We start from the raw sequence: 56,043 nt of genomic DNA on the forward strand, positions 1-56,043 counted from the left end.
GAAGCCGTACTTCGGCTACTCCGACAACACCAACGTCCTCAACCACCTGTACCGGCTGGGCGTCGTGTCGTACCATGGCGGGTCGGTGCTCGTGCACCTCGGCCGGCCGGGCAGCCCGCACCCGCTGACCTTCGACTCGCTGCGCGCGGCCCTCTTCACCTCCGGCTGGTACGACCTCACGCCCGCGCCTGAATGGGGCGACCGGCCGAACGACTGGCAGGACCCGGCGACGCTGGCCGACGACCCGGAGATGCTCCCGGGCGAGGGCTGGCGCTGGCAGGGGCCGTCGACGGTCGTCGAGGGGCGCACCTGGGGCGGCAACCTGGAGATCCTGCACTGGCTGCTGGCCGCCGACCGGGTCCCTGACGCCGGGGACCTGGCCGGGTCGGTGCTGATGGTCGAGACCTCCGAGGAGTTGCCCCCGGCCACCGAGGTGTTTCGGATCCTGCGCAACATGGGGGAGCGCGGTCTGCTCGCCGGCTTCCCGGCGGTCCTCGTCGGCCGGCCGAAGGCGTGGGACTTCACCCGGCAGCACACCCCCGACGAGCGGCGGGACTGGGCGGCGGCGCAGCGGGAGGCGGTCACCCGGGCGCTGGCCGCCTATTGCCCCGACGCGGTGGTGGTCTTCGACGTCGACCTCGGCCACACCGACCCGCAGCTGATCGTCCCGTACGGCGGCGAGATCCGCATCGACGCGACCACCCGACACATCTCGGTCCGCTACTGACCCACCCCCGCCCGCCTTCACGTGCGGCCGCCCTCCCCGCCCGCCGCGTGCGTGCGGGCGCCCCGGTGATCAGGACGCCATGGACGTTATCTGGCCGGTTTGAGGTCCATGGCGTCCTGATCAGCATTGGCCGGGCCGGCGTTCCTGGATTGCGTCGGTCACCAGCCGGACAATCCGGGCGGGGTGCCGCAGTACGTCGTCCGCCGTGAAGCGCAACACCAACCAGCCCGCCGCGCGGAGCGCGTTGAGCCGAGCCACGTCCCGCTGGAAGTGGGCGCGTTCCCGGTGGTGGTCACCCTCGTACTCGATGGCGATTCGCCACCGGGGATAGGCGAGGTCGACGGCCGAGGAAGACGCGGCCCCGCTGCGCATGGATGCCGTACACGTCGTGCTGCGCGGTCAGGGGTGGCAGACCGGCGTCGTGCAGGACGAGCCGGAGCCGGGTCTCCATGGGGGACTCGCTCAGCGGCTCGGCCAGCGCGAGCACCTCCCGCAGTTGGGCGGTGCCGGGCCAGCCGTTGTGCGTGTCCAGGTAGCTGCCCAACGCCGGGAGCTTGACCACCCGCCGATGCAGCAGCGCGTCCACCGCCACGAGCGCGTCCGTCCGGGGCAACTGCCGCCCGAGGTCGAAGGCCGTGCGGACGCCGGTGGTGACCGGCAAGCCGGCGAAGCGGGTGATCTCCCGGGCGGAGAACGACCGTTGGTCGACCGACACACGCCGAGTGGAGCGTCGGCGGGCCGGCGCCGGAAGCGTGACGAAGACCGGGCTCGCGCGTGGCAGGAGGTCCACGCCCCACAGGAATGCCGCGCTGAGACCGCTGATGGCGGCCCCCGCCGGCAGGGTGAGGGCAACGGCGTCGCACCACATCCGGTGGTCGTTCTCACGGTAACCGTCGACGTGGACGTAGATGTCGGGCAGCAGCCGGCGCCAGGACGGCCCGCGGAGCATCCGGAGAACGGGAGGAACGCCAACTCTCTGGGGACGCGCGGTGCCCGTGACATCCCGGCAGCCTGCCGTCACGGCCCGCTCGCGCGCCGACCCGAAGGTTGATCTCGCGGTGTTGGCCTGGCCCTCGGTCGCCGATCAGGTGGGATTGAGGACCGCGAAGGCCCGTACCGGGAAGGTGCCCATGCCGGCCACCATCGGTGGGGCGGCCGTGAACCGGAAGCCGGTCGGAGGCAGCGCGTCGAGCCCGGTCAGGTGCTCCACGATGGGTACGCCGGCGGCCAGCAGGGTGCTGTGCGCCGGTCGCTCGCCGGCCGCAGCCGGGCTCATGTCGTCGATGTTGATCGAGTCGATGCCGACCAGGGCGGCGCCCGCGTCGACCAGGGCCCGGGCGCCGTCGCCGGTGAGGTAGGGCGCCTCCGGCGCGCCGTACCGGTCCGTGCCGAAGTGCGCCGACCAGCCCGTGTGCAGCAGCACCGCGTGCCCGGCGACGTCGTACGGCGCCAGCAGCAGCCGGTCCACCGCGCGGGTGCCGGCCGGTACCCGGACCACGAGGCCGGGCAGGTCGGCGAGGCGGTCCAGCGGGGTGCCAGCGAGGTCGGCGCCGTCGGCGAAGCGGTGGGCGGGCGTGTCCACGTACGTGCCGGTGTTGGCGATCATGTCGATGCGCCCCACCTGGAACTCGGTGCCGGGGGCGTAGTTGGCGCGGGACGCCTCCCGGGTCAGCCACTCGGTGATCCGTGGCGCCGGCCAGCCCGGCAGGGTGGTCATGCCGTCGGTGACCACGTGGCTCAGCTCGACCAGCCGTCGCCGGGAACCGTCGTCCGGGCCGGCCCCGGCGGCCACACCCCGGCCGCCCTTGTGCGGCTCCTCGATGATCGTCCGGCCGGTGATGCGTACCTCGGCCACCATCAGCAGCCCGAGGTGCCGGACGAACAGCGCCGCCAGTTCGTCGTCGGCGATGTCGCGGCCGGGGATGTCCAGACGGAACCCGTCGGTCCGCAGCCCGCCGCCGTTGGCGAAGGTGACCTCCGCGTCGAACTGTGCCCGCCACTGGTTGCCCATGAGCGCAGCCGATCACGGCCGGCCATCCCCGTCAAGATCCTTCGAGCGGGCCGCCCCGTGCCCACCGGAGTGCCGTACAGGGGGGTGTACGGCACCACCGGCGGGCGGCGACGGCGCCTCGCCGTCGCCGAGGTCGCAGCCGGTTGGAGCTGCGGGCCTCCCCGAACAGGTCCGCGCACCCCGCGACCGCCGATCCGGCGGCTCGATCCCGGCTGACGGATTCCATCTTCGGCCGCCGGGCGGCCCGGGTCTTGAACATCGATGCTCGGTTGACCGCCGACTCAAAACCCCGCCACGACCCGACCCTCGACCCTCGACCCCGGCCTGGCCCGGTCCGACCGACCCGACCCGGCCGCCCGACCTGGCCCGAACGCAGGGACAGCGGGTGGGGTGAAGGCGGGGTCAGGGCCGCCGGGGTTGGGTGAGGAGTCGGCGCAGGTGGGCCGGGGGGTGGCCGACGTGGTCCCGGACCACCCGGGTGAGGTGGGCCTGGTCGGCGAAGCCGTGCTCCGCCGCCACCGCGCGCAGCGGCCGCTTGTCCGACTCGGCGAGGGTGTCCAGCACCGCCCGGACCCGCAGCCGGTTCCGGTAGGCGGTGAGGCTGCTGCCGGTGACCCGGTGGAACACCCGGCTCAGGTGGTGCGGGGAGGCGCCCACCTCGCGGGCCACCTCGTCGAGGCTGAGCGAGTAGTCGCCGGCGGTGAGCACCTCGCGGGCCCGGTCGGCCAGGCGGCGGTGGGCGACCTGGGTGGCGGGCCGCCGGCCGATGGCGCGTGCCAGGTCCTCTCCCGGCGGCTCGGCCCGGGCGGCGGTGAGGTTGAGCAACCCGTCGAGGAAGCTGTGCAGCCGCTCCGACATCTCGAACCGGTCGATCCCACGGCGGAACTCCGCGACGAGCATCCGGTGGGCCAGGTCGAGTGGCGTGTCCGAGGTGCCCTCCCAGCCGGCGGTCTCCAGCCAGCGCGCCCCGTCCGGCCGGTCGGCCAGCACCGCCTCGTCGACCTCCAGGCAGGTGTACGAGTCGCCGCAGCCCAGGGGATGCGACACGGACATCTCGTCGCCGGGCCGGGTGAGCAGCACCGAGGTGGCGTCCGAGAACGACGTACGACCGTTGAGCCGCCGCCGGTACGCCCCCGACCGGCCGAGGAGGACCTTGTAGGTCGGTTCGGCGGCTGGTGCCGTCCAGCCGTGGTTCTCGACGATGCAGCGCACCTGGTAGATCAGGATCCCGTCCGGGTGACCCAGCACCCGCCACCGGGCGAGCGTGGTCCTGCGGCGCGGGTCACTGCCGATTCCCTCAGGCATCCGGTCTCCCTCTCGGGTTGGCCCTGCGTGGATTGTCGACGATCCAACCTACGCGGGGGTGGTTCGTCCGACCGGAGAGATAGTGTCGACCGGTGGCCCCCCGTCCAGCCGGACGAGGGGTGATCGTCGTGTCCTCCCGCTGGAAGTGATCTCATGCTCACCGGTCTGTTCTCCGCCGCCCTGGCCGACCCGGGGCTGGCCCGGGCACGTGACCTGGCGCGCTCCGGTGCCGCGCAGGTCGACGGCCTCGACATCACCGCCCCGCCGGCGCTGCGCCCGTTCGCGGTCGCCGCGGTCGCCGCCGACCGGGCCGGCGACGGCGGGCCGGGCGGCGGCGCGGGTCGTCCCGTGCTCGCCGTGACCGCCACCACGCGGGAGGCCGACGACCTGGCCGCCGCGCTGGGCAGCCTGCTCCCGCCCGAGCAGGTGACGGTCTTCCCGTCGTGGGAGACGCTGCCGCACGAGCGCCTGTCGCCCCGCTCCGACACGGTCGGCCGTCGGCTGGCCGTGCTGCGCCGGCTGGCGCACCCCGGTTCGGCCGACGCGCACGGTCGCACCGGTCCGCTGCGGGTGGTCGTGGCGCCCGTCCGGTCGCTGCTGCAACCGCAGCTCAAGGGCCTCGGCGACCTGGAGCCGGTGCAGCTCGCCGCCGGGCAGGAGGCCGACCTGGAGGAGGTCGCCCGCCGCCTGACCGACATGGCGTACGGGCGGGTCGACCTGGTCACCAAGCGGGGCGAGTTCGCCGTGCGCGGCGGCATCCTCGACATCTTCCCGCCCACCGACGAGCACCCGTCCCGGGTCGAGTTCTGGGGCGACGAGGTGGAGGAGATCCGCACCTTCGCCGTCGCCGACCAGCGCACCATCGCGCAGGTGCCGCAGCTGTGGGCGCCGCCGTGCCGGGAGCTGCTGCTCACCCCGTCGGTGCGCAAGCGGGCCGCCGCACTCGCCGAGGAGCACCCGGAGCTGGCCGAGATCCTCGACAAGCTGGCCGAGGGCATCCCGGTGGAGGGCATGGAGTCCCTGGCCCCGGCGCTGATCGGCGCCGACTCGATGGAGCTGCTGCTGGACGCCATGCCGGCCGGCACCCACGTGCTCCTGTGCGACCCGGAGCGGATCCGCACCCGGGCGCACGACCTGGTGCGTACCTCCGACGAGTTCCTCCAGGCGAGCTGGGCCGCGGCCGCCGTCGGTGGCCAGGCCCCCGTCGACCTCGGCGCCGCCGCCTTCCGGACCCTGGGCGACGTACGCGCCGTCGCGGCGAAGCTGCGCCAGCCCTGGTGGACGCTGTCGCCGTTCGGCCTGGTCGAGGCGGAGGCCGCCCCGGCGCGGCAGCCCTGGGAGGACGGCCCGGAGGCGTACGACGTCACCCCCGACGACGCGATCGCGGTGACCCTCTCCGCGCAGCCGGCCCCGCTCTACCACGGCGAGACCGCCCGGGTGGTCGACGACCTCAAGCGCTGGACCGGCGAGGGCTGGTCGGTCGCGCTGGTCTTCGAGGGGCACGGCCCCGCCCAGCGGGCGGTCGAGGTGCTCCGCGACGCCGGCCTCGGCGCGCGGCTGACCGAGGAGATCCCGACCGCGCCCGCCCCCGGCGAGGTGCTGGTCGCCTGCGGCAGCCTGACCGGCGGCTTCGTCGACGAGGCGTCCCGGTTCGTGCTGCTCACCGGCAACGACGTCACCGGCGGGCGGGGCACCTCGACCCGCGACATGCGCAAGATGCCGAGTCGGCGGCGCAACACCATCGACCCGCTGGAGCTGAAGGCCGGCGACCACGTCGTGCACGAGCAGCACGGCATCGGCCGCTACGTCGAGCTGGTGCAGCGCACCGTCAACGGGGCCTCCCGGGAATACCTCGTCATCGAGTACGCCCCGAGCAAGCGCGGCCAGCCCGGCGACCGGCTCTTCGTCCCCACCGACCAGCTCGACCAGCTCTCCCGCTACGTCGGCGGCGAGCAGCCCACCCTGCACAAGATGGGCGGCTCGGACTGGCAGAAGTCCAAGGCCCGGGCCCGCAAGGCGGTCAGGGAGATCGCCGCCCAGCTGATCCAGCTCTACGCCGCCCGCAAGGCGTCCAAGGGGCACAGCTTCGGCCCCGACACGCCGTGGCAGCGGGAGCTGGAGGACGCCTTCCCGTGGCAGGAGACGCCGGACCAGCTCGCCGCGATCGAAGAGGTCAAACGGGACATGGAGCAGACCGTCCCGATGGACCGGCTGATCTGCGGCGACGTCGGCTACGGCAAGACGGAGATCGCGGTGCGGGCGGCGTTCAAGGCGGTGCAGGACGGCAAACAGGTGGCCGTGCTGGTGCCCACCACGCTGCTGGTGCAGCAGCACTACAACACGTTCGCCGAGCGGATGAGCCAGTTCCCGGTGACCATCCGGCAGCTCTCGCGCTTCCAGACGCCGAAGGAGGCGGAGCAGGCCCTGGAGATGGCCGCCGCGGGCACCGCCGACATCGTCATCGGCACCCACCGGCTGCTCCAGGCGGCCACCCGGTTCAAGTCGCTCGGCCTGGTCATCGTCGACGAGGAGCAACGCTTCGGCGTCGAGCACAAGGAGCACCTGAAGACGATGCGCGCCTCGGTCGACGTGCTGAGCATGTCGGCCACCCCGATCCCGCGCACCCTGGAGATGGCGATCACCGGCATCCGGGAGATGTCGACAATCGCCACCCCGCCGGAGGAGCGGCACCCGGTGCTCACCTTCGTCGGGGCGCACGACGAGCGGCAGGTGGCCGCCTCCATCCACCGCGAGCTGCTCCGCGACGGTCAGGTCTTCTACCTGCACAACCGGGTCGAGTCGATCGACCGGACGGCCCGCAAGCTCCGGGAGCTGGTGCCCGAGGCGCGGGTCGCGGTGGCGCACGGCCAGATGGGCGAGGAGGCCCTGGAGAAGGTCATGGTCGGCTTCTGGGAGAAGGAGTTCGACGTGCTGGTCTGCACCACGATCGTGGAGTCCGGCATCGACATCCCCAACGCCAACACCCTGATCGTGGAGCGGGCCGACCTGCTCGGCCTGGCCCAGCTGCACCAGATCCGCGGCCGGGTCGGCCGGGGCCGGGAGCGGGCGTACGCGTACTTCCTCTACCCGCCGGAGAAGCCGCTCACCGAGCACGCCCACGAGCGGCTGGCGACCATCGCCCAGCACACCGAGCTGGGCGCCGGCATGTACGTGGCGATGAAGGACCTGGAGATCCGGGGCGCCGGCAACCTGCTCGGCGGCGAGCAGTCCGGGCACATCGAGGGCGTCGGCTTCGACCTGTACGTGCGGATGGTCGGCGAGGCGGTCTCCGCGTTCAAGGGCGAGCGCCCGGAGTCCGACGGCGCGGCGGACGAGGTCCGCATTGATCTCCCGGTCGACGCGCACCTGCCGCACGACTACGTCGGCGTGGAGCGGCTGCGCCTGGAGATGTACCGCAAGCTCGCCGAGGCCCGCGACGCCGACCGGCTGCGCGAGGTGGTCGCCGAGATGACGGACCGCTACGGCGAGCCGCCCGCGCCGGTGCAGAACCTCGTCGCGGTGGCCCGGTTCCGGCTGCTGGCCCGCCGCTACGGCCTGACCGACGTCTCCATGCAGGGCAAGCACCTCCGGTTCGGCCCGCTGCCGCTGCCCGACTCGAAGCAGCTGCGGCTCAAGCGCTACCACCCCGACTCGGTCTACAAGCAGGCGCTCGACCAGGTCAGCGTGCCCCGGCCGAGCACCCGGCGGGTGGGCGGCGAGCCGCTGCGCGACCAGGCCCTGCTGGAGTGGTGCGCCCAGCTGCTCAAGGACGTCCTGGGCGAGCCGGCGACGGCGGGAGCCGCCGCGCGGTGAGTGGCGGTCGACGATGGCCGGCGGATGAGCAGGGGGCGGGGACCCTGGCGCGCGACGGGGCGGGCGCGGGGGAGACCGGTGGGCGGTGTCACGGCCGCCCCGGGCGGCATGAGAGAGTGACCGACATGCGTGCTCGCCGTCTTGTCGCCGTCGCCAGCGTGGCGCTCGGCCTCGTCGCCCTCTCCGGTTGCCGTGCCGAGCCCGGTGTCGCCGCCTATGTCGGTGACCTGCGGATCACCGAGGATGCCGTCACCGGGATCGTCGACGACCTGCGGGCGAAGAACCCGACGCCGACCGGTCAGCCCGAGGCGCCCGAGGGGCAGCCCTCGGCGCAGGTGCCGCAGCTGCCCGACCGCGGCCAGATCGTCAGCATGCTGGTGTTGACCGAGGTCTGCGAGCGGCTCTCCGCGGACAAGAACTACCAGCCGCGCGGGCAGGTCGCGCCGGAGCAGGTCGCCCAGCAGCTGGGCCTGTCGCCCGACACCGGCTTCGTGCGCCAGTCCGCCGAGCTCTACAACTGCCTGTCGGGGGTGCCGACCGGCGCGCCGGCCGAGCCGACCGCGAAGGATCTGGCGGACGTGGTGGCGGCGGGCCGCAAGGCGGGCGCCATCCCGGCCGACGTGCCCGACGAGGCGGCCGCCCACCAGCTCGACGGCGAGCAGCTGCGCGGCGCGCTGGCCACCCGCAAGTCGCTGGCCGAGGCCGTCGCCGCGTACGACGTGACGGTCAACCCCCGCTACCGCCCGCTGGAGTTCCCGGTGCTGAGCTTCTCCGGCAACGCGCCAGCGGTGAGCGTGCCGCTGGGCGAGGCCGGCTCCGACGGGGTCACCGACGTCTCCACCCCGGACCCGCTGCCCACCGTCGCGCCCGAGGCGGCCGGCGAGACCCACAGCTGAGCATGCCGGCGCGGATCGTCCTGCTCGTCACCTCTCCCCGGCTGCCGGCCGGGCTGCTGACCGCCGCCGCGTGGGACGTCGTACGCCGGCATCCGGTGCTGGCGGGGGCGGAGAGCGAGCTGACGACGGCGGTCCGTGCGTCGGGCGCCGAGGTCACGGTGGTCGACGGCCGGGCGACGCAGGCGCTGCTCGACGCGGCGGCGGCGCACGGCGTCGCGGTGTGGCTGGCCGGCCCGGCCGGCGACGAGTCGCTGGCCCGCGAGCTGGGCCTGCGGCTGGCCCGCGAGCCCGGCCTGGCCGAGCTGGAGCTGATGTACGGCTCCTGGGACCCGCCGGGCGCCCGGCTGCTCGACGCGGTGGCGGTGATGGACCGGCTGGCCTCCCCGGGCGGCGATCCCTGGAAGCGCGCGCAGACCCACCGCAGCCTCGCCGGTTTCCTGATCGAGGAGTGCTACGAGGCGTACGACGCGATCAGCGCCGGGGACACCGACGCGCTGCGCGAGGAGCTGGGCGACGTGCTGCTCCAGGTGGTGCTGCACGCCCGCCTCGCCGAGGAGCTGCCCGAGGAACAGCGGTGGACCGTCGACGACGTGGCCGGCGGGCTGGTCGACAAGATGGTCCGGCGCAACCCGCACGTCTTCGCCGACGCCGAGGCGGGCACCCTGGAGGAGATCGAGGCCAGCTGGGAGCGGATCAAGCGGACCGAGAAGGCGCGTGACTCGGTGCTCGACGGCATCGCACTGAGCCAGCCGGCCCTCGCCCTGGCCGCCAAGATCCTGGAGCGCGCCGGGCGGGTCGGCCTCGCCGTACCGCCGCCCCTCGCGGATTCCCAGGTGGACCCGGAGGCGCGCCTCGGCGCGGGCCTGCTCGCCACGGTCGCGGCGGCCCGCGAGGCGGGCCTGGACCCGGAGGCGGCCCTGCGCCGCGCCGCCCTCGCCTACGCGGACGCGGTCCGCGCCGCCGAAAAGGCCTGAGTCGACCCGGTAGGGTCGGCGGGTGGAATCGTTTGTGCCGCTCGCGGAGCGGATCGTCGACGCGTTGCTGGAGAGCCGGCCGGGGGTCGCGACCTCCACCGGCGACCACCGTTACGACGACCGGCTGCCGGACCTCTCCGCCGAGGCGGTCGCGGCCGACCGGACCATGCTCAGGGAGGCCGCGGACGCGCTCGCCGAGCTGGACCCGGACGCCCTGGACGTCGAGGAGCGCGTCGACCACGCGCTGCTCACCTCGTTCGTGGACCGGGAGCTGTTCGAGTCCGGCGACATCCGCGCGCACGAGTGGGACCCGCTGCGGCACAACCCCGGGCCGCTGCTGCACGCGCTGCTCGCCCGCCCGTACGCACCGGTCGACGTGCGGCTGACCAGCCTGGCGGGCCGGCTCGCCGCCGTACCGGACGCCCTGGCGACCGCGCGCGCGACGCTGCGCGACATGCCGCGCATCCATGCGGAGACGGCGGTCGGGCAGTTCGCCGGCACGGCGGCGCTGATCCGCGACGAGGTGCCGGCGCTGCTCGCGCAGGCCCCCGCCCTGCACGACCGGGTCGAGCCGGCCGCCACCGCGGCGATCGCGGCGCTGGAGGAGTTCGTCGCGTGGCTGCGTCAGGGCCTGGCCGCCGACGCCGGCCCCGGGCGGGACCCGCGGCTGGGCCGCCGCCGCTGGGAGGCGCGGCTCTGGCACACCCTCGACACGGAGCTGGGCGCCGCCGAGATCCAGCGCCGGGCCTGGGCCAACCTGGACCGGGTCGGCGAGGAGATCCGCGCGGCTGCCGTCGAGCTGGTCGGCGGTCCGGCCGACGACGAGACGGTACGCCGGGCGCTGGACCTGCTGGCCGCCGAGCACCCGGACGACCACACCATCGTGGACCTCGCCTCGGTAACCCTGGACGAGGCGACCGACTTCGTGCGCGCCCACGACCTGGTCACCCTGGTCGACGACCCGTGCGTGATCCAGGAGATGCCGCAGTTCGCCCGGGGCGTGGCGGTCGCCTACTGCGACTCACCCGGCCCGCTGGAGACGGCGGACGTGCCGACGTTCTACTGCATCGCGCCCACCCCGGCGGAGTGGCCCGCGCACCGGGTCGAGTCGTTCTACCGCGAGTACAACGACCACATGATCCGCAACCTGACGGTGCACGAGGCGATGCCGGGGCACTTCCTCCAGCTCGCCCACGCCCGCCGGCACGTCGGGCCCACCCGGGTCCGCGCGCTGACCGAGTCGGGCCCCTTCATCGAGGGCTGGGCGGTCTACACGGAGGAGCTGATGGCCGGCCTCGGCTTCGGCGGCCTGCCGGTGCGGTTGCAGCAGCTCAAGATGCAGCTCCGGATGACCATCAACGCGCTGCTGGACCAGCTCGTGCACTGCGAGGAGCTGCCGGAGGCCGAGGCGATGGCGCTGATGACCGGGCGCGGCTTCCAGGAGGAGGGGGAGGCGGCCGGCAAGTGGCGGCGCGCCCTGCTCACCTCGACGCAGCTCTCGACGTACTTCGTCGGCTACAGCGAGGTGGCCGCGATCGCCGCCGCCCGCCCGGCCGGCGTGGCGGTGCGTGAGTGGCACGACGCGATGCTCGCCCACGACTGCCCGCCCCCGCGCCACCTGCGCACCCTGCTCGGCGTCTGAGGACCGTCGCCGGGGTCGGTCACGAGCTGGCCGGGCGGCGGTCCACGACGCCGGCGTCGGGCGGCAGGTCGAACACCGCGCCGTCGACCGTCTCGCGGTAGCGGCTCAGTGCCAGCTCGACCTGGCGGCCGTCGACCCGGCCGGTGAAGCTGCCCAGCACGCCGTCGGTGGTCACGCAGGCGGTGAAGTCCCCGGCCGACTGCGCCACGTCGACGCAGGTGGCGTGGTGGCCGGCGAGGGTGGTGTCGCTCTGCTCGATCACCGCGTCCGGGTCCAGCGCGGCGGTGGTGAGCAGCCCCACGACGACCGGCGGCGTCACCAGCCCTCGCTGCTTGGCCTCGGTGAACATGGTCACCGTGGGCTTCGCGTTGGGCGCGGGCGGGGCCTCCAGGGTGCAGGTCGCGCGTCCGGCGGCGGTCTCGCAGCGGGTCGTCGCCTCCGGGGTGACGGTGAGCTTGCCGCCGGGCCAGGTGTAGGCGGAGCGGGCCGGGTCCTGGGCCTGGGCGATGGCGGCGGTCTGCCCGCCGGGGAGCTGGTAGTCGGCGGAGTAGGTCAGCTCCAGGGCCCGGTCGAGCCGGGCGGCCAGGTCGTTCACCAGGTCGGACCGCCCGATCGTCCGGCCGGCGTCGTCGAGGGTCTGACAACCGGTCACCGTGAGCGACGCGATGACCGACACGGCGAGCATGCGGAGGGTGGTCGAGGCGGCGGGCATGGCGACCAGCCTTGCCGATCGGGTCGACCGCGCGCAAACCCGTTGCCGGTTGAGGCACGAGAATCCGGGAATGTCCGTGTAAAGCACTGCCCGGAGGAAGGTTTCGGGCCGGGCCGGCGAGCGCCCGGACCGCCCGCGTCCGAGCGTCGCCCGATACGCTGCGTTCAACACCTGCCTCAGCCGCACCGTCGCGGCCCATACCGGACCGGAACACACAAACGAGGAGCGACTCAGTGGCAACCATCGAGGGAATCGTCGCGCGGGAGATTCTGGACTCGCGGGGCAACCCGACCGTCGAGGTCGAGGTCGGGCTCGACGACGGCACGATCGCCCGAGCGGCGGTGCCCTCCGGCGCCTCCACGGGCGCCTTCGAGGCGATCGAACTGCGCGACGGTGACGCCGACCGCTACCAGGGCAAGGGTGTCGAGAAGGCGGTCTCGAACATCGAGGACAAAATCGTCGACGAGCTGATCGGCTACGAGGCCAGCGAGCAGCGGCTGATCGACCAGAAGATGCTCGACGTCGACGGCACCGACAGCAAGTCCGAGCTGGGCGCGAACGCCATCCTCGGCGTCTCCCTGGCGGTGGCCAAGGCGGCGGCCGGCAGCGCCGAGCTGAGCCTCTTCCGCTACCTGGGCGGCCCGAACGCGCACCTGCTGCCCGTGCCGATGATGAACATCCTCAACGGTGGCGCGCACGCGGACTCGAACGTCGACATCCAGGAGTTCATGATCGCGCCGATCGGCGCGCCCAGCTTCCGCGAGGCGCTGCGCTCGGGCGCGGAGGTCTACCACGCGCTGAAGTCCGTGCTGAAGAAGAAGGACCTCTCCACCGGCCTCGGCGACGAGGGCGGCTTCGCGCCGAACCTGCCGACCAACGCCGCCGCCCTGGACCTGATCGCCGAGGCGGTCGAGAAGGCCGGCTACCGGCTCGGCACCGACATCGTCTTCGCGCTCGACGTGGCCGCCACCGAGTTCTTCGACAACGGCACCTACACCTTCGAGGGCACCGCGAAGACCGCCGAGGAGATGAGCAACTACTACACCAAGCTCGCCGGCGACTACCCGATCGTGTCGATCGAGGACCCGCTGGCCGAGGACGACTGGACCGGCTGGCAGACGCTGACCGCCTCGCTCGGCGACCGCGTCCAGATCGTCGGCGACGACCTGTTCGTCACCAACCCGCAGCGCATCGCCCGCGGCATCGCCGAGAACGCCGCCAACGCGGTCCTGGTGAAGGTCAACCAGATCGGTTCGCTGACCGAGACCCTGGACGCGGTGGACCTGGCCCACCGGGCCGGCTTCAAGTGCATGATGAGCCACCGCTCCGGCGAGACCGAGGACACCACCATCGCCGACCTGGCGGTGGCCACGGGCTGCGGCCAGATCAAGACCGGCGCGCCGGCCCGCTCGGACCGGGTCGCGAAGTACAACCAGCTCCTGCGGATCGAGGAGGAGCTGGCCGACGCGGCGCGGTACGCCGGGGCGGGCGCCTTCCCGCGCTACCGTTCGGCCTGAGACGCGCGAGGCCTCGGGGGAGGGGTGTGACGATGCAGCAGCGCCGCACACCGGGCGGTCAGCGCCCCGCCCGTCGGCCGGGTCACACCGGTCGGCCGGGCGGGGCCCGGGGCGCCCGGGCGTCGGTCCGCGAGGGCGGCGTCCGCGCCGAGTCGCGGGCCACGGCCGGTCGCGCGCCGGGGGCGGCTCGGGGCGCGGAGGGCGTACGCTCCGCGAGCCGGCCCGCCGCGGCCCGTCGTACGGCCGCCGGCACCGTCAAGCGGCTCTCCGCACCCCGCTCCCGGGGCCTCACCGGGCGGGCCACCGTGCTCTTCGCGGTGCTGATCGCGCTCGCCCTGGCCTACACCTACCCGGTGCGCGTCTACCTGGACCAGCAGGCCGACATCGAACGGATGGAGGCCGCCCAGGCCGCCCAGCGGGAGGCGATCGAGGAGCTGTCCGAGCGGGCGGCCAAGTGGCAGGACCCGGAATACATCAAGATCCAGGCCAGGGAGCGGTTCTTCATGGGCCCACCGGGCGAGACGCTGCTGGTGGTGCTCTCCGACCCGGCGGGCGCCGCCCGGGACGCCGGTTCGTCCGCGTCCCCGTCGGCACCCGTCACCCCCGCTTCCTGGTACGACACCCTCTGGTCGAGCGTGCAGGCCGCCAACGGCGAGCAGCCCGACCGGTGAGCAGCACCCGAGCTTCGAACGAGAGATCAGCATCGTGACTGTCGTACCACCGCAGGAGCCGGCGGCGGACTCCGTACCCCCGCCGCGGCGCGAACCGGCCACCGAGGCCGACCTGGCCGCGGTGGCCGCGCAGCTCGGACGCCCGCCCCGGGGCACCCGGGCCGTGGCCCACCGCTGCCCCTGCGGCCTGCCGGACGTGGTGGAGACGACCCCGCGCCTGGCCGACGGCACCCCCTTCCCGACGCTGTACTACCTGACCTGCCCCCGGGCGACGGCGGCGTGCAGCCGGCTGGAGTCGGCGGGGTTGATGAAGGAGATGGCGGACCGGCTGGCCGCCGACCCGGAGCTGGCCGCGCGCTACCGCGCCGCGCACGAGGACTACCTGGCCCGCCGGGACGCGATCGGCGAGGTGCCGGAGATCGCCGGCATCTCCGCCGGCGGGATGCCCGGCCGGGTGAAGTGCCTGCACGTGCACCTCGGGCACGCGCTCGGGGCCGGGCCCGGGGTGAACCCGTTCGGCGACGAGACGCTGGCGCTGGTGGAGAAGTGGTGGGCGGCCGGCCCGTGCGTGGACGTGCCGGCGGCGGACTGACATGGCGGGCGCGGACGGGGGCGTGGCGGGGGCCGACGAGGTCGTGGTGCGGCGGGCCCGCACCTCGGACGTGCGCGGCATCCGGCGGCTCGTCGACACCTACACCGACGACCGGCGGCTGCTCAGCAAGGCCACCGTGACCCTCTACGAGCACGTGCAGGAGTTCCGGGTCGCGGTCCGCGCCGGCGACGGCGCGGTGGTCGGCTGCGGCGCGCTGCACGTGATGTGGGAGGACCTGGCCGAGATCCGGACGGTGGCGGTCGACCCGTCCTGCCGGGGGCGCAAGCTCGGCCACCGGATCGTCGCCGAGCTGATCGACGGCGCCCGCGAGCTGGGGGTGGCCCGGATCTTCGTGCTCACCTTCGAGACCCGGTTCTTCGGCTCGTTCGGGTTCACCGAGATCGACGGCGCGCCCGTGCCGCAGCCGGTCTACGAGCAGCTGCTGCGCTCGTACGACGAGGGCGTCGCCGAGTTCCTGGACCTGGAACGCGTCAAGCCGAACACCCTCGGCAACACCCGGATGCTGCTGCGCCTCTGACTCAACTCCGGCGCGGGTGGGCGGCGAAGAAGGTAGACCCGGTCCGGATCGGCCCGCCACGTCCGTACGAGGTGGGCGGTGAGGTCCTTGAGGAAGCCGACGTCGTCGGTCGTCCCGCAGCAGATCAGCGCGTTGAAGCCGCCGTTCTGCCCGTCCGGGTACGCGACCAGGAAGTTCTCCCGGTCGGCCACGGCGTCCAGCCCCACCATGTCCCGCAGGCGGGCGCCGCTGCCGGGATAGAAGTGCAGGGCGATCACCAGCGCGGTGGGCCGGGCGGGGTCGTAGCCGGGTGGGGCGTGCAGCAGGTAGCGCCGGTCGGCCCCGCCGTGCGCCAGGGTGAGCCGGTGATCGCCGGCGGCGGGGCGCTCGACGGCCCCCGAAGGCGACGGGGCCGGCGTGACCCGGGACTGACCCCGGTCCCCACCGCACGCCGTGGCGACGACGGCGAAGAGCAGCCCCGTCAGCACTGCCACCGTCCGTCGCACGCCCCGCCCCCTCCGTGACCCCGGTCCACACTGGATGGCGCCGCCCGAACGGGGCAACCCTTTCGGTCCAGGCCGAAGAGCGGCAGTCTGCTGGCATGCTCCGTCTCCGCCTGGGACTGGCGGACCTGTGCCGGGTCCGCTTCGCCGATCGCCTGCACCCGGTCGGCATGTCCCTGCTGGCCTGCCAGGCGCTGCACGACGCGGACACGGCCCGGATGACGCCGGGCCCCGCGGCGGACGCGGCCTCCGCGTCGGGTCCGGTCCGGTCCGCCGCCTCCGTGCTGCGGCACCTGCTTCCCGCGCGCGGGCGCCTGCCCGATTTCCTCACCCCGCTGGACGGCCTGGAATCGGTCGTCGCCGGTCTGGAGGCGATCCGGGCAGCCCCCGTCGGGCGTATCCGGGCGGAGGTCACCGCCGCGTACGCGCAGCTGCCCGCAACGCCGCTGCGCAGGCGGTTCGCCGAGGCCGACGGGGAGACGATGGACCTGTTCGGCCGGGCCCTGGGCACCTGGCACGACGCGGTGCTCGCGCCGCACTGGGCCGACCTGACGGAGGCGCACCGGCATCACGTGGCGGGGGCGACCGCGCTGCTCGCCACGCACGGGCTGGACGGGCTGCTGAACGCGCTGCACCCGGCGATCCGGTGGGAGGCGCCGACGTTGACGGTGCGGACCTGGTGGAGCGCCTCACTGCCCGGCACCGGCCACGGACTGCTCCTGCTGCCCTCGCCGCTGGCCGGCCCGCATCCCCGGGTGCTGGTGGAGCCCGGCCGGCCGGTGCTGGTGGTGTACCCCGCGCCGATGCCGCACCTGATCAGGGCCATCACCCCCGATCCGCTGGGCCGCCTGCTGGGGGCGACCCGGGCGGCGGTGCTGCGCCGCCTCGCCGGCCCCGGCCGGCACACCACCACGGCGCTCGGCCGGGCCGTCGGGATCAGCACCTCCTCGGCGTCCGAGCACGCGGGGGCGCTGCGGGCGGCCGGGCTCGTCGCCAGCGTCCGGGACGGCGGCGCGGTGCTGCACCGGTTGACGCCGCTCGGCACCGAACTGCTGGACGCGGGCTACGCCGGGTCACCTGGGCGCGCCTGACGTAGGGTTGCTGCCGTGACGACGCGTGTGGCCGCCATCGACTGCGGGACCAACTCGATCCGACTGCTGGTCGCCGACCTGCCGGACGCCTCGGCGGGTCCGGAGGCTCCGCTGGCCGACCTGAGCCGACGGATGCAGATCGTGCGCCTCGGCCAGGGCGTCGACAAGACGGGGCGGCTGGCCCCGGAGGCGATCGAACGCACGCGGGTCGCGCTGGCCGCGTACGCCGCCGAGATCGAGAAGCTGGGCGCGGAGCGGGTCCGGATGTGCGCCACCTCGGCGTCCCGGGACGCCTCCAACGCCGCCGAGTTCCGCGAGATGGTCGAGCGGACCCTCGGGGTCGCGCCCGAGGTGGTGACCGGCGACGAGGAGGCGCGGCTCTCCTTCACCGGCGCGGTGCGCGGGCTGCCCGCCGACGCGCGCGAGCCGTACCTGGTCGTCGACATCGGCGGCGGCTCGACCGAGTTCGTCGTCGGCACCCGCGCGGGCGGCGTCGAGGCGGCCATCTCGATGGACATCGGCTGCGTCCGGATGACCGAGCGGCACCTGCACGGCGACCCGCCGGCGCTGGACGAGGTCGCCGCCGCGCAGGCCGACATCGCGGTCGCCGTGGACCGGGCACTGGAGGCGGTGCCGGGCCGGCAGGCCGCCACGCTGGTCGGGCTCGCCGGGTCGGTCACCACCGTGGTCGCGATCGCCCAGGGCCTCCAGGAGTACGACCCGAGCCGCATCCACCACGCCCGGGTGCCGTACGACGCGGTGGCCGCGACGACCGCCGACCTGCTCGGCAAGAGCCGGGAACAGCGGCTCGCGATCCCGGTGATGCACCCGGGCCGCGCGGACGTGATCGGGGCGGGCGCCCTGGTGCTCCGGGTGATCATGGAGCGGGCGGGGATGGACTCGGTGGTCGCCTCCGAGCACGACATCCTCGACGGCATCGCCTGGAGCCTCGCGGCGGACAGCCGTCGCGCTCGGGTGCGGGACCTTGCCGGCGAGGTCGCCGAGCGCGACGCCGAGCTGCTGCGGCGGCTGGCCGAGTGATCAACTACCTCGAGGTCGATGACCTCGTGGAGGTCGCCTCTGTCGTGCTGGGTGACACGCCGCAGGTCCGTGACTTCGGTCTGCTGTCGTCCGCGGTGGTCCGCCCGGCCACCGTTGCCTTCGGTCAGGAGGTCTACACCGACCTCTGGAGCAAGGCCGGCGCGCTGCTCCACTCGGTCTGCATGAACCACGCGCTGATCGACGGCAACAAGCGTCTCGCCTGGGCGGCTGCGCGTGTTTGCCTGGCCCTCAACGAGGTGCCGATCCAGGTTGTCGACGTCGATCAGGCTGAGGCCCTTGTGATGTCGGTGGCCAGTGGCACGCTGACCGAGGTCTCCGACATCGCCCGCGAACTTCGCAAGCTCTACGTCTGATCCATCCGCACGGCTTCTTGGCGCAGATGCCGGCCGGGTCGGGCCCCCACCGGTTGGGGCGTCGCGATCGGCCCCGCCATGGTGTCCGCCGGGCGGAGGATTCACCACTGGGACGCTGTCGAGCTGATGTCGCAGACGATTCACCGGCCTCTGGTGCCACAGCCGGCCCGGACGACCCTGATGTCACAGACGATTCAGCTCGACAGCGTCATCACGGCCCTCCCGCCAGCAGACCTGCTCGGCGACCACCACTGCCCCACGCACGCAGCACGGATCACCCGTCCAAGGCTGCATGACGAGGCACTGGGTGTGACGAGGCACTGGGTGTAACGCCCCGCCACGGGCGGGCGGTGCCGCCCGTGGCGGACCCCGAAGGGTCAGCGAAGCCGTTGCCGCGTCCCGGTCGTGCCTGCTGGACGCCGTCGGAGACGGCCAGCGTGAGCTAGGGATCGCCGACGTCGCGGGTCAGGCGCGGGGCCGGGCGATCCCGGTGACGAACCGGGCCCAGGCGGTCGGGGCGAAGGAGAGCGCGGGCCCGGAGCGGTCCTTGCTGTCGCGGACCAGCACCACGCCGGGCAGGTTGTCGGCGACCTCCACGCAGGAGGCGCCACCGTTTCCACTCCGGGTGGACTTGCGCCACCGGGCGTCGGTCAGCTCCATGACTTCGCCACTTCCTGCAACAGGCTCAGCGACTGCCGGCGGGACAGCGCCTCTGACCGGACACTTTCCCACCTGCGGTGCAGCCGGGCAATCTCCTCGGCGCGGTCCAGGACCTGGGCCCGCAGCGGGCCGTCGAGATGCGCCACCCAACCGCCGTCGGCGTATCCGGCCAGGATGAACGGCCCGGCGACACCAGCGTGAACGCCAACCTCGGCCGGGACCACATGAAGGTGGATGTGTGGGCGTGCCGCCAATGTGATCAGATGCTCGACCTGTTCGCGCATCACCTCGGGCTGGTCCAAGACGGACCGCCGAAGGATGGTCTCGTCGATGACCGCGACTAGTTGCGGTGGCTGGGCGCGGTCGAGGATCTGCTGCCGCTGAAGCCGCGCGGTCACCCGCTCCTCGACCTCGGCGTCAATCACCAGGCCCCCATCCCGGAGGACCGCGCGGGCGTACCCCTCGGTCTGGAGGAGGCCGGGCAGCACCGAGATCTCGAACCACCACAGCGTGGCCGCCTCCTGCTCGACGGCCACCCAGGGCCGGAACCATGCCGGCGCGGTCTCCAGGCTGACCAGCGGCAGGATCCGCCCCAGCAGGCCGCCGCTCTCCAGCGCCTCGTCCGCGCGGCGGACGAAGTCGAGCGACGGCGTACGCCGACCGATCTCCACCATGCCCACCAGGGAACTCGAGTAGTTGATCCGCTGCGCCAACTCCTCCTGGCTCATCCCGCGCTCGGTGCGCAGCCGCCTCAGCTCACCGGCCAGCAGATCCAGCGTCGACAGTTGCGATCCGGTCATCACACCCCACTCACCGGGCTCCACGCGACGGGCCGCGTGGACCACCGTCGGCCGGTGGACCTCGCGCGACTTCCGACCGTAGTCGACCGGTGACGAGGATGGGGGTGACCGTGGGCCCACAACCCCCTCACAACGCGAGCGAGGAGCGACGACGTGGCGATCCGAGGCGTCCACCCGGCGTGGTGCGTACCCGATAGCGGCTGCGGAGCCAGCGCGCTGCACCTGTCCCGTCTGCGGTCGGCCGCGCCGCGCGGCGACGAGGTGATCCAGGTGCGCGCCGCGCTCTGGCAGATGGACGTCGGGCGGCTCAGCCCGGCCGGAGTGCTGCTGGAGTTGTCCGCCGGCGACGACCCGGAGCGCTGGCCGATCGACCTGGCGCAGGCCCGCGCGCTGGTGCACGTACTGCGGGATCTGCTGCGGGTCGCGGACGACGCGGCGCGGCGCGTGGCCTGACCCGCGCGGCGCGTTCCGTTGACGGTACTTCGCATTGCGCAGTAGTGTGCAATGCGTGGACACCACACAGCTGTTGAAGGGCGTGCTGGATCTCGCGGTCCTCGCCGTGCTCCGGGAGGAGGACGGCTACGGCTACGACATCCTGCGCCGGCTGCGCGACGCCGGGTTGGAGGAGGTCGGCGACGCCTCGGTCTACGGCACGCTGCGCCGGCTCTACGCCGCCGGCCTGCTGACCACCTACGTCGTGCCGAGCGAATCCGGCCCGCACCGCAAGTACTACTCACTCAACGCCGCCGGCCGGGACCAGCTCACCCGCTCCGGCAAGCTCTGGCGCTCGTTCGCCACCACCATGGACGCACTGCTCGACGATCGGGGGATGGCGGCATGACCGTCACTGAGCAGGAGATCGCGGACTACGCCGCACGGGTCCGGGCCGCGCTGGCCGACCTGCCGCAGGCGTACCGCGACGAGTTGACCGAGGACCTGCCGGAGCACCTCGCCGAGGTCGCCGCCGAGGCCGGCGGCTCGCTCGTCGACCGGCTCGGCGAGCCCGAGACGTACGCGGCAGAGCTGCGCGCCGCGGCCGGGGTCGGCGCCACCAGCGGCGGCGGGCGGCGCAACCGTCGCCTCGGTGCCGCCGTGGACCGGCTCCGCGCCCGGGCGCACCGCTGGGACGTCCAACTCGGACCACCCCTCGGGTACGCCTCGGCCAGCGAGTTCCTCCGGCTGCTCCGGCCGGCGTGGTGGGTGCTGCGGGGCTACCTGGCCGCCATGCTCGTCACGGTGGTTACGACCGGCGACACGTTCGGTGTGCTGCCCGAGCTCAACGGCAGCCTGCTGGCCGGCCTGGTGCTGCTCGCCGGCAGCGTGCTCGGCTCGATCTGGCTCGGCCACCACACGCCGGGCCTGACCCGGCCCAAGCGGCGGGTGCTGCACGTCGGCACGGCGGTGCTGGTGATCTTCGGGCTGGTCGGCCTGGCGGACATGAACGACCGGGTCGGCAGCGGCGACCTCGACTTCGAGCAGATCTCGATCGACGGCCGGTACGACCACATCCGGGACGTCTTCGTCTACGACAGCGAGGGGCGGCTCGTGGAGAACGCCCGGCTCTTCGACCAGAACGGCGACCCGATCCGGCTCGGCCACCCGATGTGCCCCAACCCGCCGGACCTGAACCTGGCCAACGCGCTGCTGCGCCCGTACCCGTACTGCCCGGAGTGGGCGCCGTTCGGGCCACGGTCGGGCACCAACAACCCGCCGGGGCTGCCCGCACCCGCCACCTCGGGCGCCGCGCCCACGCCGGGCGGCAACCCGACCCCGACGCCCACGCCGACCGGCACCTCGACCCCCGCGCCCGCATCGACGGGCATGCCGACCGGCACCCCCGCGCCGAGCCGGACGTGAACAGGATCTCGTAGTGAAGCTGGGAAATAGCTGAACGGATGAGTCCAGCGGGGCAACGGCTGTCGGTCCCGGTCGCTACGGTGTCGTCTGCTCACTCACCCCCCGGAAGGAAAACGCGTGTCAGAGCAGGTCGCACCGCCCCCCGCGCCGGACGCCGCCCAGCCCCCGTCGGCCGTCCAGGCGCCGCCCCCGGCGGAGCCCCAGGCCGAGAAGTCCGGTTCCAAGAAGCTGCTCGGCATCGTGGGCGCGATCGTCGTGTTCCTGGTCGTCGCGGGCCTCAAGTTCGGCATCGGCTCGGCGATCGGCAACTTCTTCAACAAGGACGAGACCGCTGAGGCCAAGGTCGGCGACTGCATCGCCGAGCTGCCCGAGGTGACCGGCACCAAGGAGGAGAAGGTCGACGGCGCGAAGGTCGTCGAGTGCACCTCCACCGACGCCGTCTACAACGTGGTCGGCCGCGTCGACGGGCAGACCCAGGCGCAGGCCCGCTCTCCCGAGGCGTGCGGGCAGTACATCAAGGAGGGCCAGGAGGGCTACGTCTACTACAGCATCGAGCCGGGCAAGACCGGCTACCTGCTGTGCCTGACGAAGAAGGCCTGATCCCCAGGCACGACAGGACCGCCGACGGCGGCGCGGACATCGTCCGCGCCGCCGTCGGCGTCCGTGGGTGGGGCGCCGGCAGGAGGTGTATGCCACTGTTCCGGCGTCTTCCCCGGGGCGCTCACGGCGTGGCAGGCTACCGACACGTAGCAACACTGTGCGACCAGCCAACGATGACTGACCGCTAGGAGGACGGCCGATGGGCGAGATGGTGAGCTACCGCGGCAACGGGGGGACGGGCGAGGGGTATCTCGCGATACCCTCCGGCGGTGCGACCAGCCCTGCGGTCATCGTCATCCAGGACTGGTGGGGCCTGGTGCCGCACGTCCGGGCGGTCGTGGACCGCTTCGCCGAGGCCGGTTTCGTCGCCCTCGCCCCCGACTTCCGCCACGGCGGCCCGGCCAGCAAGCCGAGTGAGCCCCGGCAGATGCTGAACAGTCAGCAGATGGACGAGGCGGCGGCGGACATCGCTGGCGCGGCCGACTACCTCGCCAGCCGGCCCGAGGTCGCCGGCAAGGTGGGCTGTGCGGGCTTCTGCGCCGGGGCGAGCCTGGCCCTCTGGGCGGCGACCCGGTCCGAGCGGATCGTCGCCACCACCGCCTTCTACCCCCGGCTGCCGTGGGACGGGATGCGCCCCGAGTGGCACGACTACGCGGGCAAGGCGGCGCTCATCCACTGCTCCGAAGAGGACGGCACCTCCGCCGCCGACGGCGTACGCACCGTCCGCCGCGCCATCGAGACCTCCGGCGGCACCTGCCAGGTCCACGACTACCCCGGCACCTCGCACGCCTTCTTCAACGAGGACCGGCCGGAGAACTTCGACCAGCGCGCCGCCGCCACCGCCTGGGCCCGCACCCTCGAACTCTTCCGGGCCAAGCTTGGCTGAGCCCCGTACGCCCGACGAGGTGGTCGCCCGCGCCGCGCGGGCGACCGACCTGGCCGACCTCGACGCCGCCGTCAGCGACTGCTTCGCCTGCCCGCGGCTGGTGCGGTGGCGCGAGGAGGTGGCCCGCGTCCGCCGGGCGGCCTTCCGGGACCAGGAATACTGGGGCCGGCCGGTGCCCGGCTTCGGCGTCCCCGACGCGCGCATCGCCATCCTCGGCCTGGCGCCCGCCGCGCACGGCGGCAACCGCACGGGCCGCATCTTCACCGGCGACCGGTCCGGCGACGTCCTGTTCGCCGCGTTGCACCGGGCCGGGCTGGCCAACCAGCCGACCAGCGTCGCCGCCGACGATGGGCTGACCCTGCGCGACCTGCGGATCTTCTCCGCCGTGCGCTGCGCCCCGCCGGACAACAAGCCCACCCCCGAGGAGCGCGACACGTGCGCGCCGTGGCTGCACCGCGAGGTCGCGCTGATCCGGCCCACCCTGCGCGTCGTGGTCGCGCTGGGAGCGTTCGCCTGGGCCTCGTGGTGGCCGGTGCTGCGCCAGGTGTACGGTCTGCGCCCGCCCAGCCCGCGACCGGCGTTCGGCCATGGGGCACACTGGTCCGGCACGGGCGCACCGGCGCTGCTCGGCTGCTACCACGTCAGCCAGCAGAACACCTTCACCGGGCGGCTGACACCAGGGATGCTGGACGATGTGTTCGCCCGGGCGAAGCAACTGGCCGGGGCGGACTGAGGCGCGGGGGCGGTGGCGATGACGGACGGAACGCGTCGAGTCGTGGGACACGCCCCGGCGACCCGGAGGTAGCCCCCGATGGAAATCAGCGTCCTGCGCAGGTGGTGGCCGGTCGCGGCGGTGGTGCTCCTGCTGGCCGTCGCCGCGTTCTCGTCCACCCACTCGTCGATCGGCGCCAGCCGGATCCCGCCCGCCGCCGACAACATCCCGTACGTGCCGGAGTATCCGAGCGGCGAGCCGGTCGAGTCGATCCCCGTCGAACCGCGGGACGCCGGTCAGGCCACCCAGGCGTCGATCCCGCAGTGGATCGCCACCGTCGCCATCGTACTGCTCGGGCTGGCGATCCTCGTCGTCTTCGGCTATCTCACCTGGACCTTGGTCCGGGGCGCGATACGCCGCACCACCCGGGCGCTGCCGGCCCAGCGGTCCTGGCGGACGCCCGAGGGCACCGCCCGCGAGGTGGCCGCCGCCCTCGACGCCGGCCTGGAGGAGTTGGACGACCGCGACACCGATCCGCGTACGGCGGTGATCGCCTGCTGGGTGCGCCTGGAGCAGGCCGCGGCCGGGGCCGGTGTGCCCCGGCTGGCCGGCGACACCCCCACCGACCTGGTCACCCGGCTGTTGCGGGGCGACCCGTCGGTGGGCGTCCCGGCCATCGCCAGCGCCGACGTGCTGGCCGAGTTCGCCCACGTCTACCGCGAGGCCCGCTACGCCACCCGTGAGGTCGACGAGCGCACCCGCGACCAGGCCCGGGCGGCGCTGCGCCGGCTGCGCGGCGAGTTGACCGTCGTGGTCGCCGACGACACGGAGGTGCCGGCGTGACCGGGGCGCCCACCGGCGTGACCGGGGCGCGGCCGGCGCCCGCCCGACGTGGCGAGGTGACGCCGTGAGCAGCACCAGCATCGACGACCTGCTGAGCGTCGAGGACGAGCGGCCGGCACGCGCCGAGCCCCGGCGGGGCGGGCGGGTCGGCCGGGTGCTGCGTCCCCTGGCCGGCGTCGCGGCCGTCGTGATCGTGCTGGTCGCCGGCCTGCGCCTGGTGGGCCTGCGGGTCTCGCTGCCGATCCTCGTGGCCGGGGTGGTCGCGCTGTTCGTGGTGCGTCGCGTCGTCGCCGCCCTCGCGCCCCCGCCCCCGCCCCGCGGCGGTGGCCGGGCCCCTGTCGCCGACGACGACGGCACCTGGAACTGGGGCGCCAGGGACGCGCTGCGCACCGCGATCAACGGGTGGGAACTGCCGCTGGACTGGTCGGCCACCCGGCCCGAACGCTTCACCACCGTGATCCTGCCCCGGCTCGGGGAGTTGGCCGACGAGCGGCTGAGCCAGCGGCACGGCGTGACCCGCGAGTCGGATCCGGCCCGGGCCCGGGTGCTGCTGGGTGACCAGCTGTGGAAGTTCCTGGAGACCCCGCCTCGCCGCACCCCGTCGCCGCGCAACCTCGCGGCGATCGTCGCCGAACTGGAGAGACTGTGATGAACGACGTGGACCGCAGCATGCCCGCCGCCGAGGTCGGCCCCCTCGCCCGGTCGGTGCTGGAGGCGGTCGGTCAGGTCGTCGTCGGCAAGCGGGACGCGCTGGAGCTGGTGCTCGCCGGCATCCTGGCCGGCGGCCACGTGCTGCTGGAGGACCTGCCGGGCCTCGGCAAGACGCTGACCGCGCGGTCCTTCGCCCAGGCGCTCGGGCTGGACTTCCGCCGGCTCCAGTTCACCCCCGACCTGCTGCCCGCCGACGTGACCGGCTCGTTCCTGTACGACCAGCGCAGCGGTGACTTCTCGTTCCGGGCCGGGCCGGTCTTCACCAACCTGCTGCTCGCCGACGAGATCAACCGGACCCCGCCGAAGACCCAGTCGGCCCTGCTGGAGGCGATGCAGGAGAAGCAGGTCTCGGTGGAGGGCGTGACGTACAAGCTGGACGAGCCGTTCCACGTGCTCGCCACCGCCAACCCCATCGAGTACGAGGGCACGTACCCGCTGCCGGAGGCGCAGCTCGACCGGTTTCTGCTCCGGGTCTCCTTTGGCTACCCCGAAGCCGAGGAGGAGTGGGAGGTGCTGCGCCGGCGGATGGCCCGCCGCCGTGAGGAGGCGGAGATCAAGCCGGTCGTCGACGCGGCGACCCTGCGCGCCATGCAGGCCGCGCTGGAGGACGTGGTCGTGGAGGACTCCGTCGGCCGCTACATCGTCGCGCTGACCGCCGCCACCCGGGAACACCCGTCGGTGCTGGTGGGCGCCTCGCCGCGCGGCTCGCTGGCGCTGCTGCTGCTGTCCCGCGTACGGGCCGTGATGGCCGGTCGCGACTACGTCGTCCCGGAGGACGTCAAGGAGGTCGCGGCACCCGCCCTGGCGCACCGGATCACGTTGCGTCCCGAGATGTGGTTGCGTCGTGTCGACCCGTCCTTCGTGGTCGGCGAGGTGCTGGAGGCGACCCCGGCGCCCGCCAGCGGCGCGCTGCCCAGCTACGCCGCCGGCCCCGGGCACTGATGGTCGCGTCCGCCGTGTCGCCCCGGGTCGAGTCGCCGCCACCGGAGCCGGGACCCGCGACCGGCTGGGTGCCCACGTGGGCGCTCGGCCGGGCGGTGCTCCTCACCGGGCTGCTGCTGATCGCGGGGGTGCTGCTCGGCCGGGTGGACCTGGTCGTGCTGGCCGCTCCGTTCGCGCTGGGCACCGCGTACGCGCTGCGCCGCCGGCCGACCGCCCTGCCGCAGATCTGGGTCTCCGCCGACGAGGGGCACCTGGTCGAGGGCGGCGAGTTGACCGGCACGGTCACCGTCGGCAACCCGGACCTGATCGACTACGACGTGGCGGTGGTGCGCAGCCGGGTCTCGCCGTGGCTGCGGGTGCAGCGGGTGACGATCGCCGGGGCGACCACCGCGTCCGGGGCGGGTTCGGCCGTCGCCCCGTCCGTCGCCGACCGGCCGTTCGTGACCGCCGTCCCGACGGCGGCGGCCGTGGACCTGGAGCTGACCGGCACGGCGTTGCGCTGGGGCCGGCACCCCATCGGGCCGGCGGGCGCCCGGGCGGCCGCCGCGCAGGGACTGCTGGTCTCCCGCGCCGTGATCGCCGAGCCGTCCCGGTTGCGGGTCTACCCGAGGACCGAGCCGTTCGACGCGGTCGAGGCGATGCCCCGGGCCGCCGGCCTGGTCGGCGCGCACCACTCGCGCCGGCCCGGCGAGGGCGGCGAACTGGCCGGCGTACGGGTCTTCGCCCCGGGCGACCGGCTGCGCCGGATCGACTGGCGGGTGTCACTGCGCGCCCGGCAACTGCACGTGGCGGCCACCCTCTCCGACCGCGACGCCGAGGTGGTGGTGCTGCTCGACGTGCTCGCCGAGGCGGGCCGCTCGGGCGGCGTGTCCGGGGCCGCCTCCGTGCTGGACACCACCGTCCGGGCCGCCGCCGCGATCGCCGAGCACTACCTGCACCGTGGCGACCGGGTGTCGATGCTCGAGTACGGCCCGTCCGCCCGCCGGCTGCGCCCGGCCACCGGCCGCCGGCAGTACCTGACGGTCCTGGAGTGGCTGCTCGAGGTGCGGGCGGAGCACTCGCCGCACGAGCCGTACGACCAGGTGTTCGGGCCGCAACTGCTGTCGGCGGACGCGCTGGTGGTGGTCCTCACCCCGCTGCTCGACGAACGGTCGGCGCAGATGCTGGCCCGGCTGACCCGCTCCGGGCGGTTCGTGGTCGCGGTGGACACCCTGCCGGCGGACCTCACCCCGCCGAAGGACCGGGGCTGGGCCGAGGTGGCGTACCGGCTGTGGCGGCTGGACCGGGACACCATGATCGGGCAGCTGCGGGAGCACGGCGTGCCGGTGGTGCGGTGGGCCGGCGCGGGCAGCCTCGACGAGGTGCTGCGGGACGTGGCCCGCCTGGCGACGGCCCCGAGGGTGGCCCGGTGAGCGCGGTCACCGAACGGGTCAGGGCGCTGCGGTACGCCGCCGCCCGGATCAGCCTGACGCCGCTGCTGGTGCGCGCCGGCATCTTCCTCACCGTGCTGGTCGGCCTGCTGCTGGCGTACCCCTCGGAGGTGCTGCTCGGGCGGCCGCTGCTCGCCCTCGTGGCGGTGGCGGTCCTGCCGGCGGTCGGGCCGCGCCGGGTCTGGCCGACCTTCGCGGCGCTGGTCACGGTCGGCGGCTGGCTGGTGGCCACCGACGGGTACGGCCGGCCGATCGCCCTGTGGCGGCTGCTCGCCGTGGCGGCGGTGCTCTACCTCACCCACACCCTCTGCGCGCTGGCCGCCGTGCTGCCGTACGACGCGGTGGTCGACCCGAACCTGATCGTGCGGTGGCTGGCCCGGGCCGGCGCGGTGCTGCTGGCCACCTTCGTCCTCGGTGTCCTGCTGGTCGAGGTCGGCAGGCTCGGTGGTGACGCCGGACACCAGGCGGCGACGGTGGTCGGTCTGCTCGTGGCGGTGGCGGTGGCGGCGTTGCTGGGGTGGCTGCTGCGTCGCAGGTGACAGCCCCTTTTCGGGGTAGTTATGCAGGTCACAGGGGTTGTGCTCCGTCACAGAGAAGGGGCGCGAGCGGGATTAGCCGGGCCGCGCGGGGAAAGATAGATGACGTGAACCCGAAGCGGATCCTTGTGGTGGGTGCCGGGCACGTCGGTCTCTACGCGGCACTGCGCCTGTCGAAGAAGCTCAGCTCCCGTGAGGCCGAGGTCGTCGTGGTGGACCCTCAGCCCCACATGACCTACCAGCCGTTCCTGCCGGAGGCGGCGGCCGGCAACATCTCGCCCCGGCACTCCGTGGTGCCGCTGCGGCGGGAGTTGCGGCGGTGCAAGGTGGTGGCGGGCGCGGTGACCCGGATCGACCACCACCGCAAGACCGCCGTGGTGCAGCCCATCAGCGGCCCCACCCGGGAGATCCCGTACGACCACGTGGTCGTCGCCCCGGGTTCGGTCTCCCGGACGCTGCCGATCCCCGGCCTGCACGAGCACGGCATCGGCTTCAAGACCATCGGCGAGGCCATCTACCTGCGCAACCACGTGCTGGACCGGCTCGACGTGGCCGCCGCCACGCCTGACCCGGCCGTCCGCCGCTCGGCGCTGACCTTCACCTTCGTCGGCGGCGGCTACGCCGGCATCGAGGCGCTCGCCGAGATGGAGGACATGGCCCGGGACGCCCTGAAGTACTACCCGGAGCTCAAGCCGGAGGACATGCGCTGGGTGCTGGTCGAGGCGACCCAGCGGGTGCTGCCCGAGGTCGACCGGGACATGGGCGCCTACACGGTGCAGCAGCTGCTCAAGCGGAACATGGACATCCGGCTGGACACCCGCCTGGAGTCCTGCCTCGACGGGGTGGTGAAGCTCTCCGACGGCGACAGCTTCCGCTCCGACACCATCGTCTGGACGGCCGGCGTGAAGCCGTCGCCGATGCTGGACGCGACGGACTTCCCCCGCGACGAGCGGCGGCGGGTCACCTGCCTGCCGACCCTCCAGGTGGTCGACGGCGACCGGGTGGTCGACGGCGCCTGGAGCGCCGGTGACTGCGCGGCCGTACCGGACCTGACCAAGGAGCCCGGCAACTACTGCTCGCCGAGCGCCCAGCACGCGGTCCGCCAGGCCGCCCGGATGGCCGACAACATCGTCAACGTCGTCCGTGGCCGGGAGCCGGTGGAGTACAAGCACAAGCACGCCGGCAGCGTCGCCAGCCTCGGCCTGCACAAGGGCGTGGCCCAGGTGTACGGGATCAAGATGACCGGCTGGCCGGCGTGGTTCATGCACCGGACGTACCACATGAGCCGGATCCCGTCGTTGAACCGCAAGGTCCGGGTCGTGGTCGACTGGTCGCTGGCGTTCTTCCTCAAGCGCGAGGTGGTCGCCCTCGGCCAGCTCCACGATCCGCGCGAGGAGTTCGCCGAGGCGTCCCAGCCGGTCGGCGCCGGCCGCGCCTGACGGAGCACGCGAAGCCCTCTCCGCCTGCGCGGAGGGGGCTTTTCGCGTGTTCAGCGGGTGCGGGTCAGACGCGCCAGGTCCAGGCGTCGGCGATCCGGGTGGCGGGGCCGTAGAGCTGCTCCAGCGTGCCGCGAAGGCTGTCGGCGTGCGGGGTGCCGTCGGCCAGCGCCACGCAGGAGGCGCCCCAGAACTCCGCGTCCTCCGCGGCCTGCCGGCGCTGTTCGTCCCCGATGACGGGTTGCCCGCCGCGCCTGCCGACCTCAGCCAGCAGGGCCGACGTGGGCTGCGCGTAGGTGCCCATCGCCGCCGTGCCGCCGCGACCGTACGGACCGATGAAGAAGCCCTCCGGCATGCCGAACGCCGCGTCGGCGGCGGTCGCCCAGCGCATCGGCCACGGTTGCTTGGGCGTGGCGAGCGGCACCGGCACCAGCACCCCGCCCGGCTCGACGCACTGGCGCCAGTGCCCGCCGGTGACGAACTCGGGCAGCGGCGGGCGCTCGGCGGTGGGCAGCGGGGTCGGCAGCAGCGGCAGCAGCGCCACGCCGACCGCCGCCGGCACCAGGCGGCGGGTCCGGCCGGTGCCGCGCAGCGCCCGGTCGACCGCCAGCACCAGCAGCGTGGCGATGAGCGGAAGCACCGCGAGGGCGAACCGCATCGGCAGCGCACCGTCCACCACGGGCAGGCCCGAGAGCAGGGCGTACGGGCCCGGGACAGCGGTGCGTTCGCCGTCGACGACCACCCGGGGGCCGAGCGACAGCGCCCCCGTCACGAGCGTGCCGACCACGCACGCGACGACCAGCGGGCGACGGCCCAGCCAGAGCGCGCAGGCGGCGGCGACCAGCAGCAGGGGCAGCCCGAGGAAGGTGTTGTACTCGGCCGGCCCGGTGGTCAGCCGGGCAGCCCCGTCGCCGCCCGCGACCGACAGCGGCGAGACGGTCCACCAGCTGCGCAGGTCCGCCGAGAAGTAGTGCGGGCTGAACATGCCGTCCGCGACGCCCTGCGGGCCGGCGAACTGGAACCACAGCGGCCAGGCCAGTACGACCAGGGCCAGCCCGGCGGCGAGCATCATCCCGGCGGCGAAGCCGGGCAGGGCGCGGCGGGCCAGGTTCCGGTCCGCCACCGCGTAGGTGACCGCCATCACCAACAGCGTGACCGCGCAGAGGAAGAGTACCTCCTCGCCGACGAAGACCTGCGCGGTGACCGCCGCGGCCAGGCCGACTGCCGAACTGACCACCCGCCGGCGGTCCGGCCCGTCGGCGGTGCCCGCCGGGTCGGCGGCCCGCAGCATGCGGACCACCAGCCAGACGATCACCGGCACGAGCCACTGCGCGGTCATGTGCAGGTGGCTGTTGGTCTGCGAGACCATCCCCGGGCCGAACCCGCAGAGCGCCGCCCCGAGCGCGGCGGCGAGCCGGCGGGCGCGCAGGACCCGGGTGAAGAGCAGGTACCAGGCGATCGCGGTGCCCGCCAGGTTCGCCATGGCCAGCAGGGCGAAGGTCACCGGCGCGCCGAACGACAGGGTCACCGGGGCGAGGAGCACCCCGAGCGCGATGACTGTGGTGTTGGTCATCAGGTTGACCCCGTCCGGCGCGTTGAGCCGACCGGTGAGCAGGTCGAAGTCGCCGAGCAGCGCCCGCGAGTCGACCGCGAGGAACCACTCGTAGAGGGCCTGGTCCTCCGGGTTGAGCGCCAGGACCCGGGCCCCCGGGTCGGGCCAGAGCCCGTGGGTGAGCCAGCCGGCCAGCGCCACGAAGAGCAGCACGACGGTGACGTCCGCCCGGCGACGGTGGACGGCGGTCAGCAGGCGCGCCGCCCGGAGCCGGCGGGACGGCCGGTCGACGGCGAGGACAGCCTGGTCAGGGACGGCGTCGGGGGCCGTGGGGGCTGCGCTGCTCACGGTCTCGACCCTAGTGCGACCCGCCCGCCGGGGTACGCCGGGTCGCCGCCGACCCGCTACCGTGACACTGCACCACGCGTGTCGACCCGCGCGGTGTCACCCGCCCGGGTGGTGGAACGGCAGACACGGCCGCCTTAAAAGCGGCTGCCGCAAGGCGTGCGGGTTCGACCCCCGCCCCGGGCACGCCGCACTCTCAGCTTCCGCTCAGCTTGGCGATCTCCACGGGACTGCCCTGGGCGTTTACTCTTGGGGGTGCACGTTCACGTGCAACGACCCCCTGAGGGAGGCCTGACAGTGAAGACTTCGAACCCGGTGCTCGCCCGGCTCGGCCAGGCGGCCGAGCGGGAGCGCTCCGCCGGGTACGCCCCGACCGGGCCGTACGGACAGCCCGGTTATCCACAGCAGTACCCGACGGAGGCCGGCTACCCGGCGGCCCCGCCGACCGTCAACACCATGTCGATCGACGACGTGGTGGTCAAGACCGTCACGCTCCTCGGCATCCTCGGCGTCTCCGCCGCGGCCGCCTGGGTGCTGGTGCCCGACGCGCTGCTCGGCGCGGCCTGGATCGGCGCGGCGGTCGTCGGCCTGGTCCTCGGCCTGATCATCTCGTTCTCCCGGATGGCGAACCCGGCGCTGGTCGTCGCGTACGCCGTCGTCGAGGGCGTCTTCGTCGGCATGGTCAGCAAGTTCTTCAATTCGCTCTACGACGGCATCGTGGTCCAGGCGGTGACCGCCACGTTCGGTGTCTTCTTCGTGATGGCCATGCTCTACAAGGCGAAGGTCATCCGGGCCACCCCGAAGTTCGTCAAGGGCATGATCGCCGTGATGGCGGGTCTCTTCGCCGTCATGCTGATCAACCTCGTGTTCGCGCTCTTCGGCGTGAACACCGGCCTGCGCGACGGCAGCCCGATGGCGATCGGGTTCAGCCTGGTCTGCATCGTGGTCGCCTCGCTGAGCTTCGTGCTCAGCTTCAAGGAGGTCGAGGACGGCGTCCGGATGGGGCTGCCCCAGCGCTACTCCTGGGTCGCCGCCTTCGGCATCCTGGTCAGCCTGGTCTGGCTCTACATCGAGATCCTGCGCCTGCTGAGCTACTTCCAGGGCGACGACTGACCGTCGCCCGCGACCGACCGGCGCCCGCCCCCGCATCCGCGAGGGCGGGCGCCGTCGTCCACCCCCGCTCGCCCCGATCCCCGCCCGCCCCCGCTCGCCCCGACCCCCGCCCGCCCGCGCCCGCCCCGGCCCCAGCGCGAACCGTCCCCGGGCCCGGCCCTCGACCCACTCTCGCCGCCGATCCGCCCACCCCTCCCTCCCTGCCGCCCTGCCCAGCTCTCGCCGTCGATCATGCAGTTGTGGTGCCCCGCGAAAGGGGCGAAAGGGCCCCAGTCGCCCACCACAAGTCCATGATCGACGGCGCGGGCCGGGCCGGGCCGCGGGCTGGGCTGGGGCGGCGGGCCGGGGCAGGGCAGGCGGGGACGGGTCCGGGGCCGGGTGGGGCCAGGGCAGGCCGGGCAGGGCGGGGCCAGGCGGGGCCAGGGCCGGGCAGGGCGGGGTCGGGGTGCGGGGAAGGGACGCGGGGCGGGGGTTCGTAGACTTTGGATGTGGGTGGTGGGGAGTTGGGGCGGGCGGTGGAGTTGTTGGTGCGCCAGGTCGGGCACTGGCAGCAGCCCCGCTGGGCGGCAGCGGCCGCCGGTGGCAACGTGTCCCGCGCCGACCTCGTGCACCGGCTGGTGCAGGAGATGGCCAACCTGGCCGCCGACGTCGAGGGCGGACCCCGTCGGACGGTGCCCCGGCTCGACAACGACCTGGCGCTGCCCGACCAGCTCCGGGTGGTGGCCGCCGACCTGGTCGCCGCCGCGCCGCCGGAGGTGCTGGCGCGGGCCGCCGCCGAGGTGACGGCGACCCGCAACGCTCTCTAGGGCCGACGGCGACCCACAACGCTCTCCAGGGGTGGCGGCGACCCGGTGCGCTCTCTAGCGCTGACGGCGACCCGCGACGCCCTCCAAGGCTGACGGTGACCCGCGACCCTCTCTACGAGGAACGGCGACCCACAGCTCGTCCGGGCTCCGGCCGGGCGGCGAGGTCCGCTCGGGACGATCCCGGCGCCCGGCCGGGCAGCCCGTGGTGGCGCCGTCCGCTCAGCTCAGGCGCTCGACGACCATGGCCATGCCCTGGCCGCCGCCCACGCACATGGTCTCCAGGCCGATCGTCTTGTCGTGCCAGTCCAGGGCGTTTAGCAGGGTGCCGGTGATCCGGGCGCCGGTCATGCCGAACGGGTGCCCGACGGCGATCGCGCCACCGGCGACGTTCAGCTTCTCCAGCGGGATGCCGAGCTGGCGGTACGAGGGGATCACCTGCGCGGCGAACGCCTCGTTGATCTCCACCAGGTCGACGTCGTCGATGGTCATCCCGGCCCGCTTGAGCGCCTGCCGGGTGGCCTCGACCGGGCCGAGGCCCATGATCTCCGGCGAGAGGGCGGTCACGCCGGTGGAGACGATCCTGGCCAGCGGCGTGATGCCGAGGTCCCTGGCCCGCTGGGCGCTCATGATCACCACGGCGGCGGCGCCGTCGTTCAGCGGGCAGCAGTTACCGGCGGTGATGCGACCGTCCGGACGGAACACCGGCTTCAGCCCGGAGACGCCCTCCAGGGTGACCCCGGCGCGCGGGCCGTCGTCGGTGCTGACCACCGTGCCGTCCGGCGTGGTGACCGGGGTGATCTCCCGGGCCCAGAAGCCGTCGGCGATGGCCTTCTCGGCGAGGTTCTGGCTGCGTACGCCGAACTCGTCCATGTCGGCGCGGGTGACGTCGTACACCTGGGCCAGGTTCTCGGCGGTCTGCCCCATGGTCAGGTAGATGTCCGGCAGCTCGCCGGCCTCGCGCGGGTCGGTCCAGACCGGGGCACCGCCCTGCGCGCGGGCCTTGGAGCGCTCGGCCGCGGCGGCGAAGCGCGGGTTCTCCCAGCCGCCGCCGACCAGCGCCTGCGCCTCCTTCGGCAGCCCGTCGGAGTTGCCGCGGGCGTACCGGGAGACGGTCTCCACGCCGGCGGAGACGAACACGTCGCCCTCGCCGGCCCGGATCGCGTGCATCGCCATCCGGGTGGTCTGCAGCGACGACGCGCAGTAGCGGGTGAGCGTCGCGCCGGGCAGGGTGTCCAGGCCCATCAGGGTGGCGACCACCCGGGCCATGTTGAAGCCCTGCTCGCCGCCGGGCAGACCGCACCCCAGGTAGAGGTCGTCGATCTCGGTCGGGTCGAGCTGGGGAACCTTGTCCAGGGCGGCCCGCACGATGGTCGCGGCGAGGTCGTCCGGGCGGACGTCGCGCAGCGAACCCTTGTGCGCCCGGCCGATGGGGGAGCGGGCGGTGGCGACGATGACGGCGTCGCGGGACGACTCAGTCGGCATGAACCAACGTTAACCCGTCGGTAACTTCGGGCGGAAGCTGCCCACCGGCCGGGAAATGTCACGCCCGGCGGGACAGCGGGGACGGCCGCCGGGTCAGTGCCGGGAGCCGGCCGCAGTGCCCGGCCGGGACGGCGGGGTGGATCAGCGCCGGCAAGCGGGCACCGCGTCCGGGCGGGGGCGGCCGGCGGGTCACTGCCGGGAGGCGACCGCCGCGGCGGCGGCGACGGCCGGCAGCAGGGCGTGCGCCCAGACCCGGTAGCCGTCGGCGGAGGGGTGGTAGCCGTCGTGGCAGAGGGTCCCGGCGTCGGCCCGGAACACGGCGCCGGTCTCGGTGGCCAGGTCGACCACCGTGCCGCCGGCGTCGAGCACCGCCGCCGCCTGGGCGCGGGCCACGCGCCGCCCCGACCAGCCGACCACGTTGCGCAGCGGCGGCGCGATGGCGCGTACGGCGCCCAGGTCGGGGCACGTGCCGACGACCACCTCCACCCGGGCCTCGCGGAGCCGGTGCACGGCCGCCCCGAGGTAGGCGGCGGCCTCCACCGGGCGACGCAGGGTGGTGGCGTCGTTCGCCCCGATCAGGATCACCGCCACGTCGGGGCGCTCGCCGAGCAGCGCCCGGGCCACCTGGGTGGCCAGGTCGGTCGAGCGTGAGCCGGAGACGCCGACGCTGGACAGGTGCACCCGGCGACCGCTCGGGCCCTCGGCGAGCAGGTTGGCCAGCTGCCCGCCGATGGTCTCGTCGAGGCGGCCGACCCCGACGCCGAGGGCGGACGAGTCGCCGAGCAGCACCAGGCGCAGCGGCGGCGCGTCGGCCCGTCCGACCGTGGCGCGCAGGGCGAGCGCCAGCTCCGGCTGGGCGTACCGGCGGTGCCGGGCGGCGAAGGCCTGACCGGCGAGGACGGCGGCGCCGCCGACCGTGCCGGCGATGAGGCTGAGCGTCGCCGCCCGGCCCAGTCGATTGGCGAGCCCCGAGGGGATGAAGCGCTCGCTCATGCCAGTCCCTCCAGTGTGGGTGAGTCGGCGGCGGGGCTGGGCTGCGGCGCCGCGCCGACACCGAAGAAGGCCCGTCGGCGCAGTTGCGCCCACCGGCCGGCGGGGCCGCGCTCGCGCCCCCTGACCCGGGTGCCGCTGACCTCGGTGCCCGCGTGGCGGGCCGCCTCCTGGGCGGCCTGCGGCAGCGAGCGCACGCCCTCGTCCCGGACGAGGGTCGGACGGCGTTCCTGCCCCGCGCCGAGCGCGGACAGCACGGTCGGCAGCAGGGCGGCGGCGGCCATCGCGTAGCCCTCCGCCGAGGGGTGGAAACGGTCCCAGGCGAACATCCGGGTCGGCTCCGCCGTGAACCGGGGACCGAGCAGGTCGCCGAGGGAGACCGTCCAGCCGCCGGCCTCGACCACGGCCACCGTCTGGGCGGCGGCGAGCTGCCGGCTCCAGTGCCGGGCCAGCCACCGCAGCGGCGGTTGGATCGGCCGGATCGCGCCCAGGTCGGGGCAGGTGCCGACGACCACCTCGCAGCCGGCCGCGCGCAGCGTGCGGACCGCGTCGACCAGATAGCGCACCGCCAGGGCGAACGGTGCGCGGTTGGTCACGTCGTTGCCGCCGATCAGGATCACCGCGACGTCGGGCTGGCACTCCAGCGCCGCCTCCACCTGGTGCCGCAGCACCGCCGAGATGGCGCCCACCACGGCGAAGCGGTGCAGCCGGACGGGGCGTTGCAGGCGGCGGGACAGCCCTGTGGCGAGCAGGGCGCCGGGCGTCTCCCGGCGGCGGTGCACGCCGTAGCCGGCGGCCGACGAGTCGCCGAGCACGACGACGGTGACCGGCGGGCCGGGCAGCTTCGCGCCGTAGACGCCGTCGCAGCGCGGCGGGGGCGCCTCGGCCATCGGGATCGTGCGGCGGGCCTGCCGGGCCTGCCCGAGGAGCACGCCGCCGGTCGCCACCACGGCCGCGGCGGTGGCGCCCGTGCCGATCGCCGCGAGGCGGGCGACCTGCCGGGCGCGCTGCCAGCGCGGACCAACCGGGACGACGGAACCAGCGACCCCCATACAGCGACATTATCGCGCCGGCACGACACACCGCTGTCGTCGTGTCGGCTCGCGGGTGCCTGGAAGCCGACGCTCCTGGGTACCTGTACGGGTGACCGGGGGCCGGTTGCGCGGGCACGCCACCCTGGCACGTGGAGAGGGGCCGAACATGGGGAAGACATTGAAGCGCACAGCGGCGTTCAGCGCGCTGGCCCGGGCACTCGCGGCCGGGTCGCGGGGCGGGCCGTCGCTCGGGGCGCGGCTGGGCGCGCTGCCGCGGATGATCCGGGCCACCACCCGGGGGGAGTACGACGGCGGCCTGCGGCTGGCCCTGATGACCGCGGCGACGGCGTACATCGTCTCGCCGGTCGACCTGCTCCCCGAGATCCCGCTGGCGATCTTCGGGCTGGCCGACGACGCGGTCATGGTGACCTGGCTGGCCGGCAGCGTGCTGGCCGAGACCGAGCGGTTCCTGGAGTGGGAGGCGCGGCGCAGCTCGGTGATCCCCGGGCACGTGGCGTCCTGAACCCACGTACCCTGGGGCGTCGAGAAGACGTCTGCCCGGCCGCCGCCGGCGGCGCCGGAGGAGAAGGGCACAACGAGGTGCGGTACTACGACAACGTCGTCGAGCTGATCGGCAACACCCCGCTGGTACGGCTGCGCAACGTCACGGCCGGGATCCAGGCCACCGTGCTGGCGAAGGTGGAGTACCTCAACCCGGGCGGCTCGGTGAAGGACCGGATCGCGCTGCGGATGGTGGAGGACGCCGAGAAGGCGGGCATCCTCCAGCCGGGCGGCACGATCGTCGAGCCGACCAGCGGAAACACCGGCGTCGGGCTGGCGCTGGTGGCGCAACTGCGGGGCTACAGGTGTGTCTTCGTCTGCCCCGACAAGGTCAGCCAGGACAAGCAGGACGTGCTGCGCGCGTACGGCGCGGAGGTGGTGGTCTGCCCGACCGCCGTCGCGCCGGAGGACCCGCGCTCCTACTACAACGTGTCCGACCGGCTGGCCCGGGAGATCCCCGGCGCGTGGAAGCCCAACCAGTACAGCAACCCGGCCAACCCGCGCTCGCACTACGAGACCACCGGCCCCGAGCTGTGGGAGCAGACCGGGGGCGAGCTCACCCACTTCGTGGCGGGCGTCGGCACCGGCGGCACCATCTCCGGCATCGGGCGCTACCTGAAGGAGGCGTCGGAGGGGCGGGTCAAGGTCGTCGGCGCCGACCCGGAGGGTTCCGTCTACTCCGGCGGCACCGGCCGGCCGTACCTGGTCGAGGGCGTCGGCGAGGACTTCTGGCCGGAGACGTACGACCGGGGTGTCGCCGACGAGATCATCGAGGTCTCCGACAAGGCGTCCTTCGAGATGACCCGGCGGTTGGCGCGCGAGGAGGGGCTGCTGGTCGGCGGCTCCTGCGGGATGGCCGTCGTGGCCGCCCTGGAGGTGGCCCGCAAGGCCGGCCCGGACGACGTGGTCGTGGTGCTGCTGCCGGACAGCGGCAAGGGCTACCTGTCCAAGATCTTCAACGACACCTGGATGGCCCGGTACGGCTTCCTGGACAACTCGGGCACCGAGCCGACGGTCGCCGACGCGCTCGCCGGCAAGCCGGGCGGCCTGCCCGAGCTGGTGCACGTGCACCCGACCGAGACGGTCCGCGACGCGATCGACTACATGCGCGAGTACGGCGTCTCGCAGCTCCCGGTGCTCAAGGCCGAGCCGCCGGTGGTGACCGGCGAGGTGGCCGGCTCGATCGCCGAGAAGGACCTGCTCGACGCGCTCTTCACCGGCCAGGCGCACCTGCACGACACCATCGAGCGGCACATGGCCGAGCCGCTGCCGATGATCGGCGGCGGGCAGCCGGTGAGCGAGGCGGTCGGTCTGCTGGAGAAGTCCGACGCCGCCCTGGTGCTGGTCGACGGCAAGCCGAAGGGCGTCCTCACCCGGCAGGACCTGCTGGCCCACCTCGGCGCCCGCTGACGTGTGAGGAAGGGCCCCTTGTTGACGCATAGTGTCAACAAGGGGCCCTTCCTTACACCTGGCGGGCGTAGCGGAGCTGGGGGGTGAGCATCCCGCCGACGTGCTCGTCGCGTTCGGTGCCGGTGGGGGCCCAGCCGCCGCGCTCGTAGAAGCGCCGGGCGTGCGCGTTGTCCCGCAGCACCCAGAGCACCGCGCGGGACCAGCCGCGGGCGGGCATGGCGGCCAGGGCATCGACCATCAGGGTGCGCCCGGTGCCCCGGCCCCGTTCGGCGGGTTCGAGGTGGATGGCGTTGAGCAGGCCGGTCACCGGGTCGCCCTCGTCGTCCGGGCCGAGATAGCTGAAGCCGACCAGCCGGCCGGCGCGCTCGGCCACCGTCATCCGGTGCTCGTCCCGCTCCCACGTCCACCGCTCGGTCCAGTACGCGCCCATCGCCTCTGGCGTCGGGTCGGCCAGCGCCCGCGCCGGCAGGAAGGACGCGTAGGCGGCGACCCGGGAACGCTGGTGCAGCGCGCCCACCGCCATCAGGTCGTCGACGGTGGCGGGGCGCAGGGTGACCGTCACCCGGCCGAGGCTACCCGCCGGGGCGGGACCTGCACGGTCGTCAGGTCCTCGGCGATCACCAGGTCGCCGTCGAAGTGCGCGCGGGCCTCGTCGGCGAAGCGGGCCGGGTCGGCGTACCGCTGGGAGAAGTGGGTGAGCACGAGCCGGCGTACGCCCGACTCGGCCGCCACCCGCGCGGCCTGGCCCGCCGTGAGGTGGCCGACCTCGGCGGCCAGCGCGGCCTCCGAGTCGAGGAACGTCGACTCGATGACCAGCAGGTCGGCGTGCTCGGCGAGGGCGTACACCCCGTCGCAGAGGCCGGTGTCCATGACGAAGGCGAACCGCTGCCCGGGCCGGGGCACGCTCACCTCGTCGCGGGTGACGCGGCGCCCGTCGACGTCGAGGTGGCCGACGCGGATCAGCTCCCCGACGGCCGGCCCGGCGATGCCGTACGCGGCCAGCTTCTCCGGCAGCATCCGGCAGCCGTCCGGCTCGACGAGGCGGTAGCCGTACGTCTCGATCGGGTGCCGCAGCCGGCGGGCCTCCAGCGCGCCGACGCCCAGCGTGATCCGCTGCCCGTCGGCCTCGACGGGCTCGACGCGCAGCTCGGCGGTCTCGTGGAAGCTGGCGGCGTGCCGCAGCCGCGCGAAGTATTCCGCGCCGCCGGCCGGGAAGTGCACCGCCACCGGGTGCGGCACCCGGTCCAGGGAGAGCCGCTGGATGGTGCCGGGCAGGCCGAGGCAGTGGTCGCCGTGGAAGTGGGTGACACAGATCCGGGTCAGGTCGGTGGCGGTGACCGTGGTGTGCAGGAGCTGCCGCTGGCTGCCCTCGCCCGGGTCGAAGAGGATCACCTCGCCGTCCCAGCGCAGCACGTAGCCGTTGTGGTTGCGCTGCCGGGTGGGGGCCTGGCTGGCCGTGCCGAGCACCACCAGCTCGCGCATCGACACGGTGACCTCCGGCTGCGTCGGCCACCCGGCCCGCGGAAAAGGGTCGACCCCCGGGGCTTCCATGCTCGCGCACGGGCCGGCTGGACTGGGCCGGCACCCCGGGGGTCGGGTGGCTGTCGTGGTTTCGCCGCACCGCTGCCACACGGTCTCGACGATGGTGCTGTGTTGCCCGCCTCGCGGCGGACGGTTTCACTGTCGAGGACAGCGGCTAGCGGACAGCCACCTCACGAGTCCGATTGCTATACAAGTCTGGACCACCTCCTTTCCCGTGTACCGCCACGCTATCCAGCCCTCGCGCCGCCGGCAACGGATTTCGATCACACGGCCGCCGGGGAATGGCGGGCCGGCGCTCAGGTGTTCTCGGCGATGCCGATCGGGCCCTCGCGGGGGCCCTCCTCGCTGGCCGGCTGCACGGCCAGCGACGGGAAGTCGGCCAGGTCGCCCTCCGGCTCGGCGTCCCACTCGGGGAAGACCAGGTCGCTCTGGAGGTAGAGGCAGAGCAGCTGGGTGAGCTGGCGCAGGCCCTCCAGGTGGGTGCGTTCGTGCCCGTGGGTGGCGTCCACGCCGAAGCCGAGCAGCGCCACCCGGGCGTGCGCGCCGGCCTCCACCGCCGCCGCCACGTCCGAGCGGTAGTACTCGAAGACGTCCCGGACCAGGTCCACCCCGTGCTCGGCGGCGATCGAGGCCAGGTTGCGGGTCAGGTGGTAGTCGAACGGGCCCACGCCGTCGCCCATGGCCAGCGTGGCCGCGTCCTCGCGGGACTGCTGGCCGGGCGCCACCACCGCCGCGTCCACGGAGACGATCTCCGCCACGTCGGGGTCGAGCCCGTGCGACGCCCCGTGCCCGATCTCCTCGGTCACGGTGACCAGCAGGTGCGCGGTGACCGCCGGGCGTACGCCGGCGTCGACCAGCGCCTTGAGCGCGGTGAGGACCGCCGCCACGCCGGCCTTGTCGTCCAGGTGCCGGGACTTGACGTACCCGCTGGGGGTGATCGTCGGGTTCGGCAGGAACGCCACGAAGTCGCCCGCGTCGATGCCGAGGGCGCGCAGCCCGGCCACGTCCTCGACCGGCTCGTCGACCCGCACCTCGACGTGCTGCCAGCCGACGCCCTGGAGGTCCACGTCGTCGTTGTAGCGGTGGCCGCTGGCCTTGAGCGGCAGCACCTGGCCGGTGATCACCCGCTCCAGGTCGTCGGTGAAGATCCGCACGTGGGCGCCCTCGGCGAACCGGGCGCTGTGCGTACCGATCGTCTTCAGCTCCAGCCGGCCGTTCTCCTTCAGCCGCTTCACCATGCCGCCGATGGTGTCGGTGTGCACCACGATCGCCCGGTCGGCGCCCGTCGAGCGGGGGCCGGGCAGGCAGGCGCTGAGCGCGCCGCGGCGGGTCAGCGTGGAGGGGATGCCGAGCGCGGAGAGCCGCTCGCCGACGTACTGCTGCACGTGGTCCGTACGCCCCGACGGGCTCGGGATCTCCAGCAGCTCCACCAGCACCTGGCGCAGGTAGTCCAGGTCGATCTCCAGGGGCCTCGGGCTCACGCCGCACCTCCCGGGCCGGCCGGGGTCCAGAGCCGCTGCGGCGCCCGGGTGCCGGGGAAGAGCAGGTCCACGAAGCGCTCAGCGGTCGGCTGCGGCTCGTGGTTGGCCAGGCCGGGCCGCTCGTTGGCCTCGATGAACACGTGCTCCGGCCGGTCCGGGGCCCCGACCAGCAGGTCCAGCCCGGTGACCGGGATGTCCAGCGCCCGGCTGGCCGCCACGCACGCCTCGGCGATCGCCGGGTGCAGCTCGGCGGTGACGTCGTGGATGGTGCCGCCGGTGTGCAGGTTCGCGGTCCGGCGTACGGCCAGCACCTGCCCCTCGGGCAGCACGTCGTGCAGCTCGTGGCCGGCCTCGGCGAGCACGTCGCGGGTCATGTCGTCGAGCGGGATGCGGGACTCGCCACCGGTGGCGGCGGCCCGGCGGCGGCTCTGCCGCTCGATCAGCTCGGCGATGTCGTGCACCCCGTCGCCGGTGATCGAGGCGGGGCGCCGGACGGCGGCGGCCACCACCTCGTGGTCGATGACGACGACGCGCAGGTCCTCGCCGGCGCGCATCTCCTCGATCAGCACGTCGGGGCAGAACCGGGCGGCCAGCTCGACGGCGGCGGCCAGCGCCTCGGGCGTCCGTACGCCCACGGTGATGCCGTTGCCCTGCTCGCCGCGCGCCGGCTTGACCACCACCCGGCCGACCTCGGCGAGGAAGGCGGTGTCGTCCTCGTCGCCGGTGGCGGTCCGGCCGCGCGGCACGGAGAGCCCCGCCTCGGTGAGGATCCGGCGGGTGACCCGCTTGTCGTCGCAGCGGCTCATCGCCACCGCCGAGGTCAGCTCCGACAGCGACTCGCGGGTCAGCACGGTCCGCCCGCCGCTGCTCAGCCGCAGCTCACCCCAGGCGGGGTCGGTGACCTCCACCCGGATGCCGCGCCGCATCGCCTCGTCGGCGACGATCCTGGCGTACGGGTTGAGCTGGTCGTACCCCTCGGGCATGGCGGGCAGGAAGAGCCGCTCGTTGATCGGGTTCTTCCGCTTCACGCAGAGCGTCGCCGTGCGGTAGAAGCCGAGCCGCTCGTAGAGCCGGATCGCCCCGCCGTTCTCGGCGAGCACGGACAGGTCCACGTACGCCCGGCCCCGCTCGACCAGGCGGGCGGCCAGCGCGGTGATCAGCGCCTGGCCGGTGCCCGGCGGCGCGGTGTTGAAGTCGACGGTGAGGCACCACAGGCTGGCGCCGTTCTCCGGGTCGTCGAAGACCGCGACGTGGTCGACGCCGGTGATGGTGCCGACGACCTCGCCGGTGGCGTCCTCGGCGACCAGGTGCAGGAACCGGTCGGTGCGCGCGTTGGCGACGAGCACGTCGACCCCGGCGGTGACCATGCCGTTGCGGGCGTAGATCCGGTTGACCGCGTCCGCGTCGGCGGCGTCGGCCAGGGGGCGGATGGTCAGCCCCGGCACGTCGCCGTCGCCGGTCGGGCGGTCCCCGTCGAGCGGCAGCCGGTAGGTCAGCGACGGATCGATGAACAGCTCGTCGGGCAGCCGGGACACCAGCACGTGCGGGTCGCGCAGGTAGATGCAGATGTCCCGGGAGCCGGCGGCCTCGGAACGCAGCACGGCGGCGACGGCGGCCTGGTCGACGAAGGTCTGCCCGAAGACGAGCCGCCCCCAGCCGCAGTCCAGCACCACGTCGGTGTGGCCCTCCCGGGTCGGCGGCTCCGCCGGCTCCGGCGCCATCGGATCGCCGCCGGGGCCCACCCGCTCCCGTCGCCGGCTGTTGCGCGACCGGTCGGTACGGGCCGCGCCGGTCGCCAGGGTGTCGGTCACGGTGAGTCGATTCCGTGGCTCTGGAGCCACATTTCCAGGAGTCCGAGTTGCCACAGCTTGTTTCCGTTCAACGGGGTCAGTTCGGCGTTCGGGTCGGCGAGCAGGGCGTCGACGTAGTCGGCGCGGAACAGGTCGCGGCGGCGGGCCTCGGGCGCGGAGAGCGCGTCGCGTACCCGGTCGAGGAGTTTGCCCTCCAGGTGGGTGAGGCCGGGTACGGGGAAGTAGCCCTTCGGCCGGTCGATGACCTCGTGCGGCAGCACCCGGCGGCCGATCTCCTTGAGCACGCCCTTGCCGCCCTGCGCCAGCTTCAGCTCCGGCGGGCAGCTCGCGGCGAGCTCGACGAACTCGTGGTCGAGGAACGGCACGCGGGCCTCCAGACCGTGCGCCATCGTCATGTTGTCCACCCGCTTGACCGGGTCGTCGGTCAGCATGACCTGGGTGTCGATCCGCAGGCCGGCGTCGACGGCGGTCTCCGCCCCGGCCCGGCCGAGGTGCGCGGCCACGAACTCCCGCGCCGGGTCGCCGTCGGCCAGCCAGGCCGGGTTCAGCACCCGGGCCAGCCCGGCCGCGTCCCGGTCGAAGAAGGCCCCGGCGTACGTGTCGAGCGCCCGGTCCCGGCCGACCCGGGCGAGCGGCGGGTACCAGTGGTAGCCGCCGAGGATCTCGTCCGCGCCCTGGCCGGACTGGACGACCTTGACGTGCTGCGACACCACCTCGCTGAGCAGGTAGAACGCCACGCAGTCGTGGCTGACCATCGGCTCGGACATCGCGGCGACGGCCGCCTCCAGCGGCGGCACCAGGTCGGCGGCGGCCACCCGGATCTGGTGGTGGTCGGTGTCGAACGTCTGCGCGACGAGGTCGGAGTAGCGGAACTCGTCGCCCTCCCGGCCGCCGACCGCGTCGAAGCCGATGGAGAAGGTGGACAGCCCGCGCTGGCCCTCGCCGGCGAGCAGGGCGACCACCAGGCTGGAGTCCAGCCCGCCGGAGAGCAGCACGCCCACCGGCACGTCGGCGACCATCCGCCGCCGTACGGCCGTGGTCAGCGACTCCAGCAGGGCGTCCTGCCAGTCCTTCTCGGACCAGCCGGCCCGCTCGGCGGAGCGGGTGAAGGACGGGTCCCAGTAGACCCGCTCGGAGGTGCGGCCGTCCGCCTCGTAGACCCGTACGGTCGCCGGGGGCAGCTTGGTGACGCCGCGCAGGATGGTGCGCGGCGGCGGCACGATGCTGTGGAAGCTCAGGTAGTGCGCGAGCGCGACCGGGTCGATGCCGGTGTCGACGCCGCCCCCGGCCAGCAGGGCGGGCAGGGTGCTGGCGAAGCGCACCGCGCCGGGCGTCTCGGCCAGGTAGAGCGGCTTGATGCCGAGCCGGTCCCGGGCCAGCACCAGCCGGCCGGTGTCCCGCTCGCTGATCGCCACGGCGAACATGCCGATCAGGTGGTCGACGAAGTCGAGCCCCCACTCCGCGTACGCCTTGAGCACGACCTCGCTGTCGCCGGAGGAGAAGAACCGGTGGCCCTTGGCCTGGAGTTCCTCGCGCAGCTCGCGGTAGTTGTAGATGCACCCGTTGAAGACGCCGGTCAGGCCCGCACCGGGGTCGACCAGCGGTTGCCCGCTCGCTGCGGAGAGGTCGATGATCTTCAGGCGGCGGTGTCCGAGGGCCGTCGGGCCCTGGGCCCAGACGCCGCTGTCGTCGGGCCCCCGGTCGCTCATCGTGGCCGCCATGCGCTCCACCGCCGACACGTCGGCGCGTGAGCCGTCACGGCGGAACTCTCCCGCAAGTCCGCACATGCCAGGCAATGCTGCCAGAGGGCTACGAGGATTGCCCGTTGAGCTGATAACAGTTTCTTGAAGTTTTGCTACACTGCTCGATTCCGTCACGGCACGTGTCGGCTCCGGTGGCGGACCGCGTCAGGAGTGGCGGATGGGGCGGTTTCCGCCCGGCGGCGGATGTGATCGATTGCTCAGTTCCGCAAGCGCGGAGGCCGGCGCGACCGATGCCGCGCCGGCCTCCGTGACTGTGCCGGGGTTGCCGTGTCGACTCCCCACTCACTCGTCACCGGGTTGCGGGAGGTGGCCGAACCGTCGGACCTCCTGGGGCCAGCCGCATGCCTCCGCGAGCCTGCCGGCCCACATCCGGGCCGTTTCCACGTCGGCGACGTCCACCACGGTCAGCCCGCCCAGCCACTCCTTGGTCTCGACGTAGGGCCCGTCGGTGAACACCAAGGTGCCGCTCGTGGCGTCGGCACTGAAGACGGGGGTGTCCCCTTCCTCCAGGCCCCCGGCGAACACGTACGCCCCGGCCGCCTTCATCTCGTCCACGACCGCCTTGGCGAGTGGCCCGCGCGCGCGAAACCACTCCTCAGTGTGGTCGCCGACCCACTGCTGGTTGAAGTAGATGAGGTACTCGGCCATGTCTGCTCCCTCGTCTCGGGCGGACCTTTGTCTGCCACCATCTCCGCTACGAACGGCGTCGAGCGGATACGACACCTCGGGCAGGAAATTTCCACGTCGGTGTCGGTGGGGGAGCGGTGGCGGCCGGTTCTGTCCAGGAGACTAGTGAAGGTCGGACGGCACCCGGGCGACGCCGACCGGGCAGCTGAGCCCGTTCGGGCCGTGGTTGCAGTACCCGTTCGGGTTCTTCGTGGGCGCCAGATACTGCTGGTGCATGTCCTCGGCGAAGTAGTACTGGCCGAGCCGGTCGATCTCGGTGGTGATCTCGCCCTTGCCGGCCCGCGCCACGATCGGTGCGAACGCGTCCCGGGACGCCTGGGCGGTGGCGAGCTGCTCGTCCGTGGTCACGTAGATCGTCGACCGGTACTGGGTGCCCACGTCGTTGCCCTGGCGCATGCCCTGGGTCGGGTCGTGGTTCTCCCAGAAGACCTTCAGCAGGTCCTCGTAGCTGATCGTGGCGGGGTCGTAGACCACCTGGACCACCTCGGCGTGCCCCGTCATTCCCGAGCACACCTCCTCGTACGTCGGGTTCGGCGTGATGCCGCCCGCGTAGCCGGCGGACGTGGTGATCACACCCGGCAGCGTCCAGAACAGCCGCTCGGCCCCCCAGAAGCAGCCCATGCCGAACACGGCCACCTGTGCGCCCTCCGGAAAGGGACCCTTGAGCGGGGTGCCCAGCACCTCGTGCCGGTCCGCGATCGGCATCGCGATCAGGCGACCCGGCAGGGCCTGGTCGGAGGTGGGCAGTTCGGCCTTCATGCGGCGCAGGAACACGGTGGGACTCCTCTCGTACCTCTCCCAGCGTGCAACACCGCCGGATCCGCCTTCCTTACCCGTTCCACCCACACTCAGGCGACCGCCGTGCACGAGAGGGTCACAGTCGTCCCCCGGCAGCGGTGGTGCGCCCGGGCCGGTCACGTCCGCCGCCCGCTCCGTCGCTCTCGGTGACGCGGACCGCCGCCTGCGCCTCCCTCGTCTCACCCGCTTTGCTCTGCATCCCTATACGCAACAGTCACGCTGGGTGGTGCCTGGCCCTGTCGCGGTGGCGCGGGCGTTTCGTGTCGTGGCAGGTCAGCGACCTGGTGCGGATACGGCTGCAGAGCAAAGGGCGCGAGAGGGTACCCGGAACGCCCCGCGCGCCCGTTGCAGAGCGTGACGTTTGATTCTCGCTACCCTGCGTGACGCAGGGTAGCGAGAGGTGCGCGCCAAGGGGGCCTGCCGCCCCGACTCGCTCCCTGCCGCCCGCCATGCCCTGCCCGCTGTGCGTGGGCTGTCGCGTTCTCCCCGGTTCCGCCCGCCCCTGGCTTGCGTCTGCCGGCTCCGCTGGCCTCCGCCGGCCTCTGCCCGCACCCCCGGCCCCCGCTGGCCCTGCCCCGCCTCCGCCGGCCCCTGCTTGCGTCCGCCGGCTCCGCTGGCCACCGCCCGCCCCGCCCGCTGCGGGCGGCTGGGGCGCGTCAGAGGGCTGCGGTGATGCGGGCGGCGTAGGTCTCGGCCTCGGCGTCGTCGGCGTAGCGGGTGCGCGGCCAGAAGAAGCCGCGCAGGCCGTCGCCCTTCGTCCGCGGCACGACGTGAGTGTGCAGGTGCGGGACGGACTGGGACACCTTGTTGTTCATCGCCACGAACGTGCCACCGGCCTCCGTGCCGGCCTCCACGGCGACCGCGAGCCGCCGCACCAGGCCGAAGTAGCCGGCCAGCGCCTCGGCGGGCAGGTCGGCCAGGGCGACCAGATGCGTGCGCGGCACCACCAGCACGTGCCCCTTGAAGACCGGCCGGGTGTCCAGGAACGCCACCCCGTCGGGTTCGTCGGCGACCCGGAAGGCGGGGGTCTCGCCGGCCACGATCCCGCAGAACACGCACCCGCTCATCCGTCCAGGCTATGCCGGCCGTCCGGATGGGAGACGTCCCCGCGCCGGCCCGCCGCCGTGGGCGCGGACCCGACAGCACCGTTCCGTTCCAGCCTTCGGGACGGGGGATTAGCCTCACGGGATGAGTCACGGCTTCGACACGCTCGCCATCCACGCCGGCCAGGACCCCGAGGCCCGCACCGGCGCGGTGATCCCACCGATCTACCAGACCAGCACCTACGCCCAGGACGCCGTCGGCGCGCCCCGGCTGGGCTACGAGTACAGCCGCTCCGGCAACCCGACCCGCGACGCCCTCCAGGAGTGCCTCGCCGCGCTGGAGGGCGGCCCCGTCGGGCTCGCCTTCGCCAGCGGCCTGGCCGCCGAGGACACCCTGCTGCGTACCGTCTGCAAGCCGGGCGACCACGTGGTGATCCCCGACGACGCGTACGGCGGCACGTACCGGCTCTTCGCCCGGGTGGCCGAGCGCTGGGGGCTGGACTTCACCCCGGCGAAGGTCTCCGACCCCGACGCGATCCGGGCCGCCGTCGAGCCGGGCCGGACCCGGATCGTCTGGGTGGAGACGCCCACCAACCCGCTGCTCGGCATCGCCGACATCGCCGCGCTGGCCGGCGTCGCGCACGACGTGGGCGCCCTGCTGGTCGTCGACAACACGTTCGCCTCGCCGTACCTCCAGCAGCCGATCGCGCACGGCGCGGACGTGGTGGTGCACTCGACCACCAAGTACATCGGCGGGCACTCCGACGTGGTCGGTGGCGCGCTGGTCGCGGCCGACGCCGGGCTCGGCGAGGAGCTGCGCTACCACCAGAACGCGATGGGCGCCATCAACGGGCCCTTCGACGCGTGGCTGACCCTGCGCGGCATCAAGACCCTGGGCGTACGCATGGACCGGCACTGCGACAACGCCGAGCGGATCGCGGCCTACCTGGACGGGCACGCCAAGGTCGGCCAGGTGATCTACCCGGGGCTGCCCGCGCACCCGGGCCACGAGGTGGCCGCGAAGCAGATGCGCCGCTTCGGCGGCATGATCTCGTTCCGGGCCGCCGGCGGCGAGGAGCACGCCGTCGAGATCTGCAACCGGACGAAGCTCTTCATCCTCGCCGAGTCGCTCGGCGGCGTGGAATCCCTGATCGAGCACCCGGGCCGGATGACACACGCAAGTGCTGCCGGCTCGCCGCTTGAAGTTCCCGGCGATCTCGTGCGACTGTCTGTCGGCATCGAGACGGTCGACGACCTGCTCGCCGATCTGGAGCAGGCGCTGGGCTGACCGCTGGCTGGGAGGGTGGCCGTGCAGGACATCATGCCGACCTGGGTGGGGGCGACCGCCAAGCAGATCGCCCGGGGCGTACGCCGGGGCGACGTCACGGCCACCCAGGTCGTCGCCGACCACCTGGACCACATCGCCCGGGTCGACGCCGACCTCGCCGCGTTCCGCACGGTACGCGGCGGGGAGGCGATCACCGAGGCGGAGAAGGTCGACGAGCAGGAGGACCTGGCCAACCTCCCGCTGGCCGGGGTGCCGGTGGCGGTCAAGGAGAACACCCCCGTCGCCGGGCTGCCCACCTGGAACGGGTCGGCGGCGGTGCGTACGCCGGTGGCCGAGGCCGACCACGAGGTGGTCCGGCGGCTGCGCGGTGCCGGCGCGGTGATCCTCGGGGTGACCCGGATGCCGGAGCTCGGCCTCTGGGGCCTCACCGACGACGAGACGGCCGTGACCCGCAACCCCTGGGACACCCGGCGTACCCCCGGCGGCTCGTCCGGCGGCGCGGCCGCGGCCGTGGCCGCTGGCCTGGTGCCGATCGCCCACGGCAACGACGGCCTCGGCTCGATCCGCATCCCGGCGGCCTGCTGCGGCCTGGTCGGGCTCAAGCCGGGCCGGGGCGTGGTCCCGTGCCAGCTCGGCGCGGACGACTGGTTCGGGCTCACCGAGCACGGCATGCTGACCAGCACGGTCGCCGACGCGGCCGTCGGCTTCTCGGTGCTGGCCGGCCGCCGCCCGGACAAGCTGGTGCCGCCGCAGCGGCTGCGGGTGGGCGTCTCGCTCCGCTCGCCCGTGCGGGGCGTGCACGCCGACGCGCCCAACCGGGACGCGGTCGCCGCCGCCGGGCGGCTGCTCGCGGCGGCGGGCCACGACACCGTGCCGGCCGACCCGGTCTACCCGACGGCCCTGGGCCTGCAGGGCATCGCCACCTGGTTCGCCGCCGCGGCGGCCGACGTCCGCGCCGCCGGGTTGGACCGGCGCGGCCTCCAGCGGCGCAGCCGCCGGCACGTCGCCCTCGGGGAGTGGGCGCAGCGGCGGGGGTACGTCCGGGAGGCCGACCGGGCCGCCTGGCGGGAGCGCTCGATCGGCTTCTTCGCCGACCACTCGGTCGACCTGCTGCTCACGCCCGCCCTGGCCACCGCGCCGCCGGAGGCCGGCGGCTGGTCCGGCCGGTCCTGGCGGGCCAACATGCTGACCAACGTCAGGTACGCCCCGTTCGCCGCGCCGTGGAACATCGCCGGCCTGCCCGCGCTGGTGGTGCCGGTCGGCCGCCGCCCGGACGGGCTGCCGGTCGCGGTGCAGCTGATCGGCCCGCCCGGCAGCGAGCTGCTGCTCCTCGGCGTCGCCGGCCAGTTCGAGATGCAGGCGCCCTGGTCCCGCCACGCCCCCGGCTACCCGCGGATCCCCGCCCCCGTCTGACAGGTGGCGTGCCGCGCGTCGGCGCGGGTGGCGGGTGGCACGATCAGGGCATGACGGAACTGGTCGGTCTCGCCGACGTACGGGCCGCGCGGGAGCTTCTCGCCGACGTCGTCCGCACCACCCCGCTGGAGCCCTCCCGGCCGCTCAGCGCGGCGCTGGGCGGGCCGACGTGGCTCAAGTGCGAGAACCTGCAACGCGCCGGCTCGTACAAGGTGCGCGGCGCGTATGTGCGGATCTCCCGGCTGTCGGAGGCGGAGCGGGCCCACGGGGTGGTCGCGGCGAGCGCCGGCAACCACGCCCAAGGGGTCGCGCTCGCCGCCGGCCTCGTCGGTACGCACGCCACCGTCTTCATGCCGGTGAACGCGCCCCTGCCGAAGGTCGCCGCCACCAAGGGCTACGGCGCGCAGATCGAGCTGGTCGGCAACACCGTCGACGAGTCCCTGGTCGCGGCGCAGACCTACGCCGAGCGGACGGGCGCGACGCTGATCCACCCGTTCGACCACCGGGACGTGATCGCCGGCCAGGGCACGGTGGCCCTGGAGATCCTCGAACAGTGCCCCGAGGTCAGGACGATCATCACGGGGGTGGGCGGCGGCGGGCTGGTCTCCGGCATGGCGGTGGCGGCCAAGGCGCTGCGGCCCGACGTGCGGATCATCGGGGTGCAGGCCGCCGGCGCCGCCGCCTTCCCGCCCTCCCTGGTGGCCGGCGAGCCGGTACGCCTCCCGGCGTTCGGCACCATCGCGGACGGCATCGCCGTCGGCCGGCCGGGGGAACTCACCTTCACGCACGTCCGCAAGCTGGTGGACGAGATCGTCACGGTCTCCGAGGAGGACATCTCCCGGGCGCTGCTGATGCTGCTGGAGCGGGGCAAGCAGGTGGTCGAGCCGGCCGGCGCGGTGGGCGTGGCCGCGTTGCTGGCGGGCGTCGTCGAGGTGCAGGCGCCGGTGGTGGCGGTGCTCTCCGGCGGCAACATCGACCCGCTGCTGATGCTGCGGGTGATCGAGCACGGCCTCGCCGCCGCCGGCCGCTACCTGCGGGTGACGGTGCGCTGCTCGGACCGCCCCGGCCAGCTCGCGTCGCTGCTCGGCGAGATCGCCGAGCACCGGGCGAACGTGGTGGACGTGGAGCACCAGCGGGCCAATCCGCACCTGCGCCTGGGCGAGGTGGAGGTGGCCCTGTCGGTGGAGACCCGGGGGGTCGAGCACTCCGACACGCTGATCAGCGCGTTGCGGGCCAGCGGCTACCAGGTGGTATTCGCTGGCGAGGCGTGACACCGGGACCGGTGCCACGCCTCGCGGGGTCGCTCGTCGTCGCCGCCCGGCCGGATCGGCGCTCGGGCGGCCGTGTCGCCAGCCCGGGCCGCTCCGGCCAGGCGGCGGGGGCTCAGCCGGAGAACGGCTCGAAGCTGACCACGGTCACCTTGATGTCGGCCCCGCTGGGGGCGGTGTAGGTGCAGGTCTGGCCGGCCCGGCCGCCCAGGATCGCCTGGCCCAGCGCCGACTCCGGGCTGTAGACCGTCAGCTCGGTGGTCGAGGCGATCTCCCGGGAGCCGAGCAGGAAGGTCTCGGTGTCGTCCTTGTCGTCGTCGAAGTAGATCGTCACGACCATGCCGGGCGACACCGCGTCGGCGGCCTGCGCCCCGCCCACCTTGGCGGTGCGGAGCAGCTCCTTGAGGTAGAGGATGCGCCCCTCGGCCTTGCCCTGCTCCTCGCGGGCGGCGTGGTAGCCACCGTTCTCCCGCAGGTCGCCCTCCTCGCGGCGGGCGTTGATCTCGGCGGCGATGACCGGCCGGTTGGCGATCAGCTCGTCGAGCTCGCCCTGGAGCCGGTCGAACGCGTCCTGGGACAGCCAGGTGGCGGGCGCCTCGTTGCCAGTGGACACAGGCGTTCTCCTCGTTCGTGCGTGCTGGCTGACAGGTGAACTTCCAAGTTACCAGTGCGGTACGACACAGGGCGCGCTCGAACACCGGCGGTACCCCCGGTGCCCGGGCCGCCGAGGCTGTCCGGGCCGCGCGCCCGAGCCCGCGCCGTGGCCGCTCAGCCCGCGGGCCGGCAGCGCAGCACCTCGCCGACGAAGGGGCGGGCGGTGGTGGCCAGCCGGTGCTGCGCGGTCGCCTGCCGCTGGTCGGGGCGGGCGGTCACCGTGACCTCTTCCCGGCCCACCTCGGCGCCGTCGCGGTCCCGGGCGCGCAGCAGGCAGACCGCCGAGCCCCCCTTCGGCAGGGTGACCCGGAAGTCGACAAGCACCTGGCTGTCGGTGATCCCCGTGTAGGTGATCACCTCGGCGTCGTAGTTCGGGTCGCCGTACTGCCGGTAGAGCCGCACCGCGACCAGGGTCATGACCGCGACCAGGGCGACCACCAGCAGCGCCACCAGCAGCGGCCGGCGACGCCCGGGCTCCCGGCGGCGGCCGTACCGGCCGGGCGGGAAGGCCGGCGCGCCCGGCGGAAGTGTGGCGTGCGTCTCGGTCACCGGCGGGTATCTCCTGGCGTCGTTGTCGGGGGCATCGGCAAGAATGGCAGAGTTCCATCTTCCCAGCCCGTCCCGTCGTCAAATATGACAGGTCGGCACCGGCAGGTCCCGGCGCGGGGGGAAGATTCCGGCAGGTCAGCCGGGCGGTCCCGCGGGGGGTCCGCCGGGGCCAGAGACGAGGAGCGCCGACGTTGGCAGAGCAACTGCGACTGATGGCCGTCCACGCACACCCCGACGACGAGTCGAGCAAGGGCGCCGCGACCATGGCGAAGTACGTCGCCGAGGGCGTGGACGTCCTGGTGGTCACGTGCACCGGCGGCGAGCGCGGCAGCGTGCTGAACCCGAAGATGGACCGACCGGACGTCTGGGCCAACATCGCCGACGTCCGCCGGGCGGAGATGGACGCCGCGCGGGCGATCCTCGGCGTCGAGCAGGCGTGGCTCGGCTTCGTCGACTCCGGCCTGCCCGAGGGCGACCCGCTGCCGCCGCTGCCCGAGGGCTGCTTCGCCCTCCAGGACGTCGAGGTGGCGGCCGGCCCGCTGGTGCGGCTGATGCGCCAGTTCCGTCCGCACGTCGTCACGACGTACGACGAGGAGGGCGGCTACCCGCACCCCGACCACATCATGACCCACAAGGTCAGCGTGGCCGCGTTCGAGGCCGCTGGCGACCCGGAGCGCTATCCGGAGCTGGGCGAGCCGTGGCAGCCGCTCAAGCTCTACTACGACATCGGCTTCTCCAAGGGCAAGATCATGGCGCTGCACGAGACGCTGCTCGCCGCCGGCCTGACGTCGCCCTACGAGGAGTGGATCAAGCGCTGGGAGGACCGCCCCGACAAGGGCCCCCGGATCACGACCCGGGTCGAGTGCGCCGACTACTTCCCGGTCCGCGACGACGCGCTGCGCGCCCACGCCACCCAGATCGACCCGGACGGCTTCTGGTTCCAGGTGCCGATGGAGCTGCAACGGCGGGCGTGGCCGACGGAGGACTTCGAGCTGGTGCGCTCGCTGGTCGACAGCCCGCTGCCCGAGTCGGACCTCTTCGCCGGGGTGCGCGAGACGGCCCATGCCCGCTGATCCGGGCCGGGGCTACCCTGGTCACCAACCGCACACCGGAGGAACGCCATGCTGACCGCCGCAGAGGTGCTCGCCCAGAACAACTTCGGGGACACCCGCACGGGTGGCCTGGCCGGGCCGATGGGCCTCTTCCTCATCCTCGTTCTGGCCACCGCCACCGTCCTGCTGATCCGCAACATGAACTCCCGGCTGCGTCGGCTGCCCGACCGGTTCCCCCAGCAGGGCCCGCCGGCGACCCCCGACCAGGCGGACGCGGCAGTCGTCGATCCGACAGATGGTGCGCTGACGCAGGATTCATCCTCCGCCGCTCCCACCGGGCGTCAGCAGCGTCGCAACGGCTAGTCCGCCCATGATTCACGTCGAACCCGGTCGTCGCCCCCTGTTGCGGCCACCGGGTTTGCCTTAGCCTCTCGCCGGGGGGACCAAGAGTTCCCGAGCTGTGCGCGGGAGGGGGCGCCGATGACCACCACACCAGCGGCCGCCCGTCGTCCCGGCGAGCGGCCCGCGGGCGGAGCGGCCCGGTGACCTCCGGCAGGGCCGGCGAGTCGACCGACCGGGTCGGAGCCCGGGGCACCCCCGCGCGGCTGCTCCTGCTCACCGCCGCAGTCGCGCTGACCGCGCTGGTCGCCGCCGGGCTGGGGTGGAGCGCCCCGACCCACCTTCCCGCCGACGACCCGCTCGGCGGGCCGGCCCGCTTCGGCCTCGCCGTCGCCGTGTTCGCCGTCGCCCAGCTGGCGCGGCTGCGCTTCCGCACCGCCGCCGGGATGGTGAGCATCACCTGGGGCGAGGCCGCGCTGATCATCTGCCTCTACCTGACGCCCACCGGCTGGCTTCCCTCCGCCGCGCTCCTCGGCGCCGCGCTCGCCTGGTCGGCCATGTCGCTGCTCGGCGATCGGCGGCCGGTACTGGAGGTCGTCCGGATCACGGCGTCGCTGACCGCCGCCACCGCCCTGGCCGTCTCCGTCACCACCGTGCTCGGCGAGCCGCTGCTGGCGACGCCGACCCCGGCGCTCGCCCTGGCCGTGCTCGCGGGCTCGGTCACCTACCTTCTCGCCACCGCCTGGCTCGGCGGCGCCACCCTGGCGCTGCGGCACGGCATCCCCGTCGGGCCGCCGCTGCTCGCCGCGCTGCGGGGCAAGCTGCTGATGTTCGTCGGGAACGTGGCCGTCGGCCTGGTCGTGGTGGCGCTGCTGGAACTCGACGCGCGCTGGCTGCTGCTGCTCCCGCCGCCGCTCTGGCTGCTCCAGCAGACCTACCGGCACCGGCTCCGCGCCGACCAGGAACGGCGCACCTGGCGGGCCTTCGCCGAGGCCACCGCCGCGCTCAACCAGCTCGACGAGCGGGGCGTCGCCACGGCCGCCGTGACGGGCGCGCTGACCCTGTTCAACGCCGAACTCGTCGACGTCGACGTGGCCCGGGGCGACGGCCGGTGGCGGCGCTACCGGGGCGACCCGGGCGGCCAGCTGGTCGACCGGGAGGTCGCACCGCCCGGCCGGACCGAGCCGGAGGACCACGAGCTGGTGCGTACCCTCTCCGTGGGTGCCGCCCGGGTGGGCGAGCTGCGGGTCCGGTTCCCGCGCT

Annotated in this window: 54 protein-coding genes, 1 tRNA gene and 2 pseudogenes (2 of these 57 cut by a window edge); 35 read left to right on the forward strand and 22 right to left on the reverse strand. The window is 73.9% G+C overall.

The window, feature by feature from the left end; translation table 11 throughout:
- Positions 1-727: the 3' portion of a S66 peptidase family protein gene (locus tag ACGFNF_RS11555; protein ID WP_393167431.1), read on the forward strand. 314 nt of this gene lie to the left of the window's left edge; the window shows 727 of its 1,041 coding nt (coding positions 315-1,041); its start codon lies off the left edge, out of view; it ends in the stop codon at positions 725-727.
- Positions 728-847: 120 nt separating this feature from the next.
- Here the strand turns inward: ACGFNF_RS11555 and ACGFNF_RS11560 are convergent, their stop codons facing one another.
- The 4 genes from ACGFNF_RS11560 to ACGFNF_RS11575 all read right to left on the reverse strand — a co-directional run bounded on the left by ACGFNF_RS11560 (position 848) and on the right by ACGFNF_RS11575 (position 4,043).
- Positions 848-1,099 carry an endonuclease domain-containing protein gene (locus ACGFNF_RS11560; protein ID WP_393167433.1) on the reverse strand — a complete coding sequence of 84 codons (252 nt, stop codon included), beginning with the start codon at positions 1,097-1,099 and terminating at the stop codon, positions 848-850.
- Complete coding sequence (locus tag ACGFNF_RS11565) at positions 1,020-1,676, reverse strand: hypothetical protein (protein ID WP_393167435.1); 657 nt, start codon at positions 1,674-1,676, stop codon at positions 1,020-1,022. Before ACGFNF_RS11565 ends, ACGFNF_RS11560 begins: the two co-directional genes overlap by 80 nt.
- A 135-nt stretch (positions 1,677-1,811) precedes the next feature.
- Entirely contained in the window at positions 1,812-2,738 is a 927-nt protein-coding gene (locus ACGFNF_RS11570) for a cyclase family protein (RefSeq protein WP_357577906.1), read from the reverse strand.
- Positions 2,739-3,140: 402 nt separating this feature from the next.
- On the reverse strand, positions 3,141-4,043 hold the full coding sequence (locus ACGFNF_RS11575) for a helix-turn-helix domain-containing protein (RefSeq protein WP_393167437.1): 903 nt from the start codon (positions 4,041-4,043) through the stop codon (positions 3,141-3,143).
- A 153-nt stretch (positions 4,044-4,196) separates the two neighbouring features.
- Between ACGFNF_RS11575 and mfd the strand changes: the two genes are divergently transcribed.
- The 4 genes from mfd to ACGFNF_RS11595 all read left to right on the forward strand — a co-directional run bounded on the left by mfd (position 4,197) and on the right by ACGFNF_RS11595 (position 11,368).
- Positions 4,197-7,856, forward strand: coding sequence for a transcription-repair coupling factor (gene mfd / locus ACGFNF_RS11580; protein WP_393167439.1), 3,660 nt, complete (start codon positions 4,197-4,199; stop codon positions 7,854-7,856).
- 125 nt (positions 7,857-7,981) lie between these two features.
- Complete coding sequence (locus tag ACGFNF_RS11585; RefSeq protein ID WP_393167441.1) at positions 7,982-8,752, forward strand: hypothetical protein; 771 nt, start codon at positions 7,982-7,984, stop codon at positions 8,750-8,752.
- Between the two features lie 2 nt (positions 8,753-8,754).
- Entirely contained in the window at positions 8,755-9,726 is a 972-nt protein-coding gene (locus ACGFNF_RS11590) for a nucleoside triphosphate pyrophosphohydrolase (RefSeq protein ID WP_393167443.1), read from the forward strand.
- Positions 9,727-9,748: 22 nt separating this feature from the next.
- Positions 9,749-11,368: a DUF885 domain-containing protein gene (locus tag ACGFNF_RS11595; protein ID WP_393167445.1), complete on the forward strand. Its 1,620-nt coding sequence runs from the start codon at positions 9,749-9,751 to the stop codon at positions 11,366-11,368.
- 19 nt (positions 11,369-11,387) lie between these two features.
- On the opposite strand, the gene ACGFNF_RS11600 is transcribed toward ACGFNF_RS11595, so the two are convergent.
- A complete protein-coding gene (locus ACGFNF_RS11600; protein ID WP_357580360.1) occupies positions 11,388-12,080 on the reverse strand; it encodes a hypothetical protein in 693 nt (230 codons plus the stop codon).
- Between the two features lie 233 nt (positions 12,081-12,313).
- Between ACGFNF_RS11600 and eno the strand changes: the two genes are divergently transcribed.
- Genes eno through ACGFNF_RS11620 form a run of 4 tightly spaced genes read left to right on the forward strand, consistent with a single transcriptional unit; the run spans position 12,314 to position 15,398 of the window.
- Complete coding sequence (gene eno / locus ACGFNF_RS11605; protein WP_393167447.1) at positions 12,314-13,597, forward strand: phosphopyruvate hydratase; 1,284 nt, start codon at positions 12,314-12,316, stop codon at positions 13,595-13,597.
- A gap of 32 nt (positions 13,598-13,629) precedes the next feature.
- Entirely contained in the window at positions 13,630-14,268 is a 639-nt protein-coding gene (locus tag ACGFNF_RS11610; RefSeq protein ID WP_357580358.1) for a septum formation initiator family protein, read from the forward strand.
- Positions 14,269-14,302: 34 nt separating this feature from the next.
- The gene (locus ACGFNF_RS11615; RefSeq protein ID WP_393167449.1) at positions 14,303-14,860 is read left to right on the forward strand and encodes a DUF501 domain-containing protein; all 558 of its coding nucleotides are present in this window, start codon (positions 14,303-14,305) and stop codon (positions 14,858-14,860) included.
- A gap of 1 nt (position 14,861) precedes the next feature.
- Entirely contained in the window at positions 14,862-15,398 is a 537-nt protein-coding gene (locus ACGFNF_RS11620) for an amino-acid N-acetyltransferase (RefSeq protein ID WP_311414779.1), read from the forward strand.
- Here ACGFNF_RS11620 and ACGFNF_RS11625 read toward each other — a convergent pair.
- A complete protein-coding gene (locus tag ACGFNF_RS11625) occupies positions 15,290-15,883 on the reverse strand; it encodes an alpha/beta hydrolase family esterase (RefSeq protein WP_393167451.1) in 594 nt (197 codons plus the stop codon). The genes ACGFNF_RS11620 and ACGFNF_RS11625 overlap by 109 nt on opposite strands.
- Before the next feature lie 95 nt (positions 15,884-15,978).
- On the opposite strand from ACGFNF_RS11625, the gene ACGFNF_RS11630 reads away from it, so the two are divergent.
- From ACGFNF_RS11630 to ACGFNF_RS11640, 3 genes and pseudogenes are all read left to right on the forward strand, one after another.
- A complete protein-coding gene (locus tag ACGFNF_RS11630; RefSeq protein WP_393167453.1) occupies positions 15,979-16,971 on the forward strand; it encodes an ArsR/SmtB family transcription factor in 993 nt (330 codons plus the stop codon).
- A 27-nt stretch (positions 16,972-16,998) separates the two neighbouring features.
- A pseudogene (locus ACGFNF_RS11635) lies at positions 16,999-17,922 on the forward strand (exopolyphosphatase); the annotation flags it as partial.
- A gap of 86 nt (positions 17,923-18,008) precedes the next feature.
- Complete coding sequence (locus ACGFNF_RS11640) at positions 18,009-18,386, forward strand: type II toxin-antitoxin system death-on-curing family toxin (RefSeq protein ID WP_393167455.1); 378 nt, start codon at positions 18,009-18,011, stop codon at positions 18,384-18,386.
- A gap of 465 nt (positions 18,387-18,851) precedes the next feature.
- On the opposite strand, the gene ACGFNF_RS11645 is transcribed toward ACGFNF_RS11640, so the two are convergent.
- Positions 18,852-19,046, reverse strand: coding sequence for a DUF397 domain-containing protein (locus ACGFNF_RS11645; RefSeq protein WP_393167457.1), 195 nt, complete (start codon positions 19,044-19,046; stop codon positions 18,852-18,854).
- Positions 19,037-19,891: a Scr1 family TA system antitoxin-like transcriptional regulator gene (locus ACGFNF_RS11650; RefSeq protein WP_393167459.1), complete on the reverse strand. Its 855-nt coding sequence runs from the start codon at positions 19,889-19,891 to the stop codon at positions 19,037-19,039. The genes ACGFNF_RS11645 and ACGFNF_RS11650 overlap by 10 nt, the downstream gene beginning before the upstream one ends.
- Positions 19,892-19,999: 108 nt before the next feature.
- Between ACGFNF_RS11650 and ACGFNF_RS11655 the strand changes: the two genes are divergently transcribed.
- The 12 genes from ACGFNF_RS11655 to ACGFNF_RS11710 all read left to right on the forward strand — a co-directional run bounded on the left by ACGFNF_RS11655 (position 20,000) and on the right by ACGFNF_RS11710 (position 29,802).
- A complete protein-coding gene (locus ACGFNF_RS11655; protein ID WP_393167461.1) occupies positions 20,000-20,299 on the forward strand; it encodes a hypothetical protein in 300 nt (99 codons plus the stop codon).
- Between the two features lie 55 nt (positions 20,300-20,354).
- Positions 20,355-20,687, forward strand: coding sequence for a PadR family transcriptional regulator (locus ACGFNF_RS11660; RefSeq protein WP_089001967.1), 333 nt, complete (start codon positions 20,355-20,357; stop codon positions 20,685-20,687).
- Positions 20,684-21,703: an HAAS signaling domain-containing protein gene (locus ACGFNF_RS11665; RefSeq protein WP_393167463.1), complete on the forward strand. Its 1,020-nt coding sequence runs from the start codon at positions 20,684-20,686 to the stop codon at positions 21,701-21,703. The genes ACGFNF_RS11660 and ACGFNF_RS11665 overlap by 4 nt, the downstream gene beginning before the upstream one ends.
- A 117-nt stretch (positions 21,704-21,820) precedes the next feature.
- Positions 21,821-22,303, forward strand: a complete 483-nt coding sequence (locus ACGFNF_RS11670) for a hypothetical protein (RefSeq protein ID WP_393167465.1) — start codon at positions 21,821-21,823, stop codon at positions 22,301-22,303.
- 199 nt (positions 22,304-22,502) lie between these two features.
- On the forward strand, positions 22,503-23,189 hold the full coding sequence (locus ACGFNF_RS11675; RefSeq protein ID WP_393167467.1) for a dienelactone hydrolase family protein: 687 nt from the start codon (positions 22,503-22,505) through the stop codon (positions 23,187-23,189).
- Positions 23,190-23,208: 19 nt separating this feature from the next.
- A complete protein-coding gene (locus tag ACGFNF_RS11680) occupies positions 23,209-23,922 on the forward strand; it encodes a uracil-DNA glycosylase (RefSeq protein ID WP_327031149.1) in 714 nt (237 codons plus the stop codon).
- Positions 23,923-24,000: 78 nt separating this feature from the next.
- Positions 24,001-24,744, forward strand: coding sequence for a DUF4129 domain-containing protein (locus ACGFNF_RS11685; protein ID WP_393167469.1), 744 nt, complete (start codon positions 24,001-24,003; stop codon positions 24,742-24,744).
- A 64-nt stretch (positions 24,745-24,808) separates the two neighbouring features.
- Complete coding sequence (locus ACGFNF_RS11690) at positions 24,809-25,393, forward strand: hypothetical protein (protein ID WP_393167471.1); 585 nt, start codon at positions 24,809-24,811, stop codon at positions 25,391-25,393.
- Positions 25,393-26,397 (forward strand): MoxR family ATPase, encoded by a 1,005-nt coding sequence (locus ACGFNF_RS11695; protein WP_357579055.1) that lies wholly within the window; start codon positions 25,393-25,395, stop codon positions 26,395-26,397. The genes ACGFNF_RS11690 and ACGFNF_RS11695 overlap by 1 nt, the downstream gene beginning before the upstream one ends.
- Positions 26,397-27,809 carry a DUF58 domain-containing protein gene (locus tag ACGFNF_RS11700; protein WP_393167473.1) on the forward strand — a complete coding sequence of 471 codons (1,413 nt, stop codon included), beginning with the start codon at positions 26,397-26,399 and terminating at the stop codon, positions 27,807-27,809. The genes ACGFNF_RS11695 and ACGFNF_RS11700 overlap by 1 nt, the downstream gene beginning before the upstream one ends.
- A complete protein-coding gene (locus ACGFNF_RS11705) occupies positions 27,806-28,366 on the forward strand; it encodes a hypothetical protein (RefSeq protein WP_357579057.1) in 561 nt (186 codons plus the stop codon). Before ACGFNF_RS11700 ends, ACGFNF_RS11705 begins: the two co-directional genes overlap by 4 nt.
- Before the next feature lie 104 nt (positions 28,367-28,470).
- Positions 28,471-29,802 carry an NAD(P)/FAD-dependent oxidoreductase gene (locus tag ACGFNF_RS11710; RefSeq protein ID WP_311414764.1) on the forward strand — a complete coding sequence of 444 codons (1,332 nt, stop codon included), beginning with the start codon at positions 28,471-28,473 and terminating at the stop codon, positions 29,800-29,802.
- A 64-nt stretch (positions 29,803-29,866) separates the two neighbouring features.
- Here ACGFNF_RS11710 and ACGFNF_RS11715 read toward each other — a convergent pair whose 3' ends face one another.
- Positions 29,867-31,699, reverse strand: coding sequence for a hypothetical protein (locus ACGFNF_RS11715; RefSeq protein ID WP_393167476.1), 1,833 nt, complete (start codon positions 31,697-31,699; stop codon positions 29,867-29,869).
- 102 nt (positions 31,700-31,801) lie between these two features.
- On the opposite strand from ACGFNF_RS11715, the gene ACGFNF_RS11720 reads away from it, so the two are divergent.
- The 3 genes from ACGFNF_RS11720 (at position 31,802) to ACGFNF_RS11730 (ending at position 33,615) form a co-directional block, all read left to right on the forward strand.
- Positions 31,802-31,882 (forward strand) — tRNA-Leu (locus ACGFNF_RS11720).
- Positions 31,883-31,993: 111 nt separating this feature from the next.
- On the forward strand, positions 31,994-32,809 hold the full coding sequence (locus ACGFNF_RS11725) for a Bax inhibitor-1/YccA family protein (RefSeq protein ID WP_393167478.1): 816 nt from the start codon (positions 31,994-31,996) through the stop codon (positions 32,807-32,809).
- 488 nt (positions 32,810-33,297) lie between these two features.
- Positions 33,298-33,615, forward strand: a complete 318-nt coding sequence (locus tag ACGFNF_RS11730; RefSeq protein ID WP_393167480.1) for a hypothetical protein — start codon at positions 33,298-33,300, stop codon at positions 33,613-33,615.
- Between the two features lie 219 nt (positions 33,616-33,834).
- On the opposite strand, the gene ACGFNF_RS11735 is transcribed toward ACGFNF_RS11730, so the two are convergent.
- From ACGFNF_RS11735 to ACGFNF_RS11745, 3 genes and pseudogenes are all read right to left on the reverse strand, one after another.
- A complete protein-coding gene (locus tag ACGFNF_RS11735; RefSeq protein WP_393167482.1) occupies positions 33,835-35,097 on the reverse strand; it encodes an acetyl-CoA C-acetyltransferase in 1,263 nt (420 codons plus the stop codon).
- A gap of 189 nt (positions 35,098-35,286) precedes the next feature.
- Positions 35,287-36,090, reverse strand: coding sequence for an SGNH/GDSL hydrolase family protein (locus ACGFNF_RS11740; protein ID WP_132233462.1), 804 nt, complete (start codon positions 36,088-36,090; stop codon positions 35,287-35,289).
- A pseudogene (locus tag ACGFNF_RS11745) lies at positions 36,079-37,139 on the reverse strand (SGNH/GDSL hydrolase family protein); the annotation flags it as partial. The pseudogene ACGFNF_RS11745 and the gene ACGFNF_RS11740, both read right to left, overlap by 12 nt.
- A gap of 148 nt (positions 37,140-37,287) precedes the next feature.
- On the opposite strand from ACGFNF_RS11745, the gene ACGFNF_RS11750 reads away from it, so the two are divergent.
- Together ACGFNF_RS11750 and ACGFNF_RS11755 are read left to right on the forward strand one after the other, a co-directional pair.
- On the forward strand, positions 37,288-37,644 hold the full coding sequence (locus ACGFNF_RS11750; protein ID WP_101414212.1) for a YkvA family protein: 357 nt from the start codon (positions 37,288-37,290) through the stop codon (positions 37,642-37,644).
- A gap of 77 nt (positions 37,645-37,721) precedes the next feature.
- A complete protein-coding gene (locus tag ACGFNF_RS11755) occupies positions 37,722-39,092 on the forward strand; it encodes a cystathionine beta-synthase (RefSeq protein WP_132233468.1) in 1,371 nt (456 codons plus the stop codon).
- A gap of 52 nt (positions 39,093-39,144) precedes the next feature.
- Here ACGFNF_RS11755 and ACGFNF_RS11760 read toward each other — a convergent pair whose 3' ends face one another.
- From ACGFNF_RS11760 to ACGFNF_RS11795, 8 genes are all read right to left on the reverse strand, one after another.
- The gene (locus ACGFNF_RS11760; protein ID WP_393167485.1) at positions 39,145-39,654 is read right to left on the reverse strand and encodes a GNAT family N-acetyltransferase; all 510 of its coding nucleotides are present in this window, start codon (positions 39,652-39,654) and stop codon (positions 39,145-39,147) included.
- The gene (locus ACGFNF_RS11765) at positions 39,651-40,580 is read right to left on the reverse strand and encodes a ribonuclease Z (protein ID WP_393167487.1); all 930 of its coding nucleotides are present in this window, start codon (positions 40,578-40,580) and stop codon (positions 39,651-39,653) included. Before ACGFNF_RS11765 ends, ACGFNF_RS11760 begins: the two co-directional genes overlap by 4 nt.
- A 350-nt stretch (positions 40,581-40,930) precedes the next feature.
- Positions 40,931-42,115 (reverse strand): osmoprotectant NAGGN system M42 family peptidase, encoded by a 1,185-nt coding sequence (locus ACGFNF_RS11770; protein ID WP_393167489.1) that lies wholly within the window; start codon positions 42,113-42,115, stop codon positions 40,931-40,933.
- Positions 42,112-43,926, reverse strand: coding sequence for an N-acetylglutaminylglutamine synthetase (gene ngg / locus ACGFNF_RS11775; RefSeq protein ID WP_357579065.1), 1,815 nt, complete (start codon positions 43,924-43,926; stop codon positions 42,112-42,114). Before ngg ends, ACGFNF_RS11770 begins: the two co-directional genes overlap by 4 nt.
- A complete protein-coding gene (locus tag ACGFNF_RS11780) occupies positions 43,923-45,713 on the reverse strand; it encodes an N-acetylglutaminylglutamine amidotransferase (protein ID WP_393167492.1) in 1,791 nt (596 codons plus the stop codon). Before ACGFNF_RS11780 ends, ngg begins: the two co-directional genes overlap by 4 nt.
- Positions 45,714-45,971: 258 nt before the next feature.
- On the reverse strand, positions 45,972-46,337 hold the full coding sequence (locus ACGFNF_RS11785; RefSeq protein ID WP_393167494.1) for a YciI family protein: 366 nt from the start codon (positions 46,335-46,337) through the stop codon (positions 45,972-45,974).
- A 141-nt stretch (positions 46,338-46,478) separates the two neighbouring features.
- Entirely contained in the window at positions 46,479-47,150 is a 672-nt protein-coding gene (gene msrA / locus ACGFNF_RS11790; protein ID WP_357579068.1) for a peptide-methionine (S)-S-oxide reductase MsrA, read from the reverse strand.
- A 680-nt stretch (positions 47,151-47,830) separates the two neighbouring features.
- Complete coding sequence (locus ACGFNF_RS11795) at positions 47,831-48,241, reverse strand: HIT family protein (protein ID WP_357579069.1); 411 nt, start codon at positions 48,239-48,241, stop codon at positions 47,831-47,833.
- Positions 48,242-48,362: 121 nt separating this feature from the next.
- Here ACGFNF_RS11795 and ACGFNF_RS11800 point away from each other — a divergent pair, with 121 nt between their 5' ends.
- From ACGFNF_RS11800 to ilvA, 3 genes are read left to right on the forward strand one after another with little or no spacing between them, the layout of a single operon-like run.
- Entirely contained in the window at positions 48,363-49,505 is a 1,143-nt protein-coding gene (locus ACGFNF_RS11800) for a cystathionine gamma-synthase (RefSeq protein ID WP_393167496.1), read from the forward strand.
- Between the two features lie 15 nt (positions 49,506-49,520).
- Entirely contained in the window at positions 49,521-50,918 is a 1,398-nt protein-coding gene (locus ACGFNF_RS11805) for an amidase family protein (protein WP_357579070.1), read from the forward strand.
- Positions 50,919-50,968: 50 nt separating this feature from the next.
- Entirely contained in the window at positions 50,969-52,189 is a 1,221-nt protein-coding gene (gene ilvA, locus ACGFNF_RS11810) for a threonine ammonia-lyase (RefSeq protein ID WP_393167499.1), read from the forward strand.
- Between the two features lie 112 nt (positions 52,190-52,301).
- Here the strand turns inward: ilvA and greA are convergent, their stop codons facing one another.
- A complete protein-coding gene (greA, locus tag ACGFNF_RS11815) occupies positions 52,302-52,799 on the reverse strand; it encodes a transcription elongation factor GreA (protein ID WP_132233490.1) in 498 nt (165 codons plus the stop codon).
- 155 nt (positions 52,800-52,954) lie between these two features.
- Positions 52,955-53,389 carry a DUF4307 domain-containing protein gene (locus ACGFNF_RS11820; protein ID WP_357579072.1) on the reverse strand — a complete coding sequence of 145 codons (435 nt, stop codon included), beginning with the start codon at positions 53,387-53,389 and terminating at the stop codon, positions 52,955-52,957.
- Positions 53,390-53,580: 191 nt separating this feature from the next.
- Here ACGFNF_RS11820 and mca point away from each other — a divergent pair, with 191 nt between their 5' ends.
- From mca to ACGFNF_RS11835, 3 genes are all read left to right on the forward strand, one after another.
- On the forward strand, positions 53,581-54,462 hold the full coding sequence (gene mca / locus ACGFNF_RS11825; protein WP_366640744.1) for a mycothiol conjugate amidase Mca: 882 nt from the start codon (positions 53,581-53,583) through the stop codon (positions 54,460-54,462).
- Between the two features lie 48 nt (positions 54,463-54,510).
- Positions 54,511-54,804 carry a hypothetical protein gene (locus ACGFNF_RS11830; RefSeq protein WP_132233496.1) on the forward strand — a complete coding sequence of 98 codons (294 nt, stop codon included), beginning with the start codon at positions 54,511-54,513 and terminating at the stop codon, positions 54,802-54,804.
- A 242-nt stretch (positions 54,805-55,046) separates the two neighbouring features.
- Positions 55,047-56,043: the start of a putative bifunctional diguanylate cyclase/phosphodiesterase gene (locus ACGFNF_RS11835; protein WP_393167800.1), read on the forward strand. The gene runs 1,472 nt beyond the window's last position; 997 of the gene's 2,469 nt are visible here — the first part of the coding sequence; its start codon is at positions 55,047-55,049; the stop codon falls past the right edge of the window.

This window comes from Micromonospora sp. NPDC048868, assembly GCF_043198195.1.
Classification (GTDB): Bacteria; Actinomycetota; Actinomycetes; order Mycobacteriales; family Micromonosporaceae; genus Micromonospora; species Micromonospora reichwaldensis.

Coding starts and splice junctions, on each gene's coding strand:
- ACGFNF_RS11560 (WP_393167433.1), bottom strand. CDS start 1,099: ATGCGCAGCGGGGCCGCGTCTTCCTCGGCCGTCGACCTCGCCTATCCC.
- ACGFNF_RS11565 (WP_393167435.1), bottom strand. CDS start 1,676: ATGCTCCGCGGGCCGTCCTGGCGCCGGCTGCTGCCCGACATCTACGTC.
- ACGFNF_RS11570 (WP_357577906.1), bottom strand. CDS start 2,738: ATGGGCAACCAGTGGCGGGCACAGTTCGACGCGGAGGTCACCTTCGCC.
- ACGFNF_RS11575 (WP_393167437.1), bottom strand. CDS start 4,043: ATGCCTGAGGGAATCGGCAGTGACCCGCGCCGCAGGACCACGCTCGCC.
- mfd (WP_393167439.1), top strand. CDS start 4,197: ATGCTCACCGGTCTGTTCTCCGCCGCCCTGGCCGACCCGGGGCTGGCC.
- ACGFNF_RS11585 (WP_393167441.1), top strand. CDS start 7,982: ATGCGTGCTCGCCGTCTTGTCGCCGTCGCCAGCGTGGCGCTCGGCCTC.
- ACGFNF_RS11590 (WP_393167443.1), top strand. CDS start 8,755: ATGCCGGCGCGGATCGTCCTGCTCGTCACCTCTCCCCGGCTGCCGGCC.
- ACGFNF_RS11600 (WP_357580360.1), bottom strand. CDS start 12,080: ATGCCCGCCGCCTCGACCACCCTCCGCATGCTCGCCGTGTCGGTCATC.
- ACGFNF_RS11610 (WP_357580358.1), top strand. CDS start 13,630: ATGCAGCAGCGCCGCACACCGGGCGGTCAGCGCCCCGCCCGTCGGCCG.
- ACGFNF_RS11620 (WP_311414779.1), top strand. CDS start 14,862: ATGGCGGGCGCGGACGGGGGCGTGGCGGGGGCCGACGAGGTCGTGGTG.
- ACGFNF_RS11630 (WP_393167453.1), top strand. CDS start 15,979: ATGCTCCGTCTCCGCCTGGGACTGGCGGACCTGTGCCGGGTCCGCTTC.
- ACGFNF_RS11645 (WP_393167457.1), bottom strand. CDS start 19,046: ATGGAGCTGACCGACGCCCGGTGGCGCAAGTCCACCCGGAGTGGAAAC.
- ACGFNF_RS11665 (WP_393167463.1), top strand. CDS start 20,684: ATGACCGTCACTGAGCAGGAGATCGCGGACTACGCCGCACGGGTCCGG.
- ACGFNF_RS11675 (WP_393167467.1), top strand. CDS start 22,503: ATGGGCGAGATGGTGAGCTACCGCGGCAACGGGGGGACGGGCGAGGGG.
- ACGFNF_RS11685 (WP_393167469.1), top strand. CDS start 24,001: ATGGAAATCAGCGTCCTGCGCAGGTGGTGGCCGGTCGCGGCGGTGGTG.
- ACGFNF_RS11695 (WP_357579055.1), top strand. CDS start 25,393: ATGAACGACGTGGACCGCAGCATGCCCGCCGCCGAGGTCGGCCCCCTC.
- ACGFNF_RS11700 (WP_393167473.1), top strand. CDS start 26,397: ATGGTCGCGTCCGCCGTGTCGCCCCGGGTCGAGTCGCCGCCACCGGAG.
- ACGFNF_RS11735 (WP_393167482.1), bottom strand. CDS start 35,097: ATGCCGACTGAGTCGTCCCGCGACGCCGTCATCGTCGCCACCGCCCGC.
- ACGFNF_RS11740 (WP_132233462.1), bottom strand. CDS start 36,090: ATGAGCGAGCGCTTCATCCCCTCGGGGCTCGCCAATCGACTGGGCCGG.
- ACGFNF_RS11750 (WP_101414212.1), top strand. CDS start 37,288: ATGGGGAAGACATTGAAGCGCACAGCGGCGTTCAGCGCGCTGGCCCGG.
- ACGFNF_RS11780 (WP_393167492.1), bottom strand. CDS start 45,713: ATGTGCGGACTTGCGGGAGAGTTCCGCCGTGACGGCTCACGCGCCGAC.
- ACGFNF_RS11785 (WP_393167494.1), bottom strand. CDS start 46,337: ATGGCCGAGTACCTCATCTACTTCAACCAGCAGTGGGTCGGCGACCAC.
- ACGFNF_RS11795 (WP_357579069.1), bottom strand. CDS start 48,241: ATGAGCGGGTGCGTGTTCTGCGGGATCGTGGCCGGCGAGACCCCCGCC.
- ACGFNF_RS11800 (WP_393167496.1), top strand. CDS start 48,363: ATGAGTCACGGCTTCGACACGCTCGCCATCCACGCCGGCCAGGACCCC.
- ilvA (WP_393167499.1), top strand. CDS start 50,969: ATGACGGAACTGGTCGGTCTCGCCGACGTACGGGCCGCGCGGGAGCTT.
- ACGFNF_RS11830 (WP_132233496.1), top strand. CDS start 54,511: ATGCTGACCGCCGCAGAGGTGCTCGCCCAGAACAACTTCGGGGACACC.